Annotated in this window: 63 protein-coding genes and 2 tRNA genes (2 of these 65 running past the window's edge); 30 read left to right on the top strand and 35 right to left on the bottom strand. The window is 70.5% G+C overall.

Annotated features, from left to right (window positions below):
- The 4 genes from ACZ303_RS07980 to ACZ303_RS07995 form a co-directional block, all read left to right on the top strand.
- A protein-coding gene (locus tag ACZ303_RS07980) for a helix-turn-helix domain-containing protein (protein ID WP_467336250.1) crosses the window boundary here: on the top strand, positions 1–842 show its 3' portion. Its footprint begins 373 nt before the window's first position; 842 of the gene's 1,215 nt are visible here — the last part of the coding sequence; its start codon lies off the left edge, out of view; it ends in the stop codon at positions 840–842.
- 98 nt (positions 843–940) lie between these two features.
- Positions 941–1,210: a hypothetical protein gene (locus ACZ303_RS07985; protein WP_467336252.1), complete on the top strand. Its 270-nt coding sequence runs from the start codon at positions 941–943 to the stop codon at positions 1,208–1,210.
- 88 nt (positions 1,211–1,298) lie between these two features.
- Positions 1,299–1,430, top strand: coding sequence for a hypothetical protein (locus ACZ303_RS07990; RefSeq protein ID WP_467336254.1), 132 nt, complete (start codon positions 1,299–1,301; stop codon positions 1,428–1,430).
- Positions 1,431–1,434: 4 nt separating this feature from the next.
- Positions 1,435–1,623 (top strand): hypothetical protein, encoded by a 189-nt coding sequence (locus ACZ303_RS07995; protein WP_467336256.1) that lies wholly within the window; start codon positions 1,435–1,437, stop codon positions 1,621–1,623.
- Positions 1,624–1,958: 335 nt separating this feature from the next.
- On the opposite strand, the gene ACZ303_RS08000 is transcribed toward ACZ303_RS07995, so the two are convergent.
- The 3 genes from ACZ303_RS08000 to ACZ303_RS08010 are packed head-to-tail and all read right to left on the bottom strand — an operon-like array spanning position 1,959 to position 3,581.
- On the bottom strand, positions 1,959–2,822 hold the full coding sequence (locus tag ACZ303_RS08000; RefSeq protein ID WP_467336258.1) for a helix-turn-helix domain-containing protein: 864 nt from the start codon (positions 2,820–2,822) through the stop codon (positions 1,959–1,961).
- Positions 2,823–2,842: 20 nt separating this feature from the next.
- On the bottom strand, positions 2,843–3,367 hold the full coding sequence (locus ACZ303_RS08005) for a DUF6879 family protein (RefSeq protein ID WP_467336260.1): 525 nt from the start codon (positions 3,365–3,367) through the stop codon (positions 2,843–2,845).
- Positions 3,342–3,581, bottom strand: coding sequence for a hypothetical protein (locus ACZ303_RS08010; RefSeq protein WP_467336263.1), 240 nt, complete (start codon positions 3,579–3,581; stop codon positions 3,342–3,344). Before ACZ303_RS08010 ends, ACZ303_RS08005 begins: the two co-directional genes overlap by 26 nt.
- A 341-nt stretch (positions 3,582–3,922) precedes the next feature.
- Here ACZ303_RS08010 and ACZ303_RS08015 point away from each other — a divergent pair, with 341 nt between their 5' ends.
- Entirely contained in the window at positions 3,923–4,066 is a 144-nt protein-coding gene (locus tag ACZ303_RS08015; RefSeq protein WP_467336265.1) for a hypothetical protein, read from the top strand.
- Entirely contained in the window at positions 4,066–4,251 is a 186-nt protein-coding gene (locus tag ACZ303_RS08020) for a hypothetical protein (protein WP_467336267.1), read from the top strand. Before ACZ303_RS08015 ends, ACZ303_RS08020 begins: the two co-directional genes overlap by 1 nt.
- A gap of 50 nt (positions 4,252–4,301) precedes the next feature.
- Here the strand turns inward: ACZ303_RS08020 and ACZ303_RS08025 are convergent, their stop codons facing one another.
- The gene (locus ACZ303_RS08025; RefSeq protein ID WP_467336269.1) at positions 4,302–5,090 is read right to left on the bottom strand and encodes an exodeoxyribonuclease III; all 789 of its coding nucleotides are present in this window, start codon (positions 5,088–5,090) and stop codon (positions 4,302–4,304) included.
- A 67-nt stretch (positions 5,091–5,157) separates the two neighbouring features.
- Between ACZ303_RS08025 and ACZ303_RS08030 the strand changes: the two genes are divergently transcribed.
- The gene (locus tag ACZ303_RS08030; protein WP_467336271.1) at positions 5,158–5,640 is read left to right on the top strand and encodes a GNAT family N-acetyltransferase; all 483 of its coding nucleotides are present in this window, start codon (positions 5,158–5,160) and stop codon (positions 5,638–5,640) included.
- A gap of 126 nt (positions 5,641–5,766) precedes the next feature.
- On the opposite strand, the gene ACZ303_RS08035 is transcribed toward ACZ303_RS08030, so the two are convergent.
- The 3 genes from ACZ303_RS08035 to ACZ303_RS08045 form a co-directional block, all read right to left on the bottom strand.
- Positions 5,767–6,264, bottom strand: coding sequence for a DUF1269 domain-containing protein (locus ACZ303_RS08035; RefSeq protein ID WP_467336273.1), 498 nt, complete (start codon positions 6,262–6,264; stop codon positions 5,767–5,769).
- Positions 6,265–6,376: 112 nt separating this feature from the next.
- Entirely contained in the window at positions 6,377–7,615 is a 1,239-nt protein-coding gene (locus ACZ303_RS08040; protein ID WP_467336275.1) for an ATP-binding protein, read from the bottom strand.
- Positions 7,616–7,648: 33 nt separating this feature from the next.
- Complete coding sequence (locus tag ACZ303_RS08045) at positions 7,649–8,143, bottom strand: hypothetical protein (protein ID WP_467336277.1); 495 nt, start codon at positions 8,141–8,143, stop codon at positions 7,649–7,651.
- Between the two features lie 205 nt (positions 8,144–8,348).
- Between ACZ303_RS08045 and ACZ303_RS08050 the strand changes: the two genes are divergently transcribed.
- Both ACZ303_RS08050 and nadE read left to right on the top strand, forming a co-directional pair.
- A complete protein-coding gene (locus ACZ303_RS08050; RefSeq protein WP_467336279.1) occupies positions 8,349–10,562 on the top strand; it encodes an alpha-N-acetylglucosaminidase in 2,214 nt (737 codons plus the stop codon).
- An 84-nt stretch (positions 10,563–10,646) separates the two neighbouring features.
- Entirely contained in the window at positions 10,647–11,477 is an 831-nt protein-coding gene (gene nadE, locus ACZ303_RS08055) for an ammonia-dependent NAD(+) synthetase (protein ID WP_467336281.1), read from the top strand.
- Positions 11,478–11,641: 164 nt separating this feature from the next.
- On the opposite strand, the gene ACZ303_RS08060 is transcribed toward nadE, so the two are convergent.
- The 7 genes from ACZ303_RS08060 to galU all read right to left on the bottom strand — a co-directional run bounded on the left by ACZ303_RS08060 (position 11,642) and on the right by galU (position 17,015).
- Positions 11,642–11,715, bottom strand: a tRNA-Ala gene (locus ACZ303_RS08060).
- A gap of 76 nt (positions 11,716–11,791) precedes the next feature.
- Positions 11,792–12,850, bottom strand: coding sequence for a divisome protein SepX/GlpR (gene sepX, locus ACZ303_RS08065; RefSeq protein WP_467336283.1), 1,059 nt, complete (start codon positions 12,848–12,850; stop codon positions 11,792–11,794).
- A gap of 150 nt (positions 12,851–13,000) precedes the next feature.
- The gene (locus tag ACZ303_RS08070; RefSeq protein WP_467336687.1) at positions 13,001–13,624 is read right to left on the bottom strand and encodes a GNAT family N-acetyltransferase; all 624 of its coding nucleotides are present in this window, start codon (positions 13,622–13,624) and stop codon (positions 13,001–13,003) included.
- Complete coding sequence (locus tag ACZ303_RS08075) at positions 13,621–14,160, bottom strand: MogA/MoaB family molybdenum cofactor biosynthesis protein (RefSeq protein WP_467336689.1); 540 nt, start codon at positions 14,158–14,160, stop codon at positions 13,621–13,623. The genes ACZ303_RS08070 and ACZ303_RS08075 overlap by 4 nt, the downstream gene beginning before the upstream one ends.
- Positions 14,160–14,666, bottom strand: a complete 507-nt coding sequence (moaC, locus tag ACZ303_RS08080) for a cyclic pyranopterin monophosphate synthase MoaC (protein ID WP_467336285.1) — start codon at positions 14,664–14,666, stop codon at positions 14,160–14,162. Before moaC ends, ACZ303_RS08075 begins: the two co-directional genes overlap by 1 nt.
- A 107-nt stretch (positions 14,667–14,773) precedes the next feature.
- Positions 14,774–16,090 carry a molybdotransferase-like divisome protein Glp gene (glp, locus tag ACZ303_RS08085; RefSeq protein ID WP_467336287.1) on the bottom strand — a complete coding sequence of 439 codons (1,317 nt, stop codon included), beginning with the start codon at positions 16,088–16,090 and terminating at the stop codon, positions 14,774–14,776.
- A complete protein-coding gene (gene galU, locus ACZ303_RS08090) occupies positions 16,074–17,015 on the bottom strand; it encodes a UTP--glucose-1-phosphate uridylyltransferase GalU (RefSeq protein WP_467336289.1) in 942 nt (313 codons plus the stop codon). Before galU ends, glp begins: the two co-directional genes overlap by 17 nt.
- A gap of 81 nt (positions 17,016–17,096) precedes the next feature.
- Between galU and ACZ303_RS08095 the strand changes: the two genes are divergently transcribed.
- Positions 17,097–17,690: a 5-formyltetrahydrofolate cyclo-ligase gene (locus tag ACZ303_RS08095; protein WP_467336291.1), complete on the top strand. Its 594-nt coding sequence runs from the start codon at positions 17,097–17,099 to the stop codon at positions 17,688–17,690.
- 72 nt (positions 17,691–17,762) lie between these two features.
- On the opposite strand, the gene ACZ303_RS08100 is transcribed toward ACZ303_RS08095, so the two are convergent.
- Entirely contained in the window at positions 17,763–20,627 is a 2,865-nt protein-coding gene (locus ACZ303_RS08100; protein ID WP_467336293.1) for a penicillin acylase family protein, read from the bottom strand.
- A gap of 235 nt (positions 20,628–20,862) precedes the next feature.
- Between ACZ303_RS08100 and ACZ303_RS08105 the strand changes: the two genes are divergently transcribed.
- The 5 genes from ACZ303_RS08105 (at position 20,863) to mscL (ending at position 25,788) form a co-directional block, all read left to right on the top strand.
- Positions 20,863–22,362 carry a potassium/proton antiporter gene (locus ACZ303_RS08105; RefSeq protein WP_467336691.1) on the top strand — a complete coding sequence of 500 codons (1,500 nt, stop codon included), beginning with the start codon at positions 20,863–20,865 and terminating at the stop codon, positions 22,360–22,362.
- A 213-nt stretch (positions 22,363–22,575) separates the two neighbouring features.
- On the top strand, positions 22,576–23,853 hold the full coding sequence (locus ACZ303_RS08110; protein WP_467336295.1) for an MFS transporter: 1,278 nt from the start codon (positions 22,576–22,578) through the stop codon (positions 23,851–23,853).
- 66 nt (positions 23,854–23,919) lie between these two features.
- Positions 23,920–24,252 carry an FmdB family zinc ribbon protein gene (locus tag ACZ303_RS08115; protein ID WP_467336297.1) on the top strand — a complete coding sequence of 111 codons (333 nt, stop codon included), beginning with the start codon at positions 23,920–23,922 and terminating at the stop codon, positions 24,250–24,252.
- Between the two features lie 93 nt (positions 24,253–24,345).
- A complete protein-coding gene (locus tag ACZ303_RS08120) occupies positions 24,346–25,197 on the top strand; it encodes an S-methyl-5'-thioadenosine phosphorylase (protein ID WP_467336299.1) in 852 nt (283 codons plus the stop codon).
- A 117-nt stretch (positions 25,198–25,314) separates the two neighbouring features.
- Complete coding sequence (gene mscL / locus ACZ303_RS08125; protein ID WP_467336301.1) at positions 25,315–25,788, top strand: large conductance mechanosensitive channel protein MscL; 474 nt, start codon at positions 25,315–25,317, stop codon at positions 25,786–25,788.
- A gap of 66 nt (positions 25,789–25,854) precedes the next feature.
- On the opposite strand, the gene ACZ303_RS08130 is transcribed toward mscL, so the two are convergent.
- Positions 25,855–26,037, bottom strand: coding sequence for a hypothetical protein (locus ACZ303_RS08130; protein WP_467336303.1), 183 nt, complete (start codon positions 26,035–26,037; stop codon positions 25,855–25,857).
- An 84-nt stretch (positions 26,038–26,121) separates the two neighbouring features.
- On the opposite strand from ACZ303_RS08130, the gene ACZ303_RS08135 reads away from it, so the two are divergent.
- Entirely contained in the window at positions 26,122–27,306 is a 1,185-nt protein-coding gene (locus ACZ303_RS08135; RefSeq protein ID WP_467336305.1) for a low temperature requirement protein A, read from the top strand.
- A gap of 71 nt (positions 27,307–27,377) precedes the next feature.
- The gene (locus ACZ303_RS08140; RefSeq protein WP_467336307.1) at positions 27,378–28,481 is read left to right on the top strand and encodes a P1 family peptidase; all 1,104 of its coding nucleotides are present in this window, start codon (positions 27,378–27,380) and stop codon (positions 28,479–28,481) included.
- Positions 28,482–28,575: 94 nt separating this feature from the next.
- Here the strand turns inward: ACZ303_RS08140 and ACZ303_RS08145 are convergent, their stop codons facing one another.
- The 5 genes from ACZ303_RS08145 to ACZ303_RS08165 form a co-directional block, all read right to left on the bottom strand.
- Entirely contained in the window at positions 28,576–29,298 is a 723-nt protein-coding gene (locus ACZ303_RS08145) for a VIT1/CCC1 transporter family protein (protein ID WP_467336309.1), read from the bottom strand.
- 12 nt (positions 29,299–29,310) lie between these two features.
- Positions 29,311–30,090: a class I SAM-dependent methyltransferase gene (locus tag ACZ303_RS08150; protein ID WP_467336311.1), complete on the bottom strand. Its 780-nt coding sequence runs from the start codon at positions 30,088–30,090 to the stop codon at positions 29,311–29,313.
- A 59-nt stretch (positions 30,091–30,149) separates the two neighbouring features.
- Entirely contained in the window at positions 30,150–30,287 is a 138-nt protein-coding gene (locus ACZ303_RS08155) for a hypothetical protein (RefSeq protein ID WP_467336313.1), read from the bottom strand.
- Positions 30,284–30,721 carry a GntR family transcriptional regulator gene (locus ACZ303_RS08160; protein ID WP_467336315.1) on the bottom strand — a complete coding sequence of 146 codons (438 nt, stop codon included), beginning with the start codon at positions 30,719–30,721 and terminating at the stop codon, positions 30,284–30,286. The genes ACZ303_RS08155 and ACZ303_RS08160 overlap by 4 nt, the downstream gene beginning before the upstream one ends.
- A 207-nt stretch (positions 30,722–30,928) precedes the next feature.
- Complete coding sequence (locus tag ACZ303_RS08165) at positions 30,929–32,443, bottom strand: MFS transporter (protein ID WP_467336317.1); 1,515 nt, start codon at positions 32,441–32,443, stop codon at positions 30,929–30,931.
- 96 nt (positions 32,444–32,539) lie between these two features.
- Between ACZ303_RS08165 and ACZ303_RS08170 the strand changes: the two genes are divergently transcribed.
- Positions 32,540–33,535: a helix-turn-helix transcriptional regulator gene (locus ACZ303_RS08170; RefSeq protein WP_467336319.1), complete on the top strand. Its 996-nt coding sequence runs from the start codon at positions 32,540–32,542 to the stop codon at positions 33,533–33,535.
- Positions 33,536–33,847: 312 nt separating this feature from the next.
- Here ACZ303_RS08170 and ACZ303_RS08175 read toward each other — a convergent pair whose 3' ends face one another.
- Complete coding sequence (locus tag ACZ303_RS08175) at positions 33,848–34,855, bottom strand: sigma-70 family RNA polymerase sigma factor (RefSeq protein WP_467336321.1); 1,008 nt, start codon at positions 34,853–34,855, stop codon at positions 33,848–33,850.
- Between the two features lie 444 nt (positions 34,856–35,299).
- Here ACZ303_RS08175 and ACZ303_RS08180 point away from each other — a divergent pair, with 444 nt between their 5' ends.
- The 3 genes from ACZ303_RS08180 (at position 35,300) to ACZ303_RS08190 (ending at position 37,474) form a co-directional block, all read left to right on the top strand.
- Entirely contained in the window at positions 35,300–35,719 is a 420-nt protein-coding gene (locus ACZ303_RS08180) for a PPOX class F420-dependent oxidoreductase (RefSeq protein WP_467336323.1), read from the top strand.
- 136 nt (positions 35,720–35,855) lie between these two features.
- A complete protein-coding gene (locus tag ACZ303_RS08185) occupies positions 35,856–36,296 on the top strand; it encodes a hypothetical protein (protein ID WP_467336325.1) in 441 nt (146 codons plus the stop codon).
- A gap of 92 nt (positions 36,297–36,388) precedes the next feature.
- Positions 36,389–37,474: a questin oxidase family protein gene (locus ACZ303_RS08190; RefSeq protein WP_467336327.1), complete on the top strand. Its 1,086-nt coding sequence runs from the start codon at positions 36,389–36,391 to the stop codon at positions 37,472–37,474.
- A 41-nt stretch (positions 37,475–37,515) separates the two neighbouring features.
- Here ACZ303_RS08190 and ACZ303_RS08195 read toward each other — a convergent pair whose 3' ends face one another.
- Positions 37,516–38,331 (bottom strand): dioxygenase family protein, encoded by an 816-nt coding sequence (locus ACZ303_RS08195; RefSeq protein ID WP_467336329.1) that lies wholly within the window; start codon positions 38,329–38,331, stop codon positions 37,516–37,518.
- A gap of 175 nt (positions 38,332–38,506) precedes the next feature.
- Here ACZ303_RS08195 and ACZ303_RS08200 point away from each other — a divergent pair, with 175 nt between their 5' ends.
- A complete protein-coding gene (locus ACZ303_RS08200; RefSeq protein ID WP_467336331.1) occupies positions 38,507–39,064 on the top strand; it encodes a MarR family winged helix-turn-helix transcriptional regulator in 558 nt (185 codons plus the stop codon).
- A 111-nt stretch (positions 39,065–39,175) separates the two neighbouring features.
- Here the strand turns inward: ACZ303_RS08200 and ACZ303_RS08205 are convergent, their stop codons facing one another.
- Both ACZ303_RS08205 and ACZ303_RS08210 read right to left on the bottom strand, forming a co-directional pair.
- Entirely contained in the window at positions 39,176–40,678 is a 1,503-nt protein-coding gene (locus ACZ303_RS08205) for an MFS transporter (protein WP_467336333.1), read from the bottom strand.
- 110 nt (positions 40,679–40,788) lie between these two features.
- The gene (locus ACZ303_RS08210; protein ID WP_467336335.1) at positions 40,789–41,469 is read right to left on the bottom strand and encodes a TetR/AcrR family transcriptional regulator; all 681 of its coding nucleotides are present in this window, start codon (positions 41,467–41,469) and stop codon (positions 40,789–40,791) included.
- A gap of 262 nt (positions 41,470–41,731) precedes the next feature.
- On the opposite strand from ACZ303_RS08210, the gene ACZ303_RS08215 reads away from it, so the two are divergent.
- On the top strand, positions 41,732–43,045 hold the full coding sequence (locus ACZ303_RS08215; protein WP_467336337.1) for a M6 family metalloprotease domain-containing protein: 1,314 nt from the start codon (positions 41,732–41,734) through the stop codon (positions 43,043–43,045).
- Here the strand turns inward: ACZ303_RS08215 and ACZ303_RS08220 are convergent.
- The gene (locus tag ACZ303_RS08220; protein WP_467336340.1) at positions 43,002–43,634 is read right to left on the bottom strand and encodes a TetR family transcriptional regulator; all 633 of its coding nucleotides are present in this window, start codon (positions 43,632–43,634) and stop codon (positions 43,002–43,004) included. The genes ACZ303_RS08215 and ACZ303_RS08220 overlap by 44 nt on opposite strands.
- A gap of 98 nt (positions 43,635–43,732) precedes the next feature.
- On the opposite strand from ACZ303_RS08220, the gene ACZ303_RS08225 reads away from it, so the two are divergent.
- The 5 genes from ACZ303_RS08225 to ACZ303_RS08245 all read left to right on the top strand — a co-directional run bounded on the left by ACZ303_RS08225 (position 43,733) and on the right by ACZ303_RS08245 (position 45,510).
- Positions 43,733–43,882, top strand: a complete 150-nt coding sequence (locus ACZ303_RS08225) for a hypothetical protein (protein ID WP_467336342.1) — start codon at positions 43,733–43,735, stop codon at positions 43,880–43,882.
- A gap of 158 nt (positions 43,883–44,040) precedes the next feature.
- A complete protein-coding gene (locus ACZ303_RS08230; RefSeq protein WP_467336693.1) occupies positions 44,041–44,259 on the top strand; it encodes a DUF4190 domain-containing protein in 219 nt (72 codons plus the stop codon).
- A 41-nt stretch (positions 44,260–44,300) separates the two neighbouring features.
- A tRNA-Arg gene (locus ACZ303_RS08235) sits at positions 44,301–44,373 on the top strand.
- A 121-nt stretch (positions 44,374–44,494) separates the two neighbouring features.
- Complete coding sequence (locus ACZ303_RS08240) at positions 44,495–44,842, top strand: transcriptional regulator (RefSeq protein WP_467336343.1); 348 nt, start codon at positions 44,495–44,497, stop codon at positions 44,840–44,842.
- Complete coding sequence (locus tag ACZ303_RS08245; protein WP_467336345.1) at positions 44,839–45,510, top strand: nucleotidyl transferase AbiEii/AbiGii toxin family protein; 672 nt, start codon at positions 44,839–44,841, stop codon at positions 45,508–45,510. Before ACZ303_RS08240 ends, ACZ303_RS08245 begins: the two co-directional genes overlap by 4 nt.
- A 419-nt stretch (positions 45,511–45,929) precedes the next feature.
- Here ACZ303_RS08245 and ACZ303_RS08250 read toward each other — a convergent pair whose 3' ends face one another.
- The 8 genes from ACZ303_RS08250 to ACZ303_RS08285 form a co-directional block, all read right to left on the bottom strand.
- Positions 45,930–47,591 (bottom strand): ATP-binding protein, encoded by a 1,662-nt coding sequence (locus ACZ303_RS08250; protein WP_467336347.1) that lies wholly within the window; start codon positions 47,589–47,591, stop codon positions 45,930–45,932.
- Complete coding sequence (locus tag ACZ303_RS08255) at positions 47,591–48,100, bottom strand: HEPN domain-containing protein (RefSeq protein ID WP_467336349.1); 510 nt, start codon at positions 48,098–48,100, stop codon at positions 47,591–47,593. The genes ACZ303_RS08250 and ACZ303_RS08255 overlap by 1 nt, the downstream gene beginning before the upstream one ends.
- Before the next feature lie 404 nt (positions 48,101–48,504).
- A complete protein-coding gene (locus ACZ303_RS08260; protein ID WP_467336351.1) occupies positions 48,505–49,302 on the bottom strand; it encodes an aminoglycoside phosphotransferase in 798 nt (265 codons plus the stop codon).
- A gap of 76 nt (positions 49,303–49,378) precedes the next feature.
- On the bottom strand, positions 49,379–49,513 hold the full coding sequence (locus tag ACZ303_RS08265) for a hypothetical protein (protein ID WP_467336353.1): 135 nt from the start codon (positions 49,511–49,513) through the stop codon (positions 49,379–49,381).
- Positions 49,510–50,637 (bottom strand): radical SAM protein, encoded by a 1,128-nt coding sequence (locus tag ACZ303_RS08270; RefSeq protein ID WP_467336355.1) that lies wholly within the window; start codon positions 50,635–50,637, stop codon positions 49,510–49,512. The genes ACZ303_RS08265 and ACZ303_RS08270 overlap by 4 nt, the downstream gene beginning before the upstream one ends.
- An 11-nt stretch (positions 50,638–50,648) precedes the next feature.
- Entirely contained in the window at positions 50,649–50,834 is a 186-nt protein-coding gene (locus ACZ303_RS08275; RefSeq protein WP_467336357.1) for a hypothetical protein, read from the bottom strand.
- A 17-nt stretch (positions 50,835–50,851) separates the two neighbouring features.
- A complete protein-coding gene (locus ACZ303_RS08280; RefSeq protein ID WP_467336359.1) occupies positions 50,852–51,043 on the bottom strand; it encodes a hypothetical protein in 192 nt (63 codons plus the stop codon).
- Entirely contained in the window at positions 51,043–51,270 is a 228-nt protein-coding gene (locus tag ACZ303_RS08285) for a hypothetical protein (protein ID WP_467336361.1), read from the bottom strand. The genes ACZ303_RS08280 and ACZ303_RS08285 overlap by 1 nt, the downstream gene beginning before the upstream one ends.
- 229 nt (positions 51,271–51,499) lie before the next feature.
- Here ACZ303_RS08285 and ACZ303_RS08290 point away from each other — a divergent pair, with 229 nt between their 5' ends.
- Positions 51,500–52,666 carry a helix-turn-helix transcriptional regulator gene (locus tag ACZ303_RS08290; RefSeq protein ID WP_467336363.1) on the top strand — a complete coding sequence of 389 codons (1,167 nt, stop codon included), beginning with the start codon at positions 51,500–51,502 and terminating at the stop codon, positions 52,664–52,666.
- Between the two features lie 20 nt (positions 52,667–52,686).
- Complete coding sequence (locus tag ACZ303_RS08295) at positions 52,687–53,412, top strand: 5-formyltetrahydrofolate cyclo-ligase (RefSeq protein WP_467336365.1); 726 nt, start codon at positions 52,687–52,689, stop codon at positions 53,410–53,412.
- Between the two features lie 146 nt (positions 53,413–53,558).
- Here the strand turns inward: ACZ303_RS08295 and ACZ303_RS08300 are convergent, their stop codons facing one another.
- Positions 53,559–53,696, bottom strand: the 3' end of a protein-coding gene (locus ACZ303_RS08300; protein WP_467336367.1) for a GNAT family N-acetyltransferase. 420 nt of this gene lie beyond the right edge of the window; 138 of the gene's 558 nt are visible here — the last part of the coding sequence; its start codon lies off the right edge, out of view; the stop codon is at positions 53,559–53,561.

A 53,696-nucleotide genomic window follows, 5' to 3' on the forward strand; every position in this document is an offset into this window, starting at 1 on the left:
CGGCGGAGTTCGGGCGGCTCATGGCCGTACTCCCGGATGTCATCGCGGACGCCCGCCTGCTCACCGCCGTCGGCGACGCCGATCAGCGGGCGGCCGGCCAGGCGGTCCTGGGCAAGGCGCTGCAACTGGGCGGCCACCTGGCCATCCGCCTCGGCAAGACCGACCTCGCCCTGGCCTCCCTGGAGCGTGCCCACGCCGCCGCCGGGGACTCCTCGGACCCCTTGCTCGCGCCCATGGTGGCGAACTCCGTGGCGTGGGCGTACCAGCGGCAGGCCCGGTTGGACGACGCGCGGAACCTCGCAGTCCATGCCGCCGACGAGGTGGAGCGCGAGCACACGGACACCGCCGAGGGGGTGCGCGTCTGGGGCGGCCTGCTCATGTCCGCCGCCACGTCCTACGCCCGCAGCGGCGACTACGGCACCGCCGACCGGATGATGCGTACGGCGGCGCGCGCGGCCGACCGACTGGCCAAGCTGCCGCCCCCGGCGGACGGACGGCTCGTGTCGGTGTTCAGCCGTTCCTCCGTGCGGATCGAGCGGGTCCGCCTCGCCGTTCAGCATGAGCGCCCGGAGGAAGCGCTGGCCCTGGCCAAGGGAATGAGGCTGAGCGCCGACACCCCGCCGTCGTGGCGCACATGGCTCCTGCTGGACGTGGCCCGGGCCCATACGGACGTTGGGGACGCCGAGGGCGCGGTACGGGCCCTGGAAGCGCTCCGGCGCGTCGCCCCCGCGTGGATGCGGCATCACACGTTGGCCGTGGCCATCGTCAGTGACCTGTGGTCCCGCTCCCATCGCCCGCCCGGGCTCCTCAAGCTGGCCCAGTTCCTGGGGGTCGCCGAATAGCGTCGCGAGAGTGGGACGTTGCGTCCCTGTGGCCGCTCGATCGCCGGCGGGAACATCACTGCGTCACGGTGTTCGCAGGAGAGGAGCGGTCGACCCCGATGGACGACGAAAGAGCCCCCCGAAGTACCGACCCCACGGCCACGCCGTGGAACGGCACCGGCTACCGGTCCGGGGCCCTGGTGGTGGACGAGGACACCGGGGACATGGGCGTGATGCACGGCCCGACCGGAGAGGGCTACCTGATCAAACAGGTGGGCGGGACACGGGCCTGGATCGCCCCCATGCGCCGCCTCCGCATCGCGACGGACGCGGAACGCCGGGCGGCCGGGCTCTCCCCCCGGAGCGTCGGCTGGGGTCCGCCCCGGTGAGTCACGGCCGGCCAGGTGTACCACCGCACGACCCCACAGGCACAGTCCCTGTGCCGGCACGGTGTTGATCCGGAAGGAGTGCGCGCAAATGGGCGAGAAGGACGACGAGTGGGACCCGAACGAGAACAGGGACCAGGTCACCGACCCCGATACACAGGTCTCCCAGAACGGTAGCGTCTACAGCAGCATGGCCGACGATGAGGAGCGCGAAGGGAAGTAGCGCCATGATCCACGGCGAGCACTTGGCGAAAGACCTACGGCGCGACCATGGTTTCGTACACATCGGGCGCACCAAGGACGGCAATGCCGTGATCATGCGCAAGGGCGACCGTTGGACGGTCGTGCCGCTTCGGTGGCTCACCAGTGACGCCGTGGACACCATCAAGGCTCAAGCGGGAATCAGCCTCGTCTGAGTCGCCCCACCGTCAAGCCACCAGAGCCCCGCCCGTGCGCCCCTCCCCCGAGGCACGCGGGCGGGGCTTCGCGTCGCCGCGCGTCACACGCGGCACGTGGCCGGCGGCAGTGCCGAAGGGCACAGAAGTGCTCACCGGCCCGTGTGTCGCCCGGTCACTGCCAGAAGATCTTCCACAACAATCTGTGGGTCCTCGGTCCGCCGCACGAACCACTGGTGAAGTGCCTCCATCCGCTCCACCGTCCGCCCCGGCAACTCCGGCGGCCCCCTCCTCACCCCCTCGGGCAAGGTCTACGGCGTGAGCACGGGGAGCTGGGCGGCGCTGTAGCCAACCCACTAACCGCTGTCCGAGCCCAGAGCGGAAATGGCCGAAGTGATCAGCACCCGCGCCTTGGCCCCGTACGCCGCCATGCGTGAAAGATCAGCGAACGCCTTCACGTAGAGGCCGACCTCACTGGGTTGCTGAATGGCCGCTCTGGCCGACAGGAGTTCGACGGATGCCAACTCGTCGTCATAGAGATGGAACGTCTCCATCGGCCAGATCTCTCGCGGCCCCGCAGCGAACGGGATCACCCCCAATGATACGGACGGAAGAGATCCGACGGCCAAGAGGTGGCCGAGCTGGCCCGCCATTGCCTCCGCATCTCCAATCTGGAAGCGGAGTACGGATTCCTCGATGAGAAGCGCGAACCTGTGATCGCCCTGATGGAGAACCCGTGACCTGGCCAGTCGTGCGTGAACGGCAGCCTCCACATCATCAGGGATCTCCCGGAACCGCGTGATGGAGGACAAGAGAGCGTTCGCATAACCCTCGGTCTGCAACAAACCAGGAACGAGTGTCGAGGCGTACACACGAAACAGGCGCGTCTTCTCGAACAGCGAGGTGTACGACTCCTGGAGTCGGCGCAACCCGGTTCGCTGTTTGCGCCGCCACTCCATCCACATCGAGTGAGCGGTACGAGAGGCGGCGATGATGTCAGGCGCTTGCCCTTCGACTCCGCATGCGATGCACCATCTCCGGATGTCCGCATCCGAGGGAGGTGTCCTGCCATTTTCGATCCGGGACGTCTTCGCCGGGTGCCAGCCTGCGCGGGCAGCCAGCTCGCGCCCGGTGATTCCGGCGTCCAGGCGGATCTCACGCAGTCGTGTCGCGATGGCCTCGCGTGCGGCCTGGGCCCCGGAGTAGGGGGAACGGGGCATGAGCTCACTGCTTCATGTTCTTAAACGTGGAACTCGTCATGCGGGGTCGCGCGCTCCCAGACAGCCTCGAACGCCGACGCGCAAAGCTTCAGGACGGCGGGATCTTCGCACATTTCCCCGCCGGCCGACTCGCCGTCGCCCGTGAAGTGGTTGAACCTGACCAGTCGGTCGTCGAAAACCCAGAAGTCGTTTCCGGGCAGGCACAGGCCCGACGCCCGCCGCCGAGGCAGCCAGCGGACGCACTCACCGGCCGCGATGTTGGTGAACGTACCGCTGTGCTCGAACTTGATGTACTCGCTGACCGGTTCGGACACGATGCGGGCACGTCGAATCGCCACACCTCGGCCAACGGTTTCGGACACCAGGTCCAGCCATGGACGCCACCATGATGCGCGGTCGGCAGGGTGATACCGATGCCCTGACTTCCAGGCCGCGAACCCGGACTTCTCGTAGTTCACGGCATATGAATCACGCATCTCAAGGTGGACCGCCGACCGTTCACAGCCGCGTAGAAGCTCTTCAAAACCTGGCACGTCCCGCGACATCGCACGCCTCCCTGATCATGTGCGCCATACGCGCGGGCAACCGGACCACCGCCTCGGTTTCTGGGATGGAGCCAGTCTTCAGACACGTGGTGCGAAGCTCCGCGTCCGCCCTCCACCCCTGGAAGACGAACTCCTGCTTGTCGTCGTCGAACCACACTGTGGGGCACTCGCCGTCGCCCGTGTTCGGGTCGATCCCGATGAACCGCAGAGCCATGCCTGCCTCCCGGGCCGAGTGTGTTGCGCCTGCTTGCACGAGCTTTGCCGAGATGGGAGCCACGGTCAAGTACGCCTGGAGTAACGCAAATTGGCGTGCAACCTCACGCAATTTCACTGACGAGGTTCGCGACTTCTCCCTAACGTGCGTCGCAACGAAGCGTTGACGCAGTGAGCCACCAGCCGCGCTCGATGGACGCCGAGCGCCGGGGCAGCCGGGCTCTGCCCCAGAGCGTGGACTCAGGCCCGCCCTCAGTTCGGCCGGGCAGGTGCGCCACCGCACGACGACACGGGGGCGGACCTTGTGCCGGCACAGCGCTGGTACGGAAGGAGCGCGTGAAAATGGGTAGGAAGGACTTCGAGGAAGCAGGCGAGCCCTGGGACCCTCAGGCCAACCAGGATCAGGTGACCGATCCCGACACCCGGGTCTCCGGGAATGGCGACGTTCACAGCTCGCATGCTGACGACAAGGACCCGGAGGACTGATGAAGCTGGGCGAGGACCTCATCCGGGACTTGAGGGACCACGGCTTCATGCGGTGCGAGACCACCCCGGACGGCAAGGCCGTGGTCATGCGCAAGCGGGACAGGTGGACCGTGGTTCCCCTGCGGTGGCTCACCGATGAAGCCGTGGACACCATCAAGGCCCAAGCCGGAATCAGCCTCGTCTGAGCCGTCCGGCCGCCCCCGCCCGGCCGCGCGGGCCGGGCGGGGGCGGAGGGCTATGCGAAGACCGCCGTCACCGGCGCGTGGTCCGACCACCGCAGGTCGTGCGAAGCCGCGCGCTCCACGTGGGCCTTCAGCGCCCGCTCCGCCAGCCCCGGCGTCGCGACCAAGTAGTCGATCCGCCACCCCGAGTCATTATCGAAGGCGCGGCCGCGGTAGGACCACCAGGAGTACGGGCCCTCGACGCCCGGGTGGAGGGCGCGGACCACGTCCACGTACTCCGTGAAGACCTTGGTGAGCCACTCCCGCTCCTCGGGGAGGAAGCCCGCGCTCTTGCGGTTGGCCTTCCAGTTCTTGAGGTCGGCCTCCGTGTGGGCGATGTTCCAGTCGCCGCACACCAGGACCTCGCGGCCCTCCGCCGCCGCCCGGGCGCGCAGCCCGACCAGGTAGGGGAGGAACTCCGCCATGAAGCGTTCCTTCTCGTCCTGGCGCTCCGTGCCGACCTCGCCCGAGGGCAGGTAGAGGCTGGCGACCGTGACACCGGGCAGGTCGACCTCCGCGTAGCGGCCGCTGCCGTCGAACTCCGCCGAGCCGAAGCCGATCCGGACCGCGTCCGGCTCGCGGCGCGTGTAGAGGGAGACGCCGGCCCGGCCCTTGGCGGCGGCCGGGGCGTGGACCACGTGCCAGCCCTCCGGTTCCCGCACCTCGTCGGGGAGCTGGTGGGGCTCGGCGCGCACTTCCTGGAGGCAGACGACGTCGGCCGCGGTTCCGGCCAGCCAGTCCACGAAGCCCTTCTTGGCGGCGGCACGCAGCCCGTTCACATTCACGGTGGTCACGGTGAGCATTCCGGCACGATACCGACTTCCGAGACAGCCCTGCCGCGCCCGCCCCACCCGCCCGTACGATTTTCCGATGCGCATCGTGCCCACCGCCTACGACCACCCGGACGCCGTGAAGCTGACTGACCAGGTACAGCTGGAGTACGCGGAGCGCTACGGCGAAGGTGACCTCACCCCGATGGACCCGGCGCAGTTCGCGCCGCCGCGTGGCCTATATCTCATCGCGTACGACGACGACGGCACCGCCGTCGCCACCGGCGGCTGGCGGTCGCAGGACGCGGGCGAGGAGGAGTACGCGGACGGCGACGCCGAGCTGAAGCGGATGTACGTGGTCCCCGGCGCGTGCGGCCGTGGGCTGGCCCGGAAGGTCCTGGCGGCGCTGGAGGACAGCGCGCGAGAGGCGGGGCGGACCCGGATGGTGCTGGAGACCGGCACGAAACAGCCGGAGGCGATCGCCCTCTACACCTCCAGCGGATACGAGCCGGCCGTGCGGAAGTTCGGGCTGTACCGCTTCGAGGACGACAGCCGCTGCTTCACGAAGCCGCTGTCGTACTGATCCGGCGGCGGACCGCCGGTCGCCTCGACAGACAACGGACGGCCGACGGCGGCCCGTCACTCACCCTCGTCGGACGACGGCCGGCGGGCCACCACTCACCCTCGCCGGACGGCGAACGGCGGACCATCACCCGCCCTCGCCGATCGCCGCCTCCACCGCCTTCCGCACGCCGTCCGCCGGATAGCGCTCGACCCCCGTCCCGTACGGCTCCAGCACGTCGTCCACCAGGTCCGGCCGGTCCTCGGCCAGCTCCGCCATCAGGACCGTGCTGCCCGGCGGCACCTCGGCCGCCAGCATCTCCACCGCGGCGGTCGAGGCCGTGGCCTCGCGCGCGTCGTGGGCGCCGCCGATCAGCCCGCCCGCCCCGAAGCCGATCATGATGCCGAGCGGGCCGCCGAGGAGGCCGATGAGCCCGCCGAGCAGGCCGCCCGCGGCGAAGCCCCGGGCGGTGCCGGTGTTGTCGACGGAGTCGGGGAAGTCGAGGGCGCCGTCCGCGTCCCGGGCGATCACCGTGGCCTCGTGGAGGCGGATGTCGCCGTCGGCGTGTGCCTGCCGGAGGGCGTCGAGGGCGCGGTGCCCCGCCTGGGGCCCGTCGACGCTCATGAACAGGACGTGCTCGTCCATCGTGACCTCTCCCATCGCGTCGGCGAGGACGCCTCTTCCCGTCCTGCCGAAGACTTCCCGAAGACCGAAGACAGTGTTTCCACTGTTGCGCCTGCCCCGCCGACGCGCATGTTCACCCGTCGCCGCCCTCCGGCTCGGCCACCGGCTCCCGCACCGAGTCGCCCAGGTCCAGCGTCGCCTCCGCTCCCCCGCCGTCCGGGTTCGCGAACGTCAGCCGCGCCCCCAGCACCCGTGCCTGCCCGGCGGCGATCGTCAGCCCCAGGCCGAGGCCGGAACCCGAGCCCGTACGGAAGCGCTGCGGCCCGGACGTGAGCAGCGCGGGCGGGAAGCCGGGTCCGCTGTCCCGTACCCGTACGACCGCGCCGTCGACCTCGGCGACGACCGGCGTGCCGCCGTGCCGGAAGGCGTTGGTGAGGAGGTTGGCAAGGATCCGTTCGACGCGCCGGCCATCGGTCTCGACCAGGCGGTCGCGCAGGATCCGCACCTCCACCTCCGCCCGGTCGGGGACGGCCGTCGCGTCCACCGCCCGCCGGGTCAGCTCGCCCAGCCGGCGTACGCCGGTGTCGGCGCGCTCGGTGGAGCCGTCCAGGCGGGCGACCTCCAGGACGTCCTCCATGAGCCCGCTCAGCCGCCGGGCCCGCTCGCGCACCATCTCGGCGGCCCGGCCGGGTGGCAGCACCGCGGCCGCGGCGACCAGTCCGGCGACGGGGGTGCGCAGCTCGTGGGCGATGTTCGAGGTGACCTCGCGCTCGGCCCGGAGGCGGGCGGCGAGGGCGTCGGCCATGGTGTCGACGGCGACGGTCAGCCGGGTGATCTCGTCCTGGCCGCCGCGCGGTCCGATGCGGGCGCTGAGATCGCCGCGGGCTATCCGCTCGGCGGTGCGGGCCACGGCGTCGAGGCGGCGGCCGGCGACGGTCGCGAGGGCCAGGCCGACGACGCAGGCGAAGGCGGTGCCGAGGCCGCCGGCCCACCACAGGGCCTCGTCGAGCTCGCGGAGGTGCTCGGTCTGGCGGGTGTAGGGGTGCTTGATGACGAGGGTGTCGTGGCCGACCCGGCTGCCGGCCCAGAGCATGGGTTCGGGTCCGTCGCGGTCGAGGTAGGTGGCGCGCTTCCCCCGGTCGATGGCGCTGCGCAGCGGGCCGGGTATCCGTTGGGGGTTGAGCAGCGTACGGGGCCGGTCGACGCCGGCGGCGTGGTCCTCGACGGCCGCGCCGAGCCGGGCGTCGATCGACTCGCGGGCGGTCTCCAGCTGGTCGAGCGCGGTGCGGTGGTGGACGACGAGGCCCATGATGACGGCGACCAGCGCGGCGGTGGCGGTGATGGCCACACCTATCTTCGTGCGCAGTCCCATGGTCTTCAGGCTCCTCGGCGGCAGACGCTCGGCTTATCGCTGGGGCACGTGGAGCCGCAGGTCGCGCAGCTCGCGCCGGGTGTCCTCCGGAACGCCGTCGGCGTCGACCGTGGCGCGGCTGTAGTAGGCGGAACGATCCTGTGCGGCGTGCTCGCCGCCGGCGCGGTGGTGTCGTACGAGCCCGCTGAGCGTGACCTTCGCGCGGTACGGCGCGTCCTGGCAGGCGGGGCCGCACCATGAGCCCCGCACCTCGCCGGTGGCCTCGGCGGTGGGGCCGCCCCAGGACGTCCAGCGCAGCCCGGTGAGGCGGACGGTGTCGGAGATCCCGAAGGCCGCCGGGCGGCGCAGCGGGGGCTTTCCGGGGCCTTCGGAGACGTTGACCGGACCGGTGGGGGCCGAGGGACTCTGCGCGGGGCCGGTCACCTTCAGCCCGCCGGGGTCGGCGCATCCGCACAGGAGCACGGCGGCCAGGCCCGAGGCGAGGGCCACGGCGCCGAGGGCCGTGGTGAGCGATCGCACGGAGCGCACGGGCTTCCTCTGGTGTTGTGTGGTGCCCCCGTTGGTGGTGGCGCGTAGCAGTTTCACCCGGTCCGGTGGGGCCATTCGTGCCAAATGTAACCGGCGTGGCTGGTTTGCCGCCCGCGTCCTTGCTTTATGGCGGTAATCAGCTCGTAGGATCACCGCGCTCCAGTGGTCCAGTCCGGTCGCCGCAGTGCCACGGTGGAGGTCACCCATGCACATCGCCCGTCGTACGCTCCTCGGCGCCCTCGCGGGGGCCGCCACCCTCGGAGCGGTGGGGGCGCCCTCCGCGGGGGCCACGCCCGGCCCGGAATCGGCACCCGGCACGGGCGGCGGTACGGCGTCCGGGGCGGCCGCCGCCGCGCTCGCCCGGCTGCTGCCCCGCCACCACCGCCAGGTCGCCTTCCGCACCGTGCCCCGCCACGACGGCGCGGACGCCTTCCGGGTGTCCGGGGCCGAGGGCGCGATCGTGGTGGAGGGCACCACCCCGGCGGTGCAGCTGACGGGCTTTCACTGGTACCTCAGACATGTGGCCCACGCCCACTTCTCCTGGAACGGTGCCCAGACCGCCCTCCCCGACCGACTCCCCGGCGTCCGTACCCCGCTCGTCAGGGCCGCGAACGTCTACCACCGCTTCGTCCTCAACGACACCAATGACGGTTACACCGGGCCGTACAGAGGGTGGGACTACTGGGAGCGCGAAATCGATGTACTGGCGCTGCACGGCTTCAACGAGGTCCTCGTCTACGCGGGCGCCGACGCCGTCTACGCCCGGACGTTCGCGGAGTACGGCTACAGCGACGCGGAGCTGCGCCGCTGGGTGCCCGGCCCCGCCCACCAGCCGTGGTGGCTGCTGCAGAACATGGCCTCCTTCGGCGGCCCCGTCTCCGGCGCGCTCCTCGACCGGCGCGCGGCGCTGGGACAGCGGATCGTGCGGCGGCTGAGGGAACTGGGCATGACGCCGGTGCTCCCCGGCTACTTCGGCACCGTGCCGCCCGGCTTCGCGCGGCGCAACCCCGGCGCGCGCACCGTCCCGCAGGGCGACTGGGGAGGCTTCCGGCGCCCCGACTGGCTCGACCCGCGCACCGCGCACTTCGGCCGGGTCGCGCGGACCTTCTACCGGGTGCAGAAGGGGATGTTCGGCGCGACGTCGATGTACAAGATGGACCTGCTGCACGAGGGCGGCAAGCCCGGTGACGTGCCGGTGGGCGACGCGGCCAGGGCCGTGGAGAAGGCGCTGCGCGCCGCGCACCCCGACGCCGTCTGGGCCATCCTCGGCTGGCAGAAGAACCCGCGCCGCGAGATCGTCGACGCCGTCGACCGCTCCCGGATGCTGATCCTCGACGGCATCTCCGACCACTACCCCGACGTCACGGACCGCGAGGCCGACTGGGGCGGCACGCCGTACGCCTTCGGCTCGATCTGGAACTTCGGCGGCCACACCGCGATGGGCGCCAACACCCCCGACTGGGCGGAGCTCTACGACAGGTGGCGCACCAAGTCCAGGAGCTCCCTGTGCGGCATCGCCCTGATGCCCGAGGCCGCCGACAACAACCCCGCCGCGCTCGCCCTCTTCAGCGACCTGCCGTGGACGGAGGGGCCGGTGCGGCTGAAGGAGTGGTTCGAGCAGTGGCCGCTGTACCGCTACGGCGGCGCCGACGCCCACGCCGTACGCGCCTGGGACGTGCTGCGCCGCACCGCCTACGGCACCAGCCGCTCCGACGGCTGGAGCGAGCCCGCCGACGGCCTCTTCGGCGCCCGCCCGGACCTGGCCGTCGGCCACGCGGCGAGCTGGTCGCCGCGCCGGCTCCGCTACGACGCGGCGACCTTCGACCGGGCCCTGCCCGAACTCCTCGCCGTGGCCCCGCCCCTGCGCCACAGCTCGGCCTACCGCTACGACCTCCTCGACGTCACCCGCCAGACCGTCTCCAACCGCGCCCGCCTCCTGCTGCCCCGCGTCAAGGCGGCCTACGACGCCGGCGACCGGGCCCGCCTCGCCGCCCTCACCCGCCAGTGGTTCGACTGGATGACCCTCCTGGAACAGACCGTCGCCACCGACGAGTGCCACCTCCTGGGCCGCTGGATCGCCGACGCCCGCGCCTGGGGCACCACGGCCACCGAACGCGACCGCCTCGCCCACGACGCCGTCTCCCTCCTCACCACCTGGGGCCCTCGCGCCTCCGCGAACACGGGCAAGCTCCACGACTACGCCAACCGCGAGTGGGCGGGCCTGATCGGCGGCCTCTACCGGCTGCGCTGGAAGACGTACTTCGCGGAGCTGGACGCGGCCCTGGCCGGCCACCGCAAGCCGAAGCCCGTCGACTGGTACGCCCTGGAGGACAACTGGCTCCGCACCCACCCGCCGTACGCGACCAAGGCGACGGGCGACATCCTCACGCTCGCCCGCACGGTGGCGGCCAGGCTGTAGCCGTCACCGTCCGCGGCTGTGCCGGGCACCCCCTGGCTAGGGTGGGCGCGACAGCACATCGTGAACCGGAACAAGGAGCAAGTCGTGAGCGAGCCGGCGTCCATCGCCCTGCAGCAGGAGATCGCCCGGGAACTCCAGGTCGCCGAGACCTTCGAGGCCGAGCGGGAGATCGAACGCCGGGTGGCCTTCCTCGCCGAGCGGCTGACCTCCACCGGTCTGCGCTCCCTGGTGCTCGGCATCAGCGGCGGCGTCGACTCCACCACCGCCGGCCGGCTGTGCCAGCTCGCCGTCGAGCGGGCCCGGGCCGCCGGGCACGAGGCGCGGTTCTACGCGATGCGGCTGCCCTACGGGGTCCAGGCCGACGAGCACGACGCCCAGCTCGCGCTCTCCTTCATCCGCGCCGACCACGTGCTGACCGTGGACATCAAGCCCGCCGCCGACGCCGCGCTCGCGGCCGCGCTGGCCGCCGACGTGAGCTTCCGCGACGCAGGCCACCAGGACTTCGTGCACGGCAACATCAAGGCCCGGCAGCGCATGATCGCGCAGTACGCGGTGGCCGGCGCGCACCACGGCCTGGTGGTCGGCACCGACCACGCCGCCGAGGCGGTCTCCGGCTTCTTCACCAAGTTCGGCGACGGCGCCGCCGACCTGGTCCCGCTGACCGGCCTGACCAAGCGCCGGGTGCGCGCCGTCGCGGACGCGCTGGGCGCGCCCGCCGAGCTGGTGTGGAAGACCCCGACGGCCGACCTGGAGACCCTCGACCCGGGCAAGGCCGACGAGGACGCGCTCGGGGTCACCTACGACGACATCGACGACTTCCTGGAGGGCAAGCCGGTGGGCGAGCCGGCCTTCGAGACGATCGTCGACCGCTACCGCCTCACCGAGCACAAGCGTCAGCTGCCCATCGCGCCCTAGGACTTGTCCCCGGGGCACCACGTGGACCAGGTGTGGCGTGAGCCACACCTGGTCCACGCGTCGCCCCGAACAGCCCCTGGAAACGCGAAGATCCCGCCCGATCGGAATGATCGGACGGGATCTCGGCAACCATCCCTGAGCGAACTCAGGAACAGTCATTGCGGTGGACCTGTGGGGATTTGAACCCCAGACCCCCTCGATGCGAACGAGGTGCGCTACCGGACTGCGCCACAGGCCCTTGCAACGAGTGAAACTCTAGCACCTCCATCCGGGTGCTCGGAAATCCGCTCCCCTCGCAGGTCACGGCGGGGGTCTCACTCGTTGGCCGCCCGGGGGCGGTCGTCGTCGGCGTACTGGTCGAAGAGGGGCGTGCGACCGCGCTCGCGGGGGCGGCGGCGGGGGCGGCCGGAGCGGCGGTCCTCGCCGGGCTGCTTGCGGCGCGCGGCCGGTTCCGCGGTGCTGGAGCGGGCGGAGCTCCAGGTGTCCGGGGCGCCGAGGTCGACGTTCTCACCGGCGCGCGGGGCGACCGGCGCGGTGACGTACGTGGGCAGCGGTACGGGCACGGGCTCCCAGCCGCCACCGGCGCCGCGGTCGCGCTGCTGGTCGACCCACTCGGCGTGGTCGGTCTGCTCCACGAGCGCGCGGCGGTCCGCGGTGACCGAGGGCTCGGCCTGCGGGGGCGGGGTGGGCGCCGGGTGGGTGACCGTGTCAACGGGGGCGGCGGTCACGGGGTCCGGCGCCGCCGCGCGAGGGGGGCGGGTGCGCCCCTCGCGGAGCCGCTGCGCGGCCAGTTCGGCGCGGCGCTGGTCCATGGTGAAGGCGAACCGGCGCCGCTCCTGCATCCGCAGATAGACGATGTACGCGCTGAGCAGCAGGGCCGGCACGGCCGGGACCCACAGGAACTCCAGCCCGCCGACACCGGCGACGATCGCGCCGACGGTGAAGGCGAGGAAGAGACTCACGGTCGTGCGACGACGGCGCGCGAGCACCTTCGAGCGCCGGGCCCGCTCGGCGGCGGCCGAGGCCGCGGCCGATGTCGGGGCGGAGGCCGGGCCGGAGGCCGCCGCTCCGGACGAGGGCGCGCCGAAGGTCCGGACGTCGACCATCTCGGTCGGCGCGTCCGGCTCGGGCGCGCGCGCCTCCGGCTCCGCGGGCCCCGCTGGGGCCGGCGCGTCGTCGGCGGCGCGCACTTCCAGGTCCTTGGCGTAACGGCGCTCCATTCCCGCCCGTCCGGACAACAGCCGGATGGCGGTGCTGAAGCGTTCCGTCGGACGGGCCTCGTTTAGCTCGTCCTGCCTACGGAGCCACATCGGCACCAAGTAGGCGGCCCAGGCCCCGACGATGACTGCGTAGATGAGGCCGCTGCTGCTCACAGTTCACACCGTAGAGGGGCGCACGCGAGGGATTCCGCCAATTGGCCCGGTGTGTCGCACGATCCCGCTGATAACTCGAACTTTTTTGTGATTGTTGGGACCGAGATCACTCGAATACCGTCAATTGACAGTCAATTTCGAACGTTTATTTTATTTCTGCGGGGTGCCGGGCCGGGATCGGTGCCAGCGGTCCAGGAGTCCCTCGACGGTCTCCTCGGCGGTCAGCGCGTAGACGAGGTGATCGCGCCAGGCGCCGTCGATGTGCAGATAGCGGGGGCGCAGCCCCTCCTCCCGGAAGCCGAGCTTCTCCACCACGCGGCGGCTGGGCAGGTTCTCCGGCCGGATGCACACCTCCACGCGGTGCAGCCCGACCGTGCGGAAGCAGTGGTCGACGGCGAGCGCGACGGCGGTGGGCATGACACCCCGGCCGGCGACGGCCGCGTCCACCCAGTAGCCGACGTGCGCGGAGCACATCGAGCCCCAGGTGATCCCGGCCACGGTCAGCTGCCCCGCCAGCCTGCCCTGGTACTCGATGACGAACGGCAGCATGCGGCCCGCGTGCGCCTCGGCGCGCAGGTGGCGGACCATCTGCCGGTAGGTGGGGCGCCGGGTCACGGGCCCGCCGGGCGGCGGCGGGGGGATGGTGGCCTCCCAGGGGCGCAGCCAGTCGCGGTTGCGCCGGTTGACCTCCCGCCAGGCGTGCTGGTCGCGCAGTTTGATGGGGCGCAGCAGCACGTCGCCGTCCACCAGCTCGACGGGCCAGGCGGCGCTCAGCTCGGGCTCCCCGGTCTGGGGTGGTCACCGCCGTGGAGCTGGTCCAGGGCGTGGACCAGCAGCCGCTCCAGTACGGCCAGGCCGTCGCGGACCCCGCCGGTCGAGCCGGGCAGGTTCACGATCAGGGTGCGGCCGGCCACTCCGGCCAGCCCCCGGGAGAGCGCGGCGGTGGGGACCTTCGCCAGCCCTTCGGCGCGGATCGCCTCGGGGATGCCGGGGATCTCGCGGTCGAGGACGCGGCGGGTGGCCTCTGGGGTGCGGTCGGTGGGCGAGATGCCGGTGCCGCCGGTGGTCACCACCACGTCGTAGGCCGCGGCCACCGCGTCCCGCAGGGCGGCCTCCACGGGGTCGCCGTCGGGCACGACCCGGGGGCCGTCGACGGCGAGGCCGAGGGCTGCCAGCCCGGTGACGAGGAGGGGGCCGCCCTTGTCCGCGTAGACACCGGCGGAGGCGCGGTTGGAGGCGGTGACGACGAGGGCGCGGTACGGGCCCGGCCGCTGGGCGTGAGGGGCGGGGTGGCCGCCGGTGTCCGGCATCACGCGTCGCCCGCTTCCCGCACGGGACGCGTGTACGTCCCCGACTTGCCGCCCGTCTTCTCCTCCACCCGTACGTCCGTGATCACCGCGCCCTTGTCGACGGCCTTGACCATGTCGACGACCGTGAGGGCCGCGACGGACACGGCGGTGAGGGCCTCCATCTCCACGCCCGTGCGGTCGGTGGTCTTCACGGTGGCGGTGATCTCCACGGCGTCGTCGGCGACCGCGAGGTCGACCTTCACCCCGGAGACGGCCAGCGGGTGGCAGAGCGGGATGAGGTCGGGGGTGCGCTTGGCGCCCATGATCCCGGCGATCCGGGCCGTGGCGAGCGCGTCGCCCTTGGGGACGCCCTCGCCGCGCAGCAGCTCCACCACGGCCGGGGAGACGAGGACCCGGCCGAAGGCGCGGGCGGTACGGGCGGTGACGTCCTTCGCCGAGACGTCGACCATCCGGGCCGCCCCCGCGCTGTCCAGGTGGGTGAGTCGGGGGTCGTGTGCGCTGCTCATCGTTCTCCTGGGCCGGTCCGTTTGGGCAGACACCGTACCGGCAGCCTGCCGGGGCGCGGCCGTGCGGGCGGTCGGGGCGGGCCGGGCCGGGCCAAGCCGGGGAGGACTCAGGCGAGAAGGACCACGTCCACTTCGGTGCCCGCCTCGACGGCGGTGGTCTCCTCGGGAACGACTATGAGGGCGTTGGCGTCGGCGAGCGCCTTGACCAGATGCGAACCCGCGCCGCCGACGACGGTGACCGTGCCGTCCTCGTGGCGGCCGCGCAGATACTGGCGGCGGCCCTTCGGCGAGGAGGCGACGGCGTCGGCGCAGACCGCGCGGACGGTGGGGCGGTCGACGGGGTCGAGGCCCATCAGGGCGCGGATGGCGGGGCGGACGAAGAGCTCGAAGGAGACGTACGAGCTGACGGGGTTGCCCGGCAGGGCGAGCAGCGGGACGCGGTCGGGGCCGACCAGGCCGAAGCCCTGCGGCTTGCCCGGCTGCATGGCGAGCCGGCGGAAGGAGACGCTGCCCTCCTCGCCCGCGAGCCCGGCGAGGGTCTCCTTGACCACGTCGTACGCCCCGACGCTGACGCCGCCGCTGGTGACGACGGCGTCGGCCCGTACGAGCTGGTCCTCCAGGGTGGAGCGGAGGGTGTCCGCGTCGTCCTCGACGGCGCCGACGCGGTAGGCGATGGCGCCGGCGTCGATGGCGCAGGCGGTGAGGGCGAAGCTGTTGGAGTCGTGGATCTCGCCGGGGCCCAGGGCCGCGCCGGGCTGGACCAGCTCGCTGCCGGTCGACATGACGACGACCCGCGGCCGGGGGCGGACGGTGACCGTGGCCCGGCCGATCGCCGCGAGCAGACCGATCTGCGGCGGGCCCAGGATCGTGCCGGCGGCCAGGGCCGGCTCGCCGGCGGCGACGTCGCTGCCGCGGGCGCGGACGTGGCCGCGGGCGGCCACGGGGCGGTGGACGCGGACCTCGCCGGTGGCACCGTCGGGGGCGGCGCTGTGGGCGGCCATGGTGGCGGCGGGACCGCCGCCGGTGCCGCCGTCGGTCCACTCGACGGGGACCACGGCCTCGGCGCCCGGCGGGAGCGGGGCGCCGGTCATGATGCGGGCGGCCTCGCCGGGGCCGACGGTGGGCAGGTCGCCGCTGCCCGCGGCGACGTCACCGATGACGGTGAGGACCGCCGGGAACTTCTCGCTCGCGCCCTCGACGTCCGCCACGCGGACGGCATAGCCGTCCATGGAGCTGTTGTCGAAGGGCGGCAGGGCGGCAGGGACGGTGACGTCCTCGACCAGGACGCAGCCCTGGGCGTCCAGGAGCTGGAGCTCGATCGGCTCCAGCGGGCGGATGGTCCTCAGGATGTCGTCGAGGTGCTCGTCCACCGACCAGAGGCGGTCTTCGTCCTTCGCCGTGTCGGTTTCAGCGTGAGTGCCCATGTCGGCGGTCCTGCTCAAGGTGCTCCATCTCCTCGGTGACGTAACGGCGGAGCCAGGAACGGAAGTCCGGACCAAGATCTTCGCGTTCGCATGCCAGTCTGACAATGGCGCGCAGATAGTCGCCGCGGTCACCGGTGTCGTAGCGGCGGCCCTTGAAGACCACGCCGTGCACGGGTCCGCCGAGGCCGGGCTCGGCGGCGAGGGCCTGGAGGGCGTCGGTGAGCTGGATCTCGCCGCCCCGGCCGGGCGCGGTCTCGCGCAGCACGTCGAAGACGGCCGGATCGAGGACATAGCGGCCGATGACGGCGTAGTTGCTGGGCGCCTCGGCCGGGTCGGGCTTCTCGACCAGTCCGGTGATCTGCACCACCGTGGGGTTGTCGGTGGGCTTGACGGCCGCGCAGCCGTAGAGGTGGATCTGGGAGTGGTCGACCTCCATGAGGGCGATCACGCTGCCGCCGTGCTTGCGCTGGATGTCGACCATGTGGGACAGGAGCGGGTCGCGGGCGTCGATGAGGTCGTCGCCGAGGAGCACGGCGAAGGGCTCGTCGCCGACGTGCGGGGCCGCGCACAGCACGGCGTGACCGAGGCCCCGGGGGTCGCCCTGGCGGACGTAGTGCATGGTCGCCAGGTCGCTGGACTCCTGGACCCGGGCGAGCCGGGAGTCGTCGCCCTTGCGCCGCAGGGCCTCCTCCAGCTCGTAATTCCGATCGAAGTGGTCCTCCAGCGGCCGCTTGTTACGGCCGGTGATCATGAGGACGTCCGAGAGCCCCGCCAGGACGGCCTCTTCCACCACGTACTGGATCGCCGGCTTGTCGACGACCGGCAGCATCTCCTTGGGCGTGGCCTTGGTGGCCGGGAGAAAGCGGGTGCCGAGACCGGCGGCAGGGATGACAGCCTTGCTGATCCGAGGACGCGATTGAGTCATGAGCCGAACACTAACGGTTGGGATTGGGCTGAAGATGAGGCTCCACCGAGTATGACCCGAGACATGGAGTTTGTACGAACAGTGATCAAGTACGACGGTACCAAGGGTGAGTTGCGGAACGGTCTCCTTGCGGTGAGGGCCGGGTTGACCGCGGATGACGTGGCGGTGGCGGGTGCGGCGCTCACCCGGCGGGCCCTGGAACTGCCGGAGCTCACGGAGGCCGGAACGGTGGCCGCGTATGTCTCGGTGGGGCGCGAGCCGGCCACGCGCGCGCTGCTCGACGCGCTGCGTGCGCGCGGCGTGCGCGTACTCCTTCCGGTGTTGCTTTCGGACAACGATCTCGACTGGGGCGTCTATGACGGACCGGATCGTCTCGTACGGGCGTCCCGGGGGCTGCTGGAGCCGGACGGGGAGCGGCTGGGGGTCTCGGCCGTGACCGCGGCCGACGCGGTGCTTCTGCCTGGGCTGGCGGTGGACGAGCGCGGGATGCGGCTGGGGAGGGGCGGGGGGTCGTACGACCGGGTGCTGGCCCGGCTCGATCGCGCCGGGGCGGCGCCCGCGCGGGTCGTTCTGCTCTACGACAACGAGGTGGTCGCGCGGGTTCCGGTGGAACCGCACGACCACCCCGTTCAGGTGGCGGTCACGCCTGGTGGAGTACGGCGCTTCGCGCCGTGACCGGGGCTCCGCCCCGGACCCCGGTCCTCGATCGCCGGACGGGCTGAAAACCAGCCCGTCCGCCGGGAATCGCTACGGCTTCAGCGTCAGCTCCGCGTCCGTGCCCTTCTTGACCGCGCTCGGGCTGAAAGCCCACGGCAGGAGCTCGCCCTTCGCCCACTTGTCCGTCTGGTCGTAGTAGTGCGCGTTGTACGCGTGACCGGACGCGCCCGTGAGGTTGATCCAGCGGGACTTGTCGAGGTCACCGAGGTTGACGACCATGCGCATGGACGGGACCCAGATGACGTCGTAGCCACCCGCCGCGTTCCAGCCGGCGGCGTTGACCGCGGCCTCGCCGCCCGCGAGGTTCCAGGGGCCCCGGTTGAGCATCCAGCGGACGATGCCGGGGCCCTCCTTGCCGAGGGTCTGGTTCTTCAGGGTCAGCTGGTGCAGCCGGCCCCAGCTCCAGGAGTCGACGTCCTTGCCGAGCTTGGACGTCAGCTCCCAGCGGGCGTCCTTCATGGCCAGGGCCAGCAGCTCGTCACGGTTGTTGGCGCCGTTGCGGCCGCCGGTCTTCCACCACTCGTCCTGGGGCTTGTCGAGGATGGAGCGGACGACCTCGAACCAGCGGTCGCCGCCGTCGGGCTGCGCGGCGTCCGCGTCCCGCTCGCCGCACTCGGTGACGAGGCGGGTGCTGCCGTCGAGGTCCTCCTGGGGGCCGGAGTCGTTGGCCGGGCGGACCCGCAGGCACTGGCCCTTGACCCGCAGCTCCTTGGGCAGCTTGTTGCCGAAGGCCAGCTTGAGGGTGTTGCGCCAGACGGCGTTGAAGTACGCGGCGGCGGCCGAGTCGGCCTCCTGGGTGTAGTCCCAGTCCTGGAGGAGTTTCTGGGCCTCGCGGACGTACTTCGTCTCGCGCTCGTTGGAGCCCTTGATGTCGATCTTGCGCAGGTAGGGCGTCAGCAGCTTGGCGATCTCGCTGGTGTTGTCCATCTGCATCTTCTGCATGTCATCCGTCGAGATCTTGCCCCCGTCCTTGATCTTCGACTGGATGAGCTCGTTGATGCGCTGGCTGCGGGCTCCGTAGCCCCAGTCACCGGTCAGCGCCGGGGCGGACTTCTTGTCGGCGACGGCCTGGTTCGCGGTGACGATGTAGCCGCGCTTGGGGTCGTAGTCCCAGGGCAGCTCGCCCTGCGGGATCCAGCCGGTCCACCGGTAGGCCGGGTCCCAGCCGGGCGCGGGCATGCGGCCGTCGCCCTTGCGGACGGGGATGCGGCCGGGCGCCTGGTAGCCGATGTGGCCCTTGGTGTCGGCGTAGATCAGGTTCTGCGAGGGCACCTCGAAGCCGGCGGCGGCCTTGCGGAACTGCGCGAAGTCGGTCGCCCGGTTCAGCTCCAGCAGGGCGTCCATGGTCTTGCCCGCGTCGAGCGCGGTCCAGCGCAGCGAGACGGCGTAGCCCTCGGCGCGGTCGGGCGCGGGGTCCTGGACGGGCGCGTCCTGGCCGACCTTGGCCAGCTCGTCGTTGCGGTCGGAGACCACGGGCCCGTTGCGGGTGGCGCGGACGGTGAGGGTGCGGTCCTTGCCGCCGGCGACCTTGATGGTCTCCTTGCGGGTGGCGAAGGGGACCTGCTTGTTGTCGTAGAGGTAGCTGTCGGCGGTGACCTTCTCCAGGTACAGGTCGGAGACGTCGGCGCCGAGGTTGGTCATGCCCCAGGCGATGTCCTGGTTGTGGCCGATGACCACGCCGGGCATGCCCGCGAAGGTGTAACCGGCCACGTTGTAGGGGCACGCCGCGCTGGCCTTGTTGCAGTGCAGGCCCATCTGGTACCAGAGCGAGGGCATCTGCGGGGCGAGGTGCGGGTCGTTGGCGAGCAGCGGCTGACCGGTGGTCGTGTACTTGCCGGAGACGACCCAGGAGTTGGAGCCGATGCCGTTGCCGGCGGGGCCGAGCAGGGCCGGCATCTTCTCGAGCGTGCTCGACAGGGAGGCCAGCCCGGTGCGCAGGCCGCCCGCCGCTCCGGCGCCGCCGCCGGTGGCCGCGTTGCCGTTCGCGTTGTTGCCCGCGCCGGTGTTGCCCGCACCGTTGTTGGCGGTGCCGCCGGGCGCGCCCGGGTTCGCCGTGCCGCCCGGGCCCGTGGTGCCCGCCTGGCCGCCCTGCTGACCGGTGGTCGGCGTGGCCTTGGGGTCGAAGGACTTGGTGGCGGGGTCGACGGCGCCGCCCTCGACGATCGGCTTGTTCCGGTCGTAGGGGTAGGCGGGGTAGAGCTGGTCGACCTGCTTGGGGTTCAGCCGGGTGGACGCGAGCGAGCGGTCGATCTCGTTCTGCATGTTGCCGCGCAGGTCCCAGGCCATGGCCTTGAGCCAGGCGACGGAGTCGACCGGGGTCCACTTCTCGGGCTTGTAGTCGTTCTCGAACTCCAGGGCCGCGTACTCGACGGACAGCGACTTGCCCTGATGGTCCTTGAGGTAGGCGTTGACCCCGTCGGAGTACGCCTGGAGGTTTTTCTTGGTGGCCGCGGAGAGCTTGGTGTCGTACTCCTCCTGCGCGACCTTCCGCCAGCCCATGGTCCGTACGAAGGCGTCGGTCTCCACCTGCCCGTCGCCGAACATCTCGGAGAGGCGGCCCGCGGTCAGGTGCCGGCGGACGTCCATCTCCCAGAAGCGGTCCTGCGCCTGGACGAAGCCCTGGGCGCGGAAGAGGTCCTCGGCGGAGTCCGCGTAGATCTGCGGGACGCCGTGGGAGTCGCGGGCGACCTTGACGGGGCCGGACAGGCCCTTGAGTTCAAGGGTGCCGCTGGTCTCCGGGAACGAGGCGCGGACGGTACTGACGCTCCAGTACGCGCCGAAGCCGACGCCCGCCACGAGCAGCAGCACGACGGTGACGACGAGCAGCCGGGCGCGTCGGCCTTTCTTCTTACCGGTCTTCTTCTTGCCGGAAGGGCCGGACTTGTTGGCGGGCATCGCTGTCCTTAGAGGGGCAGGGTGGTCCTGGAGTGCTGAAGCAACCATAGGCGCAGGGCACCGGACGCCCGGACGCGGAGTCGGACCGGCACAGTGACATGAATCGCGATCAGTCCCTGTGGCGACGATCACGCGTCAAGAACCCGTAAAATATTAGGTTAGGAAATGAAGTTCCGGTCGGTTGAAGGAACGTTTCGGCCGATATCCGTGGAAAGACTCGTGAAGGGACCGGCCCCTGACTGTCCACCACCTCAACGAACTCCTGCTGATCTGCTCTCTCGTACTGCTCGTCGCGGTGGCGGCGGTGCGGGTCTCCTCGCGCAGCGGGCTCCCCAGCCTGCTCATCTATCTCGGCATCGGCGTCGCCATCGGCCAGGACGGCATCGGTGTCTCCTTCAACGACGTCGGGCTCACCCAGACGATCGGCTATGCCGCGCTCGTGGTGATCCTCGCCGAGGGCGGCCTCGGCACGAAGTGGCACGAGATCAAGCCCGCCCTTCCCGCCGCGGCCGTGCTCTCCACCGTCGGCGTCGCCCTCAGCGTGGGCATCACCGCCGCGGCCGCGCACTACCTGGCCGGCGTCGAGTGGCGCCAGGCGCTGATCATCGGTGCCGTGGTCTCCTCCACCGACGCGGCGGCCGTCTTCTCCGTACTGCGGAACGTGCCGCTCCCCTCCCGCCTGACCGGTGTCCTGGAGGCGGAGTCCGGCTTCAACGACGCCCCCGTCGTCATCCTCGTCGTCGCGTTCTCCGCGGCCGGTCCGGTCGACCACTGGTACGTGCTCGTCGGGAAGATCGCCCTGGAGCTGGCGATCGGCGCGGCCATCGGCCTCACGGTCGGCTTCCTCGGCGCGTACGGACTGCGACATGTGGCGCTGCCCGCCTCCGGCCTCTATCCGATCGCCGTGATGGCCATCGCCACCGCCGCCTACGCCGGTGGCGCGCTCGCGCACGGTTCCGGCTTCCTGGCCGTCTATCTGGCCGCGCTGATCCTGGGCAACGCCAAGCTGCCGCACTATCCGGCCACCCGCGGCTTCGCCGAGGGGCTCGGCTGGATCGCGCAGATCGGCATGTTCGTCCTGCTCGGCCTGCTGGTCACCCCGCACGAGCTGGGCGACGACATCGTCCCCGCGCTCGTCGTCGGCCTGGTGCTGACCATGGTGGCCCGCCCGCTGTCGGTGTTCCTGAGCACCGCGCCGTTCCGTACGACCTGGCAGGAGAACACCCTGCTCTCCTGGGCCGGGCTGCGCGGCGCCGTCCCGATCGTGCTGGCCACCATCCCGATGGTGGCCGAGGTCAACGACAGCCGCCGGATCTTCAACATCGTCTTCGTGCTGGTGATCGTCTACACCCTGGTGCAGGGCCCGACGCTGCCCTGGCTGGCCAGGCGGCTGCGGCTGGGCGACAGCGAGCCGGAGGACCTGGGCATCGAGTCCGCGCCGCTGGAGCGGCTGCGCGGCCATCTGCTGTCGGTGGCGATCCCCGAGGGGTCGAAGATGCACGGCGTGGAGGTCGGCGAGCTGAGGCTGCCCGGCGGGGCCGCGGTCACCCTGGTCGTACGGGGCGGGAAGAGCTTCGTCCCGGCGCCCACGACCGTGCTGGCCAAGGGCGACGAGCTGCTGGTGGTGGCCACCGACCCGGTGCGCGACGCGGCGGAGAAACGGCTGCGCGCGGTCGGCGAGGGCGGAAAGCTTGCGGGCTGGCTGGGTACTACGGGTACGATAAGAGAGACGTAATCTATTTACAGTCGAAAACTTCAGTAAATCTTCACTACCGAACCAACTCTGCCTGATGCAGGGCTGGCGCGACCGCACGGCGGCCGCGGTCGCGCAACACAAGGCGGCCCGCTCGGCATCTACCACGGTCCTGCGCGAGAGGACAGCTCTCGGCGCGCTCCGTGCGGCGATCCCGTCTGGAGTGCGCTACCAGGCGGCGGAAAGGCCCAGGCCGTGGCATCCACGGTCAACGACCGCACCGGGGCACGCCCCGGATACGGACAGTTGCTGCGCACTCGAGGCGCCTGGACGTTCCTGCTCCCCGGCTTTCTGGCCCGGCAGCCGTTCGCGATGCTGACCATCGGCATCCTGCTGCTGGTCGAGCACACCACCGACTCGTACGGCATCGCCGGCGCCGTCTCCGCGACGGCGGGCGTCGCCATGGCGCTCTTCGCCCCGCAGAGCGGCAAGCTCGCCGACCGCTTCGGGCAGAGCAGGGTCCTGGTGCCCGGTGTGGTCGTGCACGCCGCGGCGATCTCCCTGCTGATCACCCTGGCACTGGCGGACGCTCCGCTGTGGGCGCTCTTCGTCGCGGCGGTGCCCGCCGGTGCCTCGACGCCCCAGGTCGGCCCCATGGTGCGGGCCCGCTGGGCGGCGAAGCTGGAGGGCTCGCCGCTGATGACGACGGCGGCGGCCTTCGAGTCGGTCACCGACGAGTTCACGTTCGTGATCGGTCCGGTGCTGGCCACCGCGCTGTGCACGAGCGTTCACCCGGCGGCCGGTCTGGTCACCGAGGCGGTGCTCACGCTCGTCGGCGGTCTGCTGTTCGCCGCCCAGCGGCGCACCCAGCCCGAGCCGAGCCGGACGGCGTCCGGCGGCCACGAGAAGAGCGCGTCGGCGCTGTCCGTGCCCGGTGTCCGGGTGCTGGCCGTCGCCTTCCTCGGCATCGGCGCCGTCTTCGGCGGCATGCAGGTGTCGATGACCGCCTTCACCAAGGAGCTCGGCGAGCCGGGTCTCAACGGTCTGATGTACGGAACGTTCGCGGCCGGAAACATGATCGCGGGCCTGGTCTGCGGTGCCATCGCCTGGCGGGTGACCCCGCAGCGCCGGCTGCTGATCGCCTACCCGCTGCTGGTGCTGGCCACCAGCCCGCTGTGGGCGGCCCACGCGCTGCCGGTCCTGGGCGGGCTCGGCCTGCTCGTCGGCCTGTGCATCGCCCCGGCGCTGATCACCGGCTACACGCTGGTGGAGAAGCTCGTCCCGGCGAGCGCCCGCACCGAGGCGTTCACCTGGCTGACCGGCTCGGTCGGTCTCGGTCAGGCGGCGGGCGCCGCGATCGGCGGCAAGTTGATCGACGGCCACACCGCGAGCACCGGATTCCTGGTGCCCCTGGTGGGCACGGCGGCGGCCGCGGTGGTCCTGCTGACGCTGCGCAAGGCGCTCACGCCCAGGAGCGAGTCGCGGATCGCGGCGCGTGGGGTCGGTCACCGCGAGCCCGTCCCGGTGGACTGACGGCCGGGAATGCTGCACTATGGATCGTCGTTAGCACTCAATGAGTGAGAGTGCCAGGAGGAGCAAGTGCCGACTTACCAGTACCAGTGCACCGAGTGCGGCGAGGGCCTCGAGGCGGTGCAGAAGTTCACCGATGACGCCCTGACCGTTTGCCCGAGCTGTGACGGACGCCTGAAGAAGGTGTTCTCCGCGGTCGGCATCGTCTTCAAGGGCTCCGGCTTCTACCGCAACGACAGCCGTGGCGCGTCGTCCAGCAGCAGCCCGGCGAAGGCGGCGAGCCCGTCCACGTCGAAGAGCGGCTCGGACTCGTCCGCGTCCTCCTCGTCGTCCACGACGACCTCCCCCGCTTCGTCGTCGAGCTCCTCGACGACGTCGAGCAGCACCTCGTCGGCCGCCTGACGGCCCGGCGACCCCAGCGCACCGGAGCCCGCCGCCTCTCCCCGAGAGGCGGCGGGCTCCTTCGCGTGCGGGGCCGCCACTAGGGTGGGCGTCATGGTCGAATTGGGCACGGTGCGTGCGGACATAGGCGTGATCGGTGGATCCGGGTTCTACTCCTTCCTGGACGACGTGACCGAGATCACGGTGAAGACGCCCTACGGGGCGCCGAGCGATTCGCTCTTCGTCGGCGAGCTGGCCGGCCGCAAGGTCGCCTTCCTCCCGCGCCACGGTCGCGGCCACACCCTCCCGCCGCACCGCATCAACTACCGGGCCAACCTCTGGGCGCTGCGGTCGGTGGGCGTACGGCAGGTGCTGGGCCCGTGCGCGGTGGGCGGGCTGCGGCCGGAGTACGGGCCGGGGACGCTGCTCGTACCGGACCAGCTGGTGGACCGTACGAAGGCGCGTGCGCAGACCTTCTTCGACGGCGAGCCGCTGGCCGACGGTACGGTCCCGAACGTCGTGCACACGACCTTCGCCGACCCCTACTGCCCCGTCGGCCGCGGCGTGGCCGTCGCGGTGGCGCGCGGGCACGGCTGGGAGCCGGTGGTGGACGGCGGCACGATGGTGGTCATCGAGGGGCCGCGCTTCTCCACGCGCGCCGAATCGCGCTGGCACGCCGCCCAGGGCTGGTCGGTGGTCGGTATGACCGGGCACCCCGAGGCGGTGCTCGCCCGCGAGCTGGGCCTCTGCTACACCTCGATGGCGCTGGTCACGGACCTGGACGCGGGCGCCGAGACGGGCGAGGGCGTCTCCCATGAGGAAGTGATGCGCGTCTTCGCGCAGAACGTGGGCAGGCTGCGCGACGTGCTCTTCGCGGCGGTGTGCGCGCTGCCGGAGGCCGACGCGCGGGACTGCCTGTGCGCGGGGGTGCACACGGGCGGGGACCTGGGTATCCAGCTGCCTTAGCGGCTCGGACGGAACGGGGCGGCCGCGCGGAATCGGCGGAGCTGGCAAAATCTCCCGGACGTCCCGGAATCTGCTGTTCCGGGTGGGCGAAGACAGAAAGGCTGTTCGGTGAGTGCGGTGGGCGAGAAGAAGACAGGCGTCCTCGGGGGCTTCAAGGCGTTCCTGATGCGGGGCAACGTCATCGACCTCGCGGTCGCCGTCGTCATCGGAGCCGCGTTCACGAACATCGTGAACTCCGTGGTCAAGGGCGTGATCAATCCGGTCGTCGGCGCCTTCGGCACCAAGGACCTCGATCACTACGCGTCCTGCCTGAAGGGCCCCTGCGCCCGGAACAAGGCCGGCGTGGTGACCGACGGCGTCTTCATCCAGTGGGGCTCGGTGCTCAGCGCGACGCTCACCTTCGTGATCACGGCGGCGGTCGTCTACTTCCTGATGCTGCTGCCGATGAAGCGCTGGCAGGACCGCCAGGCGGCGCGCACGCCGGCCACCCCGGCGAAGGAGACGGAGCTGGAGTTGCTCACTCAGATCCGCGATGCGCTCGTGGAGCAGCGGCGGGGGCCGGGGGCCGACGCGGTGCCGGCGCAGAGGTGAGTGCCGGGGCTCCGCCCCGGGCCCCGGTCTTCGAACGCCGGACGGGCTGGAATTCCAGCCCGTCCTTCACACGTGATGCGGCGGCTTCTCGTCCAGGAAGCGGGCCAGGTCTGCGCCCGCGCTCTCGCCGTTGCCCGGCCGGTCGCCCCAGCCGCGGTCGGTGTCGTCCGCGGACTGCTGCGACAGCGGATCGTCGAAGATCAGGGCGGCGGGGCGCGGCCGCGGCGCGGGCTCGGGGACGGTACTCATGCCTCAAGAGTACGGGCAGGCCCCGGCTCCCTCCGCTGATCGCCTCCGCGCGCGGGCGGCGTCGTGCGCGGTGAGAATCGCCCTATGAGCGAGGACGCACCCCGCGCCCGGTCCGGCGTGCTGCGCAGGATGACCGAGCGCGGACGCGACGAGGAGCACCGCGCCGCGACACCGCTGGAGCTCTTCTTCGACCTGTGCTTCGTGGTGGCGGTGGCGCAGGCGGGCCGGCAGCTGGTGCACGCGCTCGCCGAGGGGCATCCGGAGCACGGTGTGCCCGGCTATCTGATGATGTTCTTCGCCGTGTGGTGGTCGTGGGTCAACTTCTCGTGGTTCTCCTCCGCCTACGACACCGACGACGTGCCCTACCGCGTGGTGACGCTCGTCCAGATGGCCGGGGTACTGATCCTCGCGGCCGGTGTGCCGCGGGCGTTCGAGCACAGCGACTTCGCGGTGGTCTGGTTCGGCTATCTGGTCATGCGGCTGGCGCTGGTGACGCAGTGGCTGCGGGCGGCGCGGTCGTCGACGGGCGAGGAGCGGCGCACGGCGCTGCTGTACGCGGCCGGGGTCAGCCTGTGCCAGGTCGGCTGGCTGGGCGTGCTCTTCCTGCCCGATCACGCCAAGCCGTGGCTGTTCCTGGCGATGGCGGTCGTCGAGATGGCGGTCCCGGCCGTCGCCGAGCGCCGCCATCAGACGGGCTGGCATCCGCACCACATCGCGGAGCGGTACGGGCTGTTCACCATCATCGTGCTCGGCGAGACCATCCTGGCGGCCACCACCGCCGTCCAGTCGGCGCTGGACGAGGACGAGGCGCTGGGTTCGCTGCTGCCGATCGCCGCCGGCGGGCTGCTGATCATCTTCGCCGCGTACTGGATCTACTTCGCCGTGCCCATCCATCTGCACCTGGCCTCCAACCGGCAGGCGTTCCTGTGGGGTTACGGCCACTATCTGGTCTTCGGCTCGGCGGCCGCCGTGGGCGCGGGCATCGAGGTGGCGATCGAGGAGACGATCGGCAAGGCCCACATCTCGGCGCTCGCGGCGGCGTGCACGGTGACGGTGCCGACGGCGCTGTTCATGTTCTCGGTGTGGCTGATCCACTCCCGCCATCACAAGCGGGGCCCGGCCCAGCAGTTGGTGCTGCCGGTCTCGTCCGTGGCGGTGCTGGCCTGTACGTTCGCGGGCCGCTCGGCGGTCCTGGCCACGGGGTTGGTGGCGCTGGCGACGGTGGCGGTGGGCGTCGCGTTGCTGCTGCGGAGCGCGGCGGAGGACTGAGGTTTCACGATCCCCTCGCTCTTGGCGACAAAGCGACGTCGGCTCGCGGCCGCCGTGATACCCATGCCCCCATGACTGCTCCCACCACGCCCGGTCCCGTTCCCGGCCCCCGGGACGCCCTCACCGACATCCCCGGTCTGCGGGTCGGTCACGCGCGGCTGACCGGCGACCGCGCCCTGAGCGGTACCACCGTGGTGCTGACCGGCGACGGCGGTGCCGTGGCCGCCGTGGACGTGCGCGGCGGCGGCCCGGGGACGCGGGAGACCGACGCGCTCGACCCGCGCAACCTCGTCCAGCGGGTCGAGGCGGTCGTGCTCACCGGCGGCAGCGCGTTCGGCCTGGACGCCGCGTCGGGGGTGGTGGCCTGGCTGGAGGAGGCGGGGCGCGGCTTCCGGGTGGGCCCGGATCCGTCCCAGGTCGTGCCGGTCGTCCCGGCCGCGGCCCTGTTCGACCTCGGCCGCGGCGGCGACTGGCGGGCCCGGCCCGGCGCCGCGCTGGGCCGCGAGGCGGTCGAGGCGGCGGCTCGTACGGAGGAGGGGGCGCCCGTTCCGCTCGGCAATGCCGGTGCGGGCATGGGGGCGGTGGCCGGGGGACTCAAGGGCGGCGTCGGTTCGGCTTCCGTAGTACTGCCCTCCGGTACGACCGTGGCGGCCCTGGCGGTCGTCAACGCGGCGGGCTCGGTGGTGGAGCCGACGACCGGTGCGCTGTACGGGCGGCTGGCCGAGGGCGTCGTCGACGTGCCGGAGCCGGACCGGCACGCGGCCGCGCGGGACGCGCTGGCGGCGGCCCGACGGGCGTCGGCCGAACGGTCCGCCGCGTCGGTGCGGCCGCCACTGAACACCACGCTCGCGGTGGTCGCGACGGACGCGGTGCTGACGCGGGCCCAGGCGCAGAAGCTCGCCGGGACGGCGCATGACGGGTTGGCTCGGGCGGTGCGGCCTGTGCACTTGTTGAACGACGGGGACACGGTGTTCGCGTTGGCGACGGGGGGTCGGCCGCTGGTGGCCTCGGATGCGTTCGATGACGCGGGGGTGCTGGCGGCGGGGGCGCTCAACGAGATCTTGGCGGCGGGGGCGGATGTGGTGACTCGGGCGGTGGTGAAGGGGGTGCTTGCGGCGGAGGGTGTGGACGGGCCGGGTGGGGTGTTTCCGTCGTACGGGGGGTTGTACGGGTAGGTGTGGGCGGGCTGATCAAGCCCGGCCGGCGTTTGAGGCCAACGGGGGCCCGGGGGCTTGCCCCCGGTTCGGGAAGGGGCGGGTAGGGGGGAAATCAAACCCCCGCCGCCCCCAGCAGCACTCCCGCCCCATACGTCACCGCCATCGCCAACGCCCCACCCCCCGCATTGCGCAGCATCGCCCGCCCCGGCGGTGCGTCGCCCAGGCGGGCGCTTCCCCAGCCGCACAGGATCAGCGCGGCCAGGACGGCCACGACGGTGACCGGCAGGCGGACTGCCATGGGGGGCAGGACGATCGCCAGCAGCGGCAGCAGCGCGCCCGCCGTGAAGGCCAGGAAGCTCGCGCCGGCCGCGTGCCAGGGGTTGGTGAGTTCGTCGGGGTCGATGCCGAGTTCGACCTCGGCGTGGGCGCGGAGCGCGTCGTGTTCGGTGAGCTGCTCGGCGACCTCGCGGGCCAGCTCGTGGGTGATCCCCTTGGCTTCCAGCAGGCCGGTGAGCTCGTCGAGTTCGGCCTGCGGGGTGACCGCGAGCTCTTCTCGTTCCAGGGCCAGCGCGGCCCGTTCGGAGTCGCGCTGGGTGCTCACCGATACGTACTCCCCCGCCGCCATCGACATCGACCCGGCCAGCAGTCCGGCGAGTCCGGCGGTCAGGAGGGTGCCGCGCGCGTCCGTGGCGCCGGCGACGCCGACGACCAGGCCGGCGGTGGACACGATGCCGTCGTTGGCACCGAGGACGGCGGCCCGCAGCCAGTTCAGCCGGGGGCCGAGCCCGCCCACGTGTGCTTCGTCGTGCGAGGGAGAGGTCTCGTCGCTGCTCACGCAGCGAGGGTCTCACTCCGCCGCGCTCACCCGGATCTTCGACTGGCCGTGCGGCCGCCTCTCCCAGTCCTCCATGAAGCGCGCCCGCAGCCCGTGCCTCTCGGCGAGGGCGACCAGCGTCCCGGTGCGGTAGTAGAAGTCCTCACGCAGCACTTGGTGCTCGGCGCCCTCCGTGCGGTCGAACGTGAAGTCGAAGAAGCCGCCGGGGGCGAGCACCCGGCCGACGTGCGCCAGGCATTCGTCGATGATGTCGATCGGCGAGTGCGAGAAGACGCTGTGCGCGTGGACGACGTCGAAGTGCCCGTCGGGGAGGAAGTCGAGGGTGAGGTTCTTGGTGATGGTGAGATGGGGCAGCTTGTCCTGGAGGCCGTAGCTCGTCAGGGTCTGCTTGGCGGAGATGAGGATGTCGGGCGAGATGTCGATGCCGTAGTAGTTGCCGGTGTCGAGGTAGTCGATGAAGAGCCGGCCCGCCCGCAGGTTGCCGCAGCCGATGTCGAGCATGCGGTGGCGCGGGGCGAGGCCGTGCTCCTTGAGGTAGTCGAACTGCATCTCGCCCAGGGCGAGCCACCGGTCGTGGCTGCGGCTGCCGACGGCGGCCTCGGGGTCGCGCGCGGTGTCGGAGGCCATGACCGCGCGGTAGTAGTCGACATGGGCGGGGTGCTTGATGCGGAGCCAGCTGTCGCGCGCGGTGCGCTTGAGATAGGGCGCGATACGGGCCGGGTTGCTCACCGCGTAACGGATCTTGTGGCTGAGATTGCCGCGGTTCTTGAGCAGGGACTTGGCCGAGGACATGGGAGGTACCTCCGTCTGAGCTCGTGCGGGGGGAGGCCGGGGTTTCCGCCCGGCGGCGGTCAGAGGACGACTCGGCGGCGCAGCACCCAGCAGGTCAGCGCGATCAGCGTGGCGCAGTCCCGCAGCGCCCAGCCGCCGCGGAACCTCCGTCCGAGCCCTGTCGCCCTCAGGGCCGTCGAGGCGGTCGGGTCGCTCACGTGTCTTCCTCCATGGGCTGCGGTGTGCGGGGTGACGGGAGTACGGGCCGGTCCACCGGGAAGTGGTCGTCGAGCGCGGAGGCGGCGAGTGCCGCGATGTCCTCCCACTCCAGCCCGGCCGCGCGGGCCCGGGCCACCCAGGCGGTGGCCTCCGCGCGCAGCGGTGAGTCGGCGGCCGTCGCCGGCCGGGACAGCGAGCGCGTGACGAACGTGCCCCGGCCCGGCCGTGGCTCGACCAGGCCCTCGCGTTCCAGCTCCCGGTAGGCCCGGAGCACGGTGTTGGGGTTGATCGCGACGGCCGCGACCACCTCCTTCGCCGTGGGGAGCCGGTCCCCCGGTTCCAGGACGCCCAGGCGCAGGGCCTGTCTGACCTGGAGCACGAGTTGTCGGTAGGTCGCGACGCCGCTGCGCCGGTCTATCCGGAATGCGATCATTCGCACCCTCGTTTCACTAACGTGTTAGTGAAATGATGCGAAGAGATCACCGGTGCGTCAAATCCCGTCGGGCGGGCGCGGCGCGGGGAGGGAAGCGGGTACGACAGAGCCCCGTGCCGCCTGGAGGACAGGCGGCACGGGGCTCGGAGTGCGGCGGTGGGGCGGGTGGGTGACGCCCGGTCAGGCCGTGACCGTCACCGCCGCCCGCTAGCGCGCGGCGAGCTCCTTCTCCGGCTCCGGCTCACCGGCGGCGACGGCCTCGCCCGCCGGCCGCTCGTGGTGCGAACGCTTCGGCAGCAGGAACAGCAGCGCGAAGACGACCACGAGACCACCCGCGACCCACCACATCGCGTGCGTGAAGGCGTCACCGAAGATGTCCGCCAGCGCCTGGCGCCGGGGGTCCGCGTCGTCGACGACACCGAAGAAGGCGACCGAGACCAGGCCCAGGCCGAGCGCGTTGCCCAGCTGCTGGGTGGTGTTGATCAGGCCGGACGCGGAACCGGCGTGCTCACGCGGCACCTCCGACAGCACCGAGTCCGTGATCGGGGCGACGATCAGGCCCATGCCCACGCCCATCACGACCAGCGGCAGCGCCATCTGCCAGGACGCTATGCCCGCGCCGTAGCGGTCGGCCTCCCAGATGTAGATCAGCACGCCGGCCGCCATCACCAGCGCCCCGGCCTGGAGCACCTTGCGGCCGAACCTCGGCACCAGCTTCTGCACGGACATGCCGGCGGCCGTCGAGACGGCCAGCGAGAACGGGATGCCGGTCAGGCCCGCGCGCAGCGCCGACCAGCCCAGGCCGATCTGCATGTACAGCGTCCAGACCAGGAAGAAGATGCCGGTCGCGATGCCGAAGGTGAGCTGCACGCCGATGCCGGCCGAGAAGCTCTTGACCTTGAACAGCGACAGCTCGACCAGCGGCGAGCCGTCCTTGCGGGTCTTGTAGTGCTCGTACGCGACGAAGGCACCGAACACCGGCACCGCGAGGATCATGGATATGAAGCCCCACAGCGGCCAGTCGTGCTCGCGGCCCTGGGTGAGGGGGTAGAGCAGCATCAGCAGTCCGGCGCTGGCCAGGGCCACCCCGACCAGGTCCAGCTTGAGCGCCTGGGGCGCCTTGGACTCGGCGATGAAGCGCCGCCCGAGGATGAGTCCGGCGATGCCGACGGGGAGGTTGATCAGGAAGATCGGCCGCCACTCCAGGCCGAAGAGGTTCCACTGGGTGAGCAGCGCGCCCAGCAGCGGCCCGGAGACCGCGCCGAGGCCGACGACCGCGCCGAACATCCCGAAGACCTTGCCGCGCTCGTGGGCGGGGAAGGTGACGTGGATGATCGAGAGGACCTGAGGCACCATCAGCGCGCCCATCAGGCCCTGTAGTACGCGGGCGGCGACGAGGAGCTTCGGGTCGCTGACGACGCCGCAGAGCATCGAGGCGAGCGTGAAGCCGCCCATGCCGAGCAGGAACACCTTCTTGCGCCCGTAGATGTCACCGAGGCGTCCACCCGTGATCAGGCCGATGGCGAACGCGAGCGCGTAGCCCTCGCTGAGCCACTGCAGGACGCTGAAGGAGGCGCCGATGTCGCGCTGGATGCTCGGCATCGCGATGTTGACGATCGTGACGTCGACCAGGTCCATGAAGGACGCGGTCATCACGACCGCGAGCGCCAGCCAGCGACGGCGGTCCGCGGCGGCAGCGGCGGGTGGAGAGGCGGTGGTCATCAGGCGGTGGCCCTTTCCTGGACTTTCGGGAACAGCAACGACCTTAGAGGTCATGTAGGACAGACCGTGTCCCACTTCCCTGGCACGCTGGGTGACATGACCGACACCCCGGTACGGCTGTTGAATCTGCTCTCCCTGCTCCAGACCCCGCGCGAATGGCCGGGCAGCGAGCTCGCGGAGCGACTCGGTGTCACGACCCGCACGATCCGGCGCGACATCGAGCGGCTGCGGGATCTGGGCTATCCCGTACAGGCCACGATGGGCGCGGTCGGCGGATACCGGCTGGCCGCGGGGGCGGCGATGCCGCCGCTCGTCCTGGACGACGAGGAGGCGGTCGCCATCGCGGTGGGGCTGCGGGCGGGCGCGGGCCACGCGGTCGACGGCATCGAGGAGGCGTCGGTACGGGCCCTCGCGAAGCTGGAACAGGTGCTGCCGTCCCGGCTGCGGCACCGCGTCGCCGCGCTCCAGGCGGCGACCGTGCCGCTCACGGGCGGTGACGGCGCGACGGTCGACCCGCGGACGCTCACCGCGATGGCGGCCGCGGCGACGGGGCACGAGCGGCTGCGCTTCACATACCGCTCGGGCGACGGGACACGGACGCAGCGGCTCGTGGAGCCGCACCGGCTGGTGAGCACGGGGCGCCGCTGGTATCTGGTCGCGTACGACATCGACCGCACGGACTGGCGGACGTTCCGGGTGGACCGGGTGAGCAAGCCCTTCGCGACGGGGGCGCGGTTCGAGCCGCGGGAGTTGCCGGCGGCGGACGCGGCGGAGTTCATGAGCCGCTCCATGGCCCGCCTCCAGCCGACGTACCGCGTCGTCGCGACCCTCAACGCCCCGGCATCATCCGTAGCCGCCCGCCTCCCCCGCTCCATCGGCACCCCGGAACCCCTCGACGACGGAACATGCCGCCTGGACCTCACGACGGCGGACTCCCTGGAGTGGGTGGCGTTCCGCCTCGCACTCCTGGACTGCGATTTCCAGGTCCACGAGCCGCGCGAACTGATCGATCACCTGCGGGGGCTGGGGGCGCGGATCAGCCGCGCGGCGGGTTGTCCTGCGGACGGTCCTGCGAACGGCGGGGCGGGGTGAGGTTGGGCTTGCGGGGGACTTTGGGCTGTTCGGGGCCGCCGGACCGGCGGTGGGCGGCGGGGCCCGCACGGCCGCCCGGGGGGGCGGCACCGCCGGACCGGCCCACGGGGGCCGAGCACCGCTGCGGCGGGAAGTCCTTGCCCCGGCCCGGGCAAGGGGTCGCCGTCCGGCGGGGAGCGCGGGCTGTACGGGCCCGCAAGCACCGAACGGCGGCCGCGCCGCACCCGCGGCATAGGTGGGCCCCGACGCAGGGGGGGGTGGCGCCGGGGCCCGGTCTATGAGGTTATGCCCTATTAGGCCGCTGCGTCGAAATTACGCCGCCGCGTCGAAGCCGGTGTCGTGGGCCATCTTCTTCAGCTCCAGCAGCGCGTGCTTCTCGATCTGGCGGATTCGCTCGCGGGTCAGGCCGTGCTGCTTGCCGACCTCGGTCAGCGTGCGCTCGCGGCCGTCCTCGATGCCGTAGCGGGCCTTGATGATCGAGGCGGTGCGCTGATCGAGGCGGCTGATGAGGTCCTCCAGCTCCTCGCTGCGCAGCAGCGCGATCACGGACTGCTCGGGCGACACCGCGGAGGTGTCCTCCAGCAGGTCACCGAACTGGGTCTCGCCCTCGTCGTCCACGTGCATGTTCAGGCTGACGGGGTCGCGGGCCCAGTCGAGCACGTCGCCGACGCGCTCCGGCGTGGTGCCGAGCTCCTTGGCGATCTCCGTGTGCTCCGGGTCGCGGCCGTTCTCCCGGTTGAACTCGCGCTGGACGCGCCGGATCCGGCCCAGCTCCTCCACGAGGTGCACGGGCAGCCGGATCGTACGGGACTGGTCGGCTATGGAGCGGGTGATCGCCTGGCGGATCCACCACGTGGCGTACGTGGAGAACTTGAAGCCCTTGGTGTAGTCGAACTTCTCGACCGCGCGCACCAGGCCGGCGTTGCCCTCCTGGATGAGGTCGAGCAGGGGCAGACCGCTGCGCGGATAGCGGCGGGCGACGGCGACGACGAGACGGAGGTTGGACTTGATGAAGACGTCCTTGGCGCGGGCGCCCTCGGCGGCTATCGCCTCGAGCTCCTCGCGGGCCGCGTCCGCCGCTTTCTTGCCCGCGGCGTCGACGGCGCCGTCGAGGATCTGCTGGGCATAGACGCCCGCCTCGATGGTCTGGGACAGCTCGACCTCCTTCGCGGCGTCGAGCAGGGGCGTGCGCGCGATCTCGTCGAGGTACATGCCGACCAGGTCGCGGTCGGCGATTTCCCCGCCTGTGGCGCGAACACTGCTTGCCCCCTCAGCGCCCTTGGAGGCGGACTGACGACGGGCGACGGCACGGGTTGCCATGCGTGCTCCCTTGCGATGAGTGGGTCGCGGGACGGATGAGACTCTCCCTTCAAGGGCCCTTCCAGGGCGGACCTTGTCACGAGTGCCCCGTCCGATGGAAAGAACGACTGGAATCCGGACAGAATTCCCAGCGGGCATCTTCTTTTTTGTGATCATGCAGTACCCTGTCCGGCCACAGCCCGGGGCACACGTCGGCGAGGCCCGTGAAAGCGCAGGTGAGGGCGGGTCCCACGGTGCGTTCCGACACTTCCGGTCCACCGCGGTCGGTCCGGCGGTGCGGCGTGGTCCGTACGCTCCCGGCCGCACCGTCACCCGTGAAGACGACCTGGACGGCCGTCCGGTTGCCCAAGAGGTCCGGTAGGCCGGATTCCCCGGTTCTCCCTGTCCACACACCCCTTGGCGCGCCCTTGACCTCGATCCCGCTTGAGGTCCTACCGTCGCGGCATGTCTTTCACGGAGAAGGAACGCCACTACCTCGCCGGTCAGTCCCTCGGCCGGCTCGCGACCATCGGCCCGAAGGGCGGCCCGCAGGCGCGGCCGGTCGGCTTCGTCCTCAACGACGACGGCACGATCGACATCGGCGGCCCGGACCTCGCCGCCAGCCAGAAGTACCGCAACGCCCAGGCGCGCCCCGACGTCTGCCTGGTGGTCGACGACATGACGCCCGACGAGCCGGGCGCCGTCCGCCCCGGCTGGGGGCGCGGCGTGGAGATCCGCGGCCGCGCCGAGACGCTGACCGTCGACGAGCCGATCATCGCGCCCGCCGTCTTCAGCAACGACGTCATCCGTATCCACCCCACCCGGATCATCAGCTGGCACATCGACCCCGACAACCCGCGCGGTGAGGCCCGTAACGTCGGCTGAGCGGGCTCGTACCGCCGGCCGAGCGCGCGATCCGTCCGGTGCCGCGCACAGCCCTCGGCGTGATCGAGTTGCCGCCGCCCGGAGCCGGGTGTGGGCTGGTGGGACAGCAGAGCGCAGCGGCGAGAGGAGTCCCGCGATGCCGACGCACTCGATCATGCCCGGGCGGCACCACCGCGCCCACGAAGGACCCGGCCCGGTGGCCCGCGGCACCCACCTCCCGGCCACCGGCCACGCCGAACGCTGGACCCGGGCCGTGCCGCTCGTCGGCGGCCTCGCCCTCGGCCTGTACACCGTCTTCCTGGCGGGCCAGAACGACTTCTCCACGCCCATGGCCTGGCTCATCGGGCTGGCGGCGGCGCTCGTCTCGGCGGGCGTGGGATTCGTCCTGATCCGCGAGCGGAAGCGCATGACCACGGAGGTCCGCGCGGTGGCGTACGGGACGCTCTTCGGCGCCAGCATGGGCTTCCTCTACAGCCTGGGCGGCGGCCCGGTGCTACGAGCCATCGAGATCGGGCTGCTGCTGGGTCTGGGGATGGGCCTGGCCTCGTACTACGTCTTCTACTGCCACGAGCGCTGAGCCGACCCCGAAACGGCGAGCCGGAAACGGGGCCCTTGGATGTAGGACCTCAGACGGTTACGCACCCCTTACCGTGCGCCTAGCGTGAGCCCATGGCAGACATCGACACGCGTACGGCCACGCCCCCCACCGACGGAACCCTCGACGAAGCCCTCGAACGCCTGCACGCCACCGGCCCCGAGATCGACGGCTGGCTGAGCAACCACGCCCCCATGGCCGTCGAGGCGCTCGTGCGCCACGGCCGGGCATCGGCCGTCCACCCCTGGCTCGACGGCTACCGCGACCGGCTGGACGAGATGCCCCGGGCCGGCTATCCCGTCACCGACGCGAACTGGCGCGAGGCCCTCGGCAACCCCCGCCGCGTCGGCGACTGGATCACCCACTTCGACCGTCTCCTCGCCGAACGCCCCTGGCGCGCCGTGCTCGCGGAGTGGTGGCCCCGTCTGCTGCCCGGTGTCACGGCCGCCGCCGCGCACCCGCTCATCCGCGTCGGCCATGCCGTACGGACCCTCCTCGCGGAGGGCGGCGAGTCCGGCGGCACCGCGCCGCGCCGCGTCGAACTGGCGCACGCGCTCGGCTACTGGGCCGCCCGTCACCAGCCGCTCGCCACGCCCGTCGTCCCGGGCGGCACCGCGGGCACCGCCGAGGCGCTGGCCGGTCTGCCGCCCGTGCCCGAGCAGAGCGGCGGCCTCCGCGACCGCCTCGCCCAGCTGACCGCGACCCCGGGCTGGCCCGCCGCCGCGAGCGCGCTGCGCCCGGCCACGAGCCCCGACGAGGCGCGGACCCGGCTCGCCGCGCTGGTCCGGGACGCGACCCTGCGCTACGCGGCGTACGGGCACGGCAACCCGGTCATGATGGTCCACTCCGCGACCGCGCCCAACGCGGTCCTGCGCGTCCTCCCGGCCCTGCCGCGCGAGCTGTGGGCGGCGAGCCTGGCGGCGGCGTGGGAGGCGAGCGCGGTGGTGACGGCGGCGTACGCGGCCGCCGACCGGAGGCCGGTCACGGCCGGGCCGGCCACCGCCGAGGAGGCGTTCGAGCGGGCCGCCGCGCACGGCGACGCGCACACGATCAAGATGACGGACACCGCGCTGGACGTCGCGGCGGCGCACCCCGACGTCGCGCCGGAGGCCCTGGCGGCCGCCGCCGTCAGCAGCGAGTTGATCAGCCCGCTGCCGTGAGGGGTCCCGGCGCCCGCCCCCGGCCCACCGGACCGTACGGGCTACCCGAACTGCACCGACCGCTTCGCCAGCCCCATCCAGAAGCCGTCGATGACGCTGCGCCCGCGATCCAGCTCGCCCTCGGCGGCTCCCATGGTCACGAACAGCGGCGCGAAGTGCTCGGTGCGCGGGTGGGCGAGGCGGCCCGCCGGGGCCTTGTTCTCGAAGTCCAGCAGCGCGTCGAGGTCCTGCCCCTCCAGCGCCTCGCGCCCCCACGCGTCGAACTCCGCCGACCACGCGGGCGGCTCCGACCCCGCGTGCCGCAGCGCGGCGAGGTTGTGGGTGAAGAAGCCGCTGCCGACGATCAGCACGCCCTCGTCGCGCAGCGGCGCCAGCCTGCGCCCGATCTCCAGCAGCCGTTCCGGGTCGAGCGTGGGCATCGAGACCTGGAGCACGGGGATGTCGGCTTCGGGGAACATCTCGACCAGCGGTACGTACGCGCCGTGGTCCAGCCCCCGGTCCGGTATGTCCTGGACCGGCGTGCCGGGGGCGCGCAGCGCCTTGCGTACGCGCTCGGCGAGCTCCGGTGCGCCGGGGGCCGCGTACCGGACCTGGTAGTAGTGCTCGGGGAAGCCCCAGAAGTCGTACACCAGGGGCACGGTCACGGTGGCGCCGAGGGCGAGCGGCGCCTCCTCCCAGTGCGCGGAGACCATCAGGATCGCCGTGGGGCGCGGCAGCCCGGCCGACCAGGCGGCGAGCTGACCGGGCCACAGGTCGTCGTCGGCGAGGGGTGGTGCGCCATGGGAGAGGTAGAGCGCGGGCATGCGCCCCTCGGCGGGGCGGACGGCGGTGGCGACGGGGGTGGCGGTGTCCGGCATGGGCTCTCCAGGCTGTCCGGTCGCGGTCGCGGTCGGGGTCGCAATCGAGATCGCGGTCGCGGTCGCGGGAGGATTGCTTGAACTCTCAAGCGAATACTTCGAGCTTAGCCCTGCCTTATTTAAACTTCAAGGAACGTGCATCAAGAGGAAGCCGGCGGGTGAAACAGTGGATGTCATGACCAAACGACCTGTAGGGGACGCACAGGACACCGCGCGGAGCCCGGCCGAGGAGGTCGAGAGCGTGCCGGGCGGCGGACCGCGCTGGCTCAGCGCCGAGGAGCAGGGCGCCTGGCAGGCGTACCTCAACGCCACCACGCTCGTGGAGGACCACCTCGACCGGCAGCTCCAGCGCGACGCCGGGATGCCGCACATCTACTACGGGCTGCTCGTCCACCTCTCCGAGGCGCCGCGCCGCCGGCTGCGGATGACCGAGCTCGCCAGCGGCGCCAAGATCACCCGGTCCCGCCTCTCGCACGCCGTCGCGCGCCTGGAGAAGTACGGCTGGGTCCGGCGCGAGGAATGCCCCTCCGACAAGCGGGGGCAGCTGGCCGTCCTGACGGACGAGGGCTTCGAGACGCTGCGGCGCTCGGCGCCGGGCCATGTGGCCGCCGTCCGGGGCGCCATCTTCGACCGGCTCACCCCCGAACAGGTCACCCAGCTCGGCGACATCTGCCGCGCGATCGCGACGGGCCTCCAGCCGGAGACGGGCGCGGACCTGCCCTGGCTGCGCTGACCCGGCGCACAGCCGGGCCGTCCGGACATGTGTAAGGCCCTCCGCCCAATGGGCGGAGGGCCTTACACATCTCTGCGAATCCGCACCTCTACGGCACGGTCACGCCCGCACTCAGTGCGCCATGACCGGCAGCGCGTCCTCCACACCCTCGCCGTCACCGGACGCGGCGGCCGGGCCGCCCTGGTGACCGGCGTTGATCGCGACGACCGCGATCAGCGCGGACAGGACGAGGATGCCGACGGCCCACCACACCGCGGTGGAGTAGCCGTGCACCATCGACTGGAAGGTGAGCGTCTTGTCCGGGACGGGACCCGTCATGTGCGACTTGAGGTAGTCGGTGGTGGCGCTGGCGGCGATGGTGTTGAGCAGCGCGGTGCCGATGGCGCCGCCGACCTGCTGCGAGGTGTTGACCATCGCCGAGGCGACACCGGCGTCACGGGGCTGCACGCCGTAGGTGGACAGGCTCATGGCGGGCATGAAGGCCGTACCCATGCCGAGGCCCATCAGCAGCAGGCCGGGCAGGACCACCAGGGTGTACGAGGTGTCCAGGTCGATCTGCGTGAGCAGCACCATGCCGACGGCGGCGAGCAGGAAGCCCGGACCCATCAGCCAGCGCGCCGGGACGCGGGTCATCAGGCGCGCGCCGATCTGCGTCGAACCGGCGATCATCGTGGCGATCATCGGGAGGAACGCGAGACCGGTCTTGACCGGGGAGTAGCCCCGGACGACCTGGAGATAGAAGGTCAGGAAGAGGAACAGGCCGAACATCGCGATCGCGGCGAGGCCGAGGGAGACGTAGACGCCACCGCGGTTGCGGTCGGTGAGGACGCGCAGCGGCAGCAGCGGCGCCTTGACCTTCGTCTCGACGTACACGAACGCGGCCAGCAGCACGGCCGCGGCGACGAACAGGCCGACGGTGCTGCCGGACGTCCAGCCGTGGGACTCGGCGCGGGTGAAGCCGTAGACGAGCGAGACCAGGCCGAGGGTGGCCAGGACGACGCCGGGGATGTCCAGCTTCGAGGGGTTGCGGCTGCCGGCGGGCTCGTGGACCACGATGATGGCGCCGATCGCGGCGACGACGGCGAAGGGGATGTTCACGAAGAACGTCCAACGCCAGTTCAGGTACTCGGTGAAGAGGCCGCCGAGGATGAGCCCGACACCACCGCCGGCACCGGCGATGGCACCGAAGATGCCGAACGCCTTGGCGCGCTCCTTCGACTCGGTGAACAGCACGGCGAGCAGCGACAGCGCCGCGGGGGCGAGCAGGGCGCCGAAGACACCCTGAAGGGCGCGGGCGCCCAGCAGCATGCCGGTGTTGACCGCGGCACCGCCGAGGGCGGAGGCCGCCGCGAAGCCGATCAGGCCGATGACGAAGGCGCGCTTGCGACCCCACAGGTCGGAGATCCGGCCGCCGAAGAGGAGCAGACCGCCGAAGGCGAGGGCGTAGGCCGTGATGACCCACTGCCGGTTGCCGTCCGAGATGCCGAGGTCGGTCTGCGCGGAGGGCAGCGCGATGTTCACGATGGTCGCGTCGAGGACGACCATCAGCTGGGCGAGGGCGATGAATATGAGCGCTTTCCAGCGCCTGGGGTCCGGTTGGGTGGTGAGTGGCATGGGTGGGGCCTACCTAGCGTTGCGGAGAAGAGGTGCGGTACTGAACAACTGGACGGAAGAGCGGCGCCATATGTGACACGGCGCCATGCGGCACGGCGGGTGACGCGGCGTCATGTGCGGCATTTACGGCGCAGATCCTCCAAGGTCGCGGCGGAGCCGGGCAGTTCGGAACGGGCGGGCGTCATCAGCCCGTCCAGGAACAGCTGGAGGTGCCGATGGACGAAATGGTCGAAGTCGCCACAGCCGGAGCCCGGCAGCGGCCTGGTGAGCTGGGTGATGGCGACCATCAGATCGCCGACGGCGATGTCCGACCGCAGCTGCCCGGACGCCCGGGCCGCGACCATCAGGGCGTCGATCCCGCGCTCCAGCCGGTCACGGGCGTCGACCTGTTCGGGATGCCGCTGGTCGACGCCGTCGGCGAGCAGGGGGCAGAGCGCCCCGATCCGCTCGTCGGCCGCGGCATGGACGAAGCGCCTCAGCGCGACGAAAGCATCGGGCTCCTCAGCTCGTGCCGTCTCGGCCTGGTCCGCGATGCGGGCCATGACGGAGAGAGTGACATGGTGGATCAGCTCGCGGCGGTCCGCGAAGTGCCGATACAGCGTGGCATTTCCCACCCCTGCCCGTCGAGCGATTTCATCGAGCGAGGACTCGACCCCGTGTTCGACGAACGCTTCACGGGCGGCGGAGACGATCCGCTCCCGGTTGCGCAGGGCGTCCGCGCGGAGGCGGGGCTGCTGGGCGGTGGCCACGTTCGGCACTCCTTCCTGTCCTGTCCTTGTGCCGCACGTCATCTCCGTGCGGCGGGCCGTAAGCGGGGAGCGGATCCCCGCTTCGCTCGAACGAAAAGGTAAACGGGGAGGGCTTCCCCGGTTATTTCGCCCTTGGGGCGTGACCTGTGCCACACCGTCCACCGGGTGGCCCGCCCCCATCTGCCACGCCCAGGGAGCGCGCGGCCGCATACCGGCCCAGGGTGGTCGGACGACAGCGGAACAGACGCAGAAGCGGAGTACGAACAGCGGCCGGATCGGGGGCCGCGCCCTGGAGGTGCCCGGCATGAAAACCCTGGCCATCATGGTCATGGCCATCACCACGCTCGCCCTCACCTCACCGGTGAGATCACAAGCGGAACCGGGTGACGCAACAGGGCCCATCGACGGGCACGCCACCGTCCGCACCGACGGACGCCGGCCGTCCGGCCCCTGCGCGCTGAACGGAATCACCAACACCGTTTCCGAGAGCGCGAGCACCCCGCCCGGCTTCACCCGGTCCAACGGCACCGTAAGAGCACTGACCCTGTTCGTGGACTTCCCCGACGCACCGGCCGAGGGCACCCCGCAGGAACGTTACGGCGAGTTCTTCCCGGCGGTCGCCGACTACTACCGGACCAGTTCGTACGGGCGGCTCGACTACCGCTCCACGCCGGTCTCGCGCTGGATCCGGATGTCGCGCCCGTACGACGCGTACGGCATCGAGCGCGGCATGCCCTTCGACCCGGGCGACGGGGAGGGCTACTACGCGCTCTCCGAGGAGCTGCTCGCGGCGGTCGACGACACCGTCGACTTCCGGGACTTCGACCTGATCAACGTGCTGGTCACGCCGAACGCGGGTCCGCCCGCGACCGAGGACGTGCAGTCGGTGACGTACGCGGGCTCCCCCACCGGGCTCGACACCAAGGACGGCGTGCCCTTCAAGAACGTCTCCTTCATCTGGAGCCGGCAGACCGGTGACAGCCCCTTCCGCGTCCTCAACCACGAGAACGCCCACAGCTTCGGCCTGCCCGACCTCTACTACACCGGCGGCCGCAGCGGCCTGCCGCGAACGCCCGTGGGCCACTGGGACCCCATAGACGAGGACTGGGGGCCGTCGAACGACTTCCTGGCCTGGCACAAGTGGAAGCTGGGCTGGCTGGCCCCGGACCAGGTGGACTGCGTCACCACCCGGGGGCCGCACACGCTCACCCTGACCCCCACCTCGGTGGCGGGCGGCACCAAGCTGGCCGTGGTGCCGCTCTCCCGGACCCGCGCCCTCACCCTGGAGGCGCGCGCGCCCGGACCGCTGGACCACACGGTGTGCCGCCCGGGCGTGCTCATCACCTCGGTCGCCACGGACATCCCCTCGGGCGCCGGGCCCGTACGCACCTCCGACGCCACACCCGGCAGCCACGGCTGCTACACCGACGACCCGAACGTCAACGCCCCCTTGAGCGACGCCCCTTACGTGGCGGGACAGCGCGACTCGGGCGCCGGGGTGAAGGTCGAGGTGCTGGGCCGGGACGGGGACGGCAACTGGCGGGTGAGGGTGACGAGAACGGGCAGGCCGGGCCTCAGCCCTCCCGCCCCTCCTGCCAGTGAAGACGACCAAGACTGATCAGCCGCAGCTGGCGCCGCGCGGTGTCGGCGATCCGCCGCTCCTCCTCGGGCCCGGCCTCCAGGAACGCCGACGCGGTCATCACCAGATGGTCGACATAGAGCCCGGCGAGCATCCGTACGTCCTCGTCGCTCCACCCCCGCGACGCCTCCTGCGCGCCGAGCGCCTGCGCGACCTCGTCCCCGAACCGGCCCAGCTCGGCGGCTATGGCCTCCCGGACCGCCCGCACCCCGCCGTGCCGCTCCCGCGCGATGAACCGCACATGCGCCGGGTGCAACGCCACGTGCCCGGCCACCACCTCGACGCTGCGGTCGATGACCTCCTGCGTCTCGGCCTGCTCGGCGAGCACGGCCCGCACCATCACATGCAGGCTGGCGAGCGACTCCTCCACGAGCGCCACACCCAGATCGGCCATGTCCCGGAAGTGCCGGTAGAAGGCGGCGGGCGCCACCCCCACGACCCGCGTGACCTCCCGCAGCCCCAGGCTGCTCAGGCTCTGCTCCTCCAACAGCCGCAATCCGGCGTCGAGAAGGGCTTGCCGGGTCTTCTGCTTCTGCGCCTGGCGGACGCCGAGGGTGCTGCTGCTCATGGGTTCAGTAAACAATTGTTTGCCATAGAGCGCCAGGAGCGGGTACGCTGATTCCAGTGAACAACTGTCACCACAACTGTTCACCGGAAGGAAAGACAATGATCTTCCTGATGGCGGCCCTCCTGATCCTGGGAGTCCTGGTGGGCGCCGCGGCACACACCCCGCTCCCGGTCCTGCTGCCGGCGGCGGGCGCCATCGCCCTCTGGCTGCTGGCCTTCACGATCCGGGAACGCACGAGGGAGCGCTGACGATGCCGACGACACTGACGAAGCCGACGCCGAAGCACGAGCAGCCGACCACGCCGTACGAGCGGCCCGGCACGGAACCGACCCGCACGCCGGAGGACTCCGCCGCGAGCACCGGGACCGTCGCGACCACCGCGGGCGGCACCGGCAACGCGGACGCCATGGCGATCTGGTCCTTCGTCCTGGGACTGGTGGGCCTGCTGATCTTCAACCTGGTCCTGGGCCCCGTGGCCCTGACCCTGGCGACCCTGGCCCTGACCCGGGGCACCAACCGACGGGGCCGCGCCTGGCTGGGCCTGACACTGGGCGCGGCGGACCTGATCGCCGTCACCACGTTGATGGCGGCGGACCACACCCTCTCCTGGAGCCTCGGCGCCTGACTCCCCCGCCCACCCACCCGCTACACTTACGGCGGCCCCACGCCTCCGTAGCTCAGGGGATAGAGCACCGCTCTCCTAAAGCGGGTGTCGGCAGTTCGAATCTGCCCGGGGGCACAGGCAAAAGGGCACCTGCCAGTCCAGGCAGGTGCCCTTCGACGTCGCACACTGACATCAGCGTCGATCCACCTCGATCATCATCGCCACACGCAAGCCTCTTCCGCGCGATAATCAGTGCATGGCCTCACCGCCCTCCGTATCCGAGCTGCGCCGCGCGAAGTACGCCCGACGGCTCCCCCAGGGACTCACCGAGCTTTCCGGCCCCGCCCACGGAACAGTGCGCCTACCGTTGCACCTTGCCTGGTCCGGGCTGACGGAGTTCGATCTCGGTCAGCCGCGCCTGCGGATGAGCTGCTACCGCATCGTCCTGGCCGAGGGTCTCCACGACGACTTGGTCCAGTACCTCGACCCGAACATGCTCATCAGCATGTGGCCGACACTGCGCACGCTGATCAGCCGGGACATCCGCGATGTCTGGGAAGCGACCTTCAGCGAGCTGTCTCCCGGTGCGCAGTCCGTCGCGTGAAACTCACTGAGCTGCACCACCGCCTGCTGACGGACATCCTCGCCGTGGGCACGGACTACCCGCTTGCACTCACTGGCGGTTACGCCGCCCAGGCACACGGCCTGGTAGACCGCATCAGTCAGGACGTGGACGTAGCGACCGAGAACCCAGCCGGTATGGAGGACATCGCGACCACGGTCCAATCCGGCTTGCAGGAACGCGGATGGCTGGTCCGCATGTTGGAGACAGACCCGCTGTCCGCCCGGCTGATCGTCACCGACCCGACCACCCGTGAAGAGTGCGAGGTCGATGTTCTCAAAGAGGTGCTCTGGAGCCCACCAGTACGCACAGAACTCGGTCTGACGCTCTCCCTCGAAGACACCGTCGGCACCAAAGTCAGAGCGCTGGCCGATCGCGGCCTCGCCCGCGATCTGATCGACGTCCACGCTGCCTCGGAGCACTGGAGCCGCCCCGACCTCGAAGAACTGGGCCGCCGCCACGCCCGCGACACGTTCGACCTCACCGACCTCCAAGCCCGCCTGGCCGGCGCGGACTGGATCGACGACTTGGAATTCGCCGCCTACGGGCTCGACGACCAAGCCATCGCCGGACTCCGCCGGTGGGCACAAGAATGGACGGACGACATCGCAGCACGGCTCCATGAGTCATCCCCTGCGGAGGAGGAGTAACACCTCCGGCAACACGCCCCCGAGGGAACGCCCCGCACCACAACGGCGACTGAGTCACAACTTTCTCTACAGGTCTTTCAAGACGACTCGCCCCGCTCCCCGCCCGCAGCCCGGCCCCCGGCCGGGCCTACGCTCCTGTCTCCGCCCCGCTCCAGCCCGGCCAGCGCCCGTACCGCGCGCAGCGATCAACCACCTAATGCCAGAGAAGCGGTACGTCGTGGCTGGGGCGGTCGGCTCCACGGCTTTAAGCCACCTCCTCGGTCTGGAGCCCGCGTTGAGCAAGACTAGGGAGCCACCTGTGCACATTGCGGGCAGATCCAAAGCCTGCCCGAATTGCCAACCAGCGTACGGCCCCTGATCATGCTCGACCCCAGACCTGGCAGGCCACCAGCCAGAACCGCTACGCCGACCTGCGGAGCTCAGGGCCCCCCGACTCGTTCAGCCGCTTTCTCGGCAAGCCGTTCCAAGTCGACCACTGGGGCCCGCCGCAATTCGTCACGCAGAAGCGTGCCGGGCAATTGCTTTTGGGTTCCCGCTGTCCCACTCACCCTGAAGTTCCACTTTCCGTCCTTCAGGTCAAGAATAGCGAGGCCCCGCTTCAGCCGAACGTCGGCGTACTCACTTAGGTCCAGAATATATACCTCATACTTGACTCCCGGCCTGTGCTGATCGGAAAGCGTGGATTGAATCAAGTGCGCAAAGCGCAAATCCACAAGCTGACCCAGCAGTTCATAGAAGTGATGAGACTTCTGTGCAACGTCCACCCTAAAGTAGGTGTATCCGGCTCCGCGCACTTCCGCAGCCAGGGTATCCAAGGCAGCTGTCAAGCTAACCGCGCTGTCCATAGAAACGTCCTGTTCCAGGTCCCTCTTCTTGCTCCTGGCGGCACGTCCAGCGGCATCCGCGACATCTTCCCTTCCAATTTCACGCGCCTTCGGTCGTGACCGTGCAGCCACGATGGAAGAAGCGAAAAGGTTCAGATAGTCACGCGGCACGCCGCCTGAAGCGAGAACCAGCCTGCCGAGCGCAGCATTCTGTGCGATACTGGACGGCTTGGCCAGTCCCGCAGTGGCAGTGTAGTTTGCCAACACCGACTCAAGAAACCGCTGCGTAGATCCCGGATCTTCGAGTGTAACATCGAGGTCGATTTTCGAAGCATCATGAGGAACTTCAATGCCAATTCTCGACGATGGCTCAAATGGCCGGGTCAAGCGCTCGATGCTAGCTACCTTGATCCATCCATCACAGTCACGCAGCATTCCGGCGACGCAGTCCAACAAGTGAGGTTGTGCAGTTTGCGGAAATAGGTAGAAATCATCAATGTACAGATAGAGGCGAACAAGACCCTCCCGCAGAACGGAGCGGAGAGACCGATTCAACTCGGCAACCATCTCACCGAGAACCGAGTCGGACACGGGACTTTCTGCCCGCAGCTGCGACAGTCGAGCGTTACTTTCCTTGAGTCGCACATAAGAATCGCCTTGTGACGATCCAGCATGTTGAATCAAGGAGTTGAGAGTGACCTCAGCAATTCCGAGGAAGGCGCTAGCAACGTCTAGGCGCCGCAGCGTATGCGCGTTAATCCAAGCGGTAACGTGCCCGTCTCTCTCTGCGCTTCGCTTCGCTTCCAGAAGAAGAGCTGTTTTCCCTACACCTCGTCGGCCGTACACGAGGTGGTGCCTTGATGCACCGACAGCCGCGAGGCTGGCCCTAGGGTCCTCCATGTACTTAAGACTCGGAAGTGCGTCAGAGGTACGGGACCTTGCCTCTAGCAACTGAATGAGCTGATCCATTTTTGGTCCCGAAAGGGGGCCTTTACCGTTCACCTCGCCCGTCTTTTTTTCTTCTGCTCGACGAGGCCTAAAAGTCACAACCAGAGACTGATTGGCCACCTCGGACACATCATTCAACGCCTGCTCGATTGAGCCCGCAAGGCTCTGTGCGGTTACCAGAGAGTCTTCATCGACCCATACGACGAACCACCTTTCTCCAGGGAAAGACCTCTCATCAACTCGGACGATTGAAATACCGGCCTCTTCGAGGACGCCGGAAATCAAGGACTCATAGTTGACACTTGACATCAGATGTACCCATTCGTTGAGGCGAACGACTCACAGGCCTGGAGGAAGTTCGCTGCGGTTACAGCGAGCGTTCGTGCATCATCTTCCCACTCGGTCTCATTGAGTGGGTACGCGTCATAATCCGCCTGATTGCGCAATAGGCGGGCGTCTATCAACTCGCTTTCACGAGTTGCGGAATCTGGCAGAGTCGGCGGAAGATTTCTGGGGAGTACGTTATGCCGTTCATAATCGTCACCCTTATTCTCGGCAAACACGATCGCCCGTGCAGCATGATACATTGCATAGTAATGGCGACTAATCGCTGATCTATATTGAGCGTCGAAAAGGAGTTTGTCTCCCGCCCTCAAATGTTCACCTGCCAGCAGTAACCTGTCTACCACGACCTGTTGCATCAGCTGTGAGATTGGGAAAAGGTACCTCCCCTTCCCCGTGGGGATGGCGGAAATGGCAGCGCTTTTGCTAGTTGAAATGTGGAGCAACAGTAGATCGGCAGGCGTGGCTACTGGCATGTGCTGCTGTGCCCCCCTCTTGGAAGTGAACGTTGCAGGCTATGCCATGGAGCCCCTGCGCGCTACCCGGCCCCGAGGCTGTCGACTTTCCAACTGAACTCACCAAAGCGGAATGCAAAACTCCGAATCCCGACGACTAGCGCCGGGAACAAAAAATCGTCGCCAGTCCGCTCAGCTGGGCTGTGTCCGGTGCGCAGAAGGGCGGCACCCACGGGCACCCACCGCGTACCAGGTGCAGCGGGGAACGGTGGGCAGTCGCAGTGAAGGCCACCAGGCTCGATTAGACCTTCTACTGATCGTTCGCCCAGGCCAGCCCCCGAACTGGCCACAAAGGCTCGCGACTTCCCAAGCTGAGGGCTCCGACCGTCGTCACGGGCCGGGCGAGCTGAGGTCCGGGCACCCGCTCAGCCGAGGCAGCGGTGCGCTGCCCAGCTACGTGCCGCTGTCCGCATGCGGAATGCCCAGGCGTCGGGGGCGTCTCCGGCGATCTCGTCCCAGAGCCGCCGCTGGGCCTGGGCGAAGGCATCGATCCCGTGTGCGGGCGCGGTGTTCCAGGCGGAGATCCCGCCCGCCCAGGTTTCCGCCTGGGCGGGGGTGTGGCCGCTGGCGATGAGCCAGAAGATCCACAGGGCGGGGTCGATCCATCCGGCGCCTGTGGAGGCCCAGGCCCAGTCCACGACACGGGCGCGGTCCTGGATGAGGACGTTGGTGGTGTTCCAGTCGGTGTGCAACAGGTGATCACCGTCGAAGAGTTCGAGGATGACCGGGTCGTCCACATAGGACTCCATCCGCTGGGGCATCGCACGCAGCGGGATGTCGGGACGGGCGATGTCCGCGAGGGTGCGCAGCGCTTCCACGACCAGGGAGAGGTGGGGCGAGCCGGGGTTGAAGTCGGCGTGCGGTGAGTCGATGTCCTCGAAACCGAGCAGGTTCCAGCCCGCCTCGCGGACATGCCACCGAAGAGCGGGAGCTACGGGCTGGACGTAGGGATTGATCGCGGCTTCCCGGTCCTGGGTCCACACGCGGGGGTGATCGGCGTGAAGCCCCTTGACGAAGACGGCGCCATCGGGAGTGTGCAGCCGCGCCGCGATTTCGCTGTTGAAGCCGGCCGAGAGCATCTCGGCCTTGAGGATGGGCCCGGCGACGGTCTCGATGGCGTCCTGGACCGCGGCGGGGATCTCGGTGAGGCGGTGAGTCGGCATGGGGGCAGGCTTCCAGACAGGAACGACCAGGGAGGCCGTAACGCGAAGCGCGTCACGGCCTCCCTCAGCGCAGGGGCTAGGTGTACGGGTTGTCGTCGTTGCAGCCAGGCTGCGAGGCGCTGGTGTAGGCATCCAGGTCGTCGATGAGCACGACCTCCTCGGTGTCCTCCGCCGCGCGCGTCGGCGTGAGTTCGACCATGACAGCGTTCATGACGTCACCTTCTCCTTCGGTTGTCCGTGCTGGCAGTAGTTGATCAGTGGTGCCTTCGCCTCCTGGAAGAGTTTGGCCAGCGGTCGGCAGACCCGGCAGGAGCCGGAGAGCTGACAGCCGGAGCATCCTCCGGTGCGAAGCATCAGGGAGTCGGCGATGCCGCCGAGACGGCTCAGCCCCTCAACTCCCTCGGCCATGAGGTCGATCTGCTGGTCGCGGCCGACCTTGCAGATCGAGGCCCGCCCGTGCGGGTCGGCGTGGAAGAACGTGTATCCGGCCGGGCAGCCGGTGAACGGGGCCCGTTGGGTAAGGTGCTCGGGCGACTGCGAAGGCAGGCTCTCGGCGCCTCCGTAGATGGTGGGGGACATGTTGGCGTACTCGCGGTAAGGAAGGCCGAGCCGTTCGGCCCAGGCCCGCATGTCCTCCTGCTCGTGGGCGTTGCGGTGGGTGATGACCAGGCTGAGGTCGATGTTCAGTCCGGCGTCCAGTGCGGCGTCGAGGCCCCGCGTGAACCGCTTGAACGCGCCTGTGCGGCGGGTGAGTCCGTCGTACGTCTCAGCACTCGCGCCGTAGACGCTGAGCGAGATCCTGGTGGGCCGGTAGGCGGTGAGCAGGTCGAGGACCTTGGGGTGCCAGAGCCGGGAGCCGTTGGTGAGGATCTCCGTCAGCATCCCCAGCTCGTACGCCAGCGCGTAGGCGTCGGGGAAGTGCGGGTCGATCAGCGGTTCACCGCCCGTGATCTGGAGCCACAGCACTCCCGCGTCCCGCATGATTCGCAGGAGTCGCTCCTTGCCCGCCCAGTCGAGGCCAGCGAACTTCTTCTCGCCGAGGTAGCAGTGCTCGCAGTCGAAATCACAACCTAGATTGATCTCCCAGGTGGCCCGGCTGTAGCCGTACGGAGCCGGGGCCCGCACCAGGAGCACCGCCGCGGCCAGGCGTCCCGAGAGGTCGATGTCCCACGAAGCGCGTGCCGCGCCCGTGATCCAGTTCGGGATGGCTTCGCCGCCGCCCACAGCCTGCTGGAGCTCGGCGAACCGGGCGCGGGGGATCTTGATCCCCTTCCGGCTTCCCGGCCGCACGACCAAGTGCTCGCCTTGGACCACACTGGCGATCAGCTCGTGCATGGCGATCCCTCTCAATCGGTAGAGGAGTCCGGCGATTCGACGTCTTGCGATTCCGGCAGGGGCACCGCGAAGCGACCACGGGCAGCTTCGGATGCGAGGCTGTCGTGGACGGTCAGGCCGAGCAGAGCCAGCCCAGCCGCGTTCCCGGCGAGCCACACCCCGGTGAGCCACTTCTCGCTCGCAGTGGTCGTGTCCATACGGCGTTGGCCGCTCACTAGACCCGCCGGTCCTGGCGTCGGCGGACCAAGGTCAGCCGCCCTGGGTCCTCGGCGATCCACTCGCCCGCACCAATGACGGGACGCAGCACGTACGACTGTCTGCGACGGACGTCGGTGATGATCGCCGCCCGCCCGGTCGTCTCGTCCCGCACCTCATCACCGACCCACGGCCGGCCGAGGACGGGCACTATCCGATCACCCCGTGCGCCACGCGGTCTGTGGCCACGGCCTTCTTGCGCCGCTCGATGGCGTTTTCGGCCTGGATGGAGAACAGCGTCATCTGATCCGGGTCGAAGACCAGGTTCACGGCCTCGATGGTGCCGTCCAGATGGTGCACGGAGATCGGGAGCGTGAACCGCTGCTGCCGGTGGTCGTAACGGAGATCCCGCTTCTGGGGGCTGGCGTGCGTGATCACGAAGTCGTCGCCTTTCCTCGCCGGTAACCGGCTTGCGGGGCTCACGCCGCGCCGCCCAGCTCGATGTACGTCCCTGCCGCATCACCGCCAGCAGGGGTTGACCTCCACAGAACCGCTCACCGACGGGCCGGACCAGGGCAGAATTGACGCCCCTCTGAGGCATCCGTGCGGCACATCCGGGCATCACCTGGGGAGTTGCCCTCAGAGGCACATCCGGGGAGATGACGTCATGGCGCTCAGTCGGCACCAGCTCGCGCAGCAGCGCAAAGCGCGGGGCTTCACGCAGGAGTCCCTGGCCGAGCACCTCCACGTGGACCGTTCCACCGTCGTCCGCTGGGAGAGTGGCCGAGGAGACCCGCAGCCCTGGATGCGTCCTCGCCTTGCCCGCGCCCTCGGCGTCACAGCCGAGCGGTTACAGGTCCTGCTGACAGCCCCGAGCCCGAACACCACGCCGGAAAGCGAGCGGCGCGAGTACGCAATGCGGCACCCCGAACGCTCCGACCTCAGCACCTGCGCGTCCTTGCGGACCGAGCTCCAGCAACTGGCAGAACGCTACGACGAGGTCCCTTCCGCCGGCCTCCTCGCCGAAGGCGGGCGACAGCTCGGACACGTCACCCTCCTGGCAGCCGAAGCCCGCAAAGGCCGGGTCCAGCGAGAACTGCGCACCCTCCAAGCGGACGCCGCCACCCTCATGGGCCAGCTCGTCTGGGACGCCTCCCAGCGGAGGGACCGCGCGACCGCCAACTCCTTCTACGCCCAAGGCGTCAGCGTCGCCCGCCACCTTCGCGACCACACCTTGGAAGGCCACGCCCTCCTGCGTACCTGCTACGTCGCCCTGTACGGAACCCGCGACGCCCAGGAAGGTCTCGACCTCGCCCTCCAGGCAGCGCACGCAGCCCAGGACTCAAGCCATGCCCTGGCCGGGCTCGCCATGCTCCACGCCGGGGAGGCCCACGCGATGCTGGGCCATGCCACTGAGTGCGAGAGCGCTCTTGGCGAGGCCGAGGAGTACCTGAACCGGGCTGGCACAGCCGACGCAGCCGCCGAACTGATCTCCCCTGCCCAGGTCGGCCGCCTGGCCGGCTCTTGCTACCTCGCCCTCGGGCAGCACCGCCGTGCCGAGCGAATCCTCACGGCCACAGCTGCCGCATTGCGCGATCGCAGGAAGTCTCGCGCGATTGTGCTGGGCAACCTTACGCTCGCCTTGATCCGCCAGCGCGAGGTCGAGGCCGCCGTCGAAGCCCTCGGCCAGGCCATCGAAGAACTGGAGCAGACACGCGGCGGCGGAGGCATGAACGTCGTCTTCGGCGCCGCGCGGGAACTGCGGCCCTGGCGCCAGGAACCGGGCATCCAGGACGTACACGACAGGCTGCTGGCCCTCATGGCAGCGCAGTGAACGGCAAAGGAGATCAACCGGTGCCCACCGAGCACGACCAGGCCAAAGAGCTCGTACGCCAGCAGGTGTGGCACGCGCTGGAGGCCGCCAAGGCTGTCCATGATGTCTCGGTCCACGGCCGCATCCCGAACTTCAAGAGATCGGACGTGGCGGCCGCCCGCCTTGCCGCTCTGCCTGCCTGGCAGGCCGCCACGATCGTCAAGGCCGTCCCCGACAAGGCACAGCTTCCTGTCCGCGCCCGGGCACTGGCTGACGGGAAGACTGTCTATATGGCCGTGCCGAGACTCGCCGGCCCCCGCCCGTTCTACCTGCTCGACCCCGACGAGATATCCGTCCCGCCTGTCGAAGCCGCGTCCAGCCGCGTCGCGGCGACCATAGCCCCCACGGTCGACGTCGACGCCCTCCGCCTCATCCAGATCGTGGTCCTCGGCAGCGTCGCCGTGAACCGGGACGGCATCCGCCTTGGCAAAGGAGCCGGCTACTCCGACCTGGAATTCGCCCTCCTGACCGAAGCCGGACTGATCAGCCCCGAAACCCTCGTCGTCACCACCGTGCACCCGCTCCAGGTCGTGGACAGTGCGATCCCCGCCACCGACCACGACGTCAGCGTCGACCTGATCATCACGCCCGACGAGGTCATTAGCTGCCCGAACCCACACCGCCCCACCGGCATCCTCTGGGACCGCCTCGACGCAAAGAAGATCGCTGCCATCCCGGCGCTGCAACGCAGGCACGCCAACCGCTGAAGGGCAGCACACCCTCAGGCGTGAACCGTTCCTGTGCCTCCGTGACGGAGGCACGGGAACAGCACGAAGGCCACCCTCACATCCGCTGAACTGCGAAAACGCAAATCAGGTGCGGGTCACGTTCGACCCGGCCCCAAACAAGCAGCTCACAATTCGCTCATCGAGTGCAGTTGGGCAAACTCGCCAGCCAGCATGCCCATCATGACGAAATCGTGGTGCTGGCCGGCGAGAAACACGTGATCGCGGAGGCGGCCCTCCTCGACGAATCCAAGCCGACGGTGAAG

This window comes from Streptomyces sp. NPDC023527, assembly GCF_055560115.1.

Bases quoted from the DNA above. Each gene is read 5' to 3' on its own strand.
- ACZ303_RS07985 (WP_467336252.1), top strand. From the start codon at position 941: ATGGACGACGAAAGAGCCCCCCGAAGTACCGACCCCACGGCCACGCCG.
- ACZ303_RS07990 (WP_467336254.1), top strand. From the start codon at position 1,299: ATGGGCGAGAAGGACGACGAGTGGGACCCGAACGAGAACAGGGACCAG.
- ACZ303_RS07995 (WP_467336256.1), top strand. From the start codon at position 1,435: ATGATCCACGGCGAGCACTTGGCGAAAGACCTACGGCGCGACCATGGT.
- ACZ303_RS08000 (WP_467336258.1), bottom strand. From the start codon at position 2,822: ATGCCCCGTTCCCCCTACTCCGGGGCCCAGGCCGCACGCGAGGCCATC.
- ACZ303_RS08005 (WP_467336260.1), bottom strand. From the start codon at position 3,367: ATGTCGCGGGACGTGCCAGGTTTTGAAGAGCTTCTACGCGGCTGTGAA.
- ACZ303_RS08010 (WP_467336263.1), bottom strand. From the start codon at position 3,581: ATGGCTCTGCGGTTCATCGGGATCGACCCGAACACGGGCGACGGCGAG.
- ACZ303_RS08015 (WP_467336265.1), top strand. From the start codon at position 3,923: ATGGGTAGGAAGGACTTCGAGGAAGCAGGCGAGCCCTGGGACCCTCAG.
- ACZ303_RS08020 (WP_467336267.1), top strand. From the start codon at position 4,066: ATGAAGCTGGGCGAGGACCTCATCCGGGACTTGAGGGACCACGGCTTC.
- ACZ303_RS08025 (WP_467336269.1), bottom strand. From the start codon at position 5,090: ATGCTCACCGTGACCACCGTGAATGTGAACGGGCTGCGTGCCGCCGCC.
- ACZ303_RS08030 (WP_467336271.1), top strand. From the start codon at position 5,158: ATGCGCATCGTGCCCACCGCCTACGACCACCCGGACGCCGTGAAGCTG.
- ACZ303_RS08035 (WP_467336273.1), bottom strand. From the start codon at position 6,264: ATGGACGAGCACGTCCTGTTCATGAGCGTCGACGGGCCCCAGGCGGGG.
- ACZ303_RS08040 (WP_467336275.1), bottom strand. From the start codon at position 7,615: ATGGGACTGCGCACGAAGATAGGTGTGGCCATCACCGCCACCGCCGCG.
- ACZ303_RS08050 (WP_467336279.1), top strand. From the start codon at position 8,349: ATGCACATCGCCCGTCGTACGCTCCTCGGCGCCCTCGCGGGGGCCGCC.
- ACZ303_RS08075 (WP_467336689.1), bottom strand. From the start codon at position 14,160: ATGCCGGACACCGGCGGCCACCCCGCCCCTCACGCCCAGCGGCCGGGC.
- moaC (WP_467336285.1), bottom strand. From the start codon at position 14,666: ATGAGCAGCGCACACGACCCCCGACTCACCCACCTGGACAGCGCGGGG.
- glp (WP_467336287.1), bottom strand. From the start codon at position 16,090: ATGGGCACTCACGCTGAAACCGACACGGCGAAGGACGAAGACCGCCTC.
- galU (WP_467336289.1), bottom strand. From the start codon at position 17,015: ATGACTCAATCGCGTCCTCGGATCAGCAAGGCTGTCATCCCTGCCGCC.
- ACZ303_RS08100 (WP_467336293.1), bottom strand. From the start codon at position 20,627: ATGCCCGCCAACAAGTCCGGCCCTTCCGGCAAGAAGAAGACCGGTAAG.
- ACZ303_RS08120 (WP_467336299.1), top strand. From the start codon at position 24,346: ATGGTCGAATTGGGCACGGTGCGTGCGGACATAGGCGTGATCGGTGGA.
- ACZ303_RS08130 (WP_467336303.1), bottom strand. From the start codon at position 26,037: ATGAGTACCGTCCCCGAGCCCGCGCCGCGGCCGCGCCCCGCCGCCCTG.
- ACZ303_RS08135 (WP_467336305.1), top strand. From the start codon at position 26,122: ATGAGCGAGGACGCACCCCGCGCCCGGTCCGGCGTGCTGCGCAGGATG.
- ACZ303_RS08140 (WP_467336307.1), top strand. From the start codon at position 27,378: ATGACTGCTCCCACCACGCCCGGTCCCGTTCCCGGCCCCCGGGACGCC.
- ACZ303_RS08150 (WP_467336311.1), bottom strand. From the start codon at position 30,090: ATGTCCTCGGCCAAGTCCCTGCTCAAGAACCGCGGCAATCTCAGCCAC.
- ACZ303_RS08160 (WP_467336315.1), bottom strand. From the start codon at position 30,721: ATGATCGCATTCCGGATAGACCGGCGCAGCGGCGTCGCGACCTACCGA.
- ACZ303_RS08165 (WP_467336317.1), bottom strand. From the start codon at position 32,443: ATGACCACCGCCTCTCCACCCGCCGCTGCCGCCGCGGACCGCCGTCGC.
- ACZ303_RS08170 (WP_467336319.1), top strand. From the start codon at position 32,540: ATGACCGACACCCCGGTACGGCTGTTGAATCTGCTCTCCCTGCTCCAG.
- ACZ303_RS08175 (WP_467336321.1), bottom strand. From the start codon at position 34,855: ATGGCAACCCGTGCCGTCGCCCGTCGTCAGTCCGCCTCCAAGGGCGCT.
- ACZ303_RS08180 (WP_467336323.1), top strand. From the start codon at position 35,300: ATGTCTTTCACGGAGAAGGAACGCCACTACCTCGCCGGTCAGTCCCTC.
- ACZ303_RS08185 (WP_467336325.1), top strand. From the start codon at position 35,856: ATGCCGACGCACTCGATCATGCCCGGGCGGCACCACCGCGCCCACGAA.
- ACZ303_RS08190 (WP_467336327.1), top strand. From the start codon at position 36,389: ATGGCAGACATCGACACGCGTACGGCCACGCCCCCCACCGACGGAACC.
- ACZ303_RS08195 (WP_467336329.1), bottom strand. From the start codon at position 38,331: ATGCCGGACACCGCCACCCCCGTCGCCACCGCCGTCCGCCCCGCCGAG.
- ACZ303_RS08200 (WP_467336331.1), top strand. From the start codon at position 38,507: ATGACCAAACGACCTGTAGGGGACGCACAGGACACCGCGCGGAGCCCG.
- ACZ303_RS08205 (WP_467336333.1), bottom strand. From the start codon at position 40,678: ATGCCACTCACCACCCAACCGGACCCCAGGCGCTGGAAAGCGCTCATA.
- ACZ303_RS08210 (WP_467336335.1), bottom strand. From the start codon at position 41,469: ATGACGTGCGGCACAAGGACAGGACAGGAAGGAGTGCCGAACGTGGCC.
- ACZ303_RS08215 (WP_467336337.1), top strand. From the start codon at position 41,732: ATGAAAACCCTGGCCATCATGGTCATGGCCATCACCACGCTCGCCCTC.
- ACZ303_RS08220 (WP_467336340.1), bottom strand. From the start codon at position 43,634: ATGAGCAGCAGCACCCTCGGCGTCCGCCAGGCGCAGAAGCAGAAGACC.
- ACZ303_RS08225 (WP_467336342.1), top strand. From the start codon at position 43,733: ATGATCTTCCTGATGGCGGCCCTCCTGATCCTGGGAGTCCTGGTGGGC.
- ACZ303_RS08230 (WP_467336693.1), top strand. From the start codon at position 44,041: ATGGCGATCTGGTCCTTCGTCCTGGGACTGGTGGGCCTGCTGATCTTC.
- ACZ303_RS08240 (WP_467336343.1), top strand. From the start codon at position 44,495: ATGGCCTCACCGCCCTCCGTATCCGAGCTGCGCCGCGCGAAGTACGCC.
- ACZ303_RS08250 (WP_467336347.1), bottom strand. From the start codon at position 47,591: ATGTCAAGTGTCAACTATGAGTCCTTGATTTCCGGCGTCCTCGAAGAG.
- ACZ303_RS08255 (WP_467336349.1), bottom strand. From the start codon at position 48,100: ATGCCAGTAGCCACGCCTGCCGATCTACTGTTGCTCCACATTTCAACT.
- ACZ303_RS08260 (WP_467336351.1), bottom strand. From the start codon at position 49,302: ATGCCGACTCACCGCCTCACCGAGATCCCCGCCGCGGTCCAGGACGCC.
- ACZ303_RS08265 (WP_467336353.1), bottom strand. From the start codon at position 49,513: ATGAACGCTGTCATGGTCGAACTCACGCCGACGCGCGCGGCGGAGGAC.
- ACZ303_RS08270 (WP_467336355.1), bottom strand. From the start codon at position 50,637: ATGCACGAGCTGATCGCCAGTGTGGTCCAAGGCGAGCACTTGGTCGTG.
- ACZ303_RS08275 (WP_467336357.1), bottom strand. From the start codon at position 50,834: ATGGACACGACCACTGCGAGCGAGAAGTGGCTCACCGGGGTGTGGCTC.
- ACZ303_RS08290 (WP_467336363.1), top strand. From the start codon at position 51,500: ATGGCGCTCAGTCGGCACCAGCTCGCGCAGCAGCGCAAAGCGCGGGGC.